The 57,671-nt window shown below is 66.4% G+C and carries 47 protein-coding genes and 1 pseudogene (2 of these 48 only partly in view); 27 read left to right on the top strand and 21 right to left on the bottom strand.

Annotated features, from left to right (window positions below):
• The 4 genes from DIE02_RS19385 to DIE02_RS19400 all read right to left on the bottom strand — a co-directional run.
• Window positions 1–554 carry the start of an MFS transporter gene (locus DIE02_RS19385; protein WP_124488137.1) on the bottom strand. It extends 874 nt beyond the left edge of the window, so only the first 554 of its 1,428 coding nucleotides appear in the window; its start codon is at window positions 552–554; the stop codon falls past the left edge of the window.
• A gap of 311 nt (window positions 555–865) precedes the next feature.
• Window positions 866–2,344, bottom strand: a complete 1,479-nt coding sequence (locus tag DIE02_RS19390; RefSeq protein WP_124488138.1) for a sensor domain-containing diguanylate cyclase — start codon at window positions 2,342–2,344, stop codon at window positions 866–868.
• 142 nt (window positions 2,345–2,486) lie between these two features.
• Entirely contained in the window at window positions 2,487–3,581 is a 1,095-nt protein-coding gene (locus tag DIE02_RS19395) for a TrkA family potassium uptake protein (protein WP_044843218.1), read from the bottom strand.
• Between the two features lie 60 nt (window positions 3,582–3,641).
• Window positions 3,642–4,976, bottom strand: coding sequence for an FAD-binding oxidoreductase (locus DIE02_RS19400; RefSeq protein WP_124488139.1), 1,335 nt, complete (start codon window positions 4,974–4,976; stop codon window positions 3,642–3,644).
• 246 nt (window positions 4,977–5,222) lie between these two features.
• Here DIE02_RS19400 and DIE02_RS19405 point away from each other — a divergent pair, with 246 nt between their 5' ends.
• Window positions 5,223–5,870, top strand: coding sequence for a hypothetical protein (locus DIE02_RS19405; protein WP_124488211.1), 648 nt, complete (start codon window positions 5,223–5,225; stop codon window positions 5,868–5,870).
• Between the two features lie 229 nt (window positions 5,871–6,099).
• Here DIE02_RS19405 and DIE02_RS19410 read toward each other — a convergent pair whose 3' ends face one another.
• Complete coding sequence (locus DIE02_RS19410) at window positions 6,100–6,384, bottom strand: hypothetical protein (protein WP_124488140.1); 285 nt, start codon at window positions 6,382–6,384, stop codon at window positions 6,100–6,102.
• 352 nt (window positions 6,385–6,736) lie between these two features.
• On the bottom strand, window positions 6,737–6,946 hold the full coding sequence (locus DIE02_RS19415; protein ID WP_124488212.1) for a hypothetical protein: 210 nt from the start codon (window positions 6,944–6,946) through the stop codon (window positions 6,737–6,739).
• 533 nt (window positions 6,947–7,479) lie between these two features.
• Between DIE02_RS19415 and DIE02_RS19420 the strand changes: the two genes are divergently transcribed.
• Both DIE02_RS19420 and DIE02_RS19425 read left to right on the top strand, forming a co-directional pair.
• Window positions 7,480–8,334 carry a helix-turn-helix domain-containing protein gene (locus DIE02_RS19420; protein WP_044843213.1) on the top strand — a complete coding sequence of 285 codons (855 nt, stop codon included), beginning with the start codon at window positions 7,480–7,482 and terminating at the stop codon, window positions 8,332–8,334.
• A gap of 120 nt (window positions 8,335–8,454) precedes the next feature.
• Window positions 8,455–10,122, top strand: a complete 1,668-nt coding sequence (locus DIE02_RS19425; protein ID WP_124488141.1) for an ATP-dependent helicase — start codon at window positions 8,455–8,457, stop codon at window positions 10,120–10,122.
• A 79-nt stretch (window positions 10,123–10,201) separates the two neighbouring features.
• Here the strand turns inward: DIE02_RS19425 and DIE02_RS19430 are convergent, their stop codons facing one another.
• Window positions 10,202–11,761, bottom strand: coding sequence for a methyl-accepting chemotaxis protein (locus DIE02_RS19430; protein ID WP_044843211.1), 1,560 nt, complete (start codon window positions 11,759–11,761; stop codon window positions 10,202–10,204).
• Between the two features lie 230 nt (window positions 11,762–11,991).
• Here DIE02_RS19430 and DIE02_RS19435 point away from each other — a divergent pair, with 230 nt between their 5' ends.
• Window positions 11,992–13,506, top strand: coding sequence for an MDR family MFS transporter (locus tag DIE02_RS19435; RefSeq protein WP_124488142.1), 1,515 nt, complete (start codon window positions 11,992–11,994; stop codon window positions 13,504–13,506).
• 91 nt (window positions 13,507–13,597) lie between these two features.
• Here DIE02_RS19435 and DIE02_RS19440 read toward each other — a convergent pair whose 3' ends face one another.
• Window positions 13,598–14,596 (bottom strand): quinone oxidoreductase, encoded by a 999-nt coding sequence (locus tag DIE02_RS19440; RefSeq protein ID WP_124488143.1) that lies wholly within the window; start codon window positions 14,594–14,596, stop codon window positions 13,598–13,600.
• Between the two features lie 125 nt (window positions 14,597–14,721).
• Between DIE02_RS19440 and DIE02_RS19445 the strand changes: the two genes are divergently transcribed.
• Entirely contained in the window at window positions 14,722–15,714 is a 993-nt protein-coding gene (locus tag DIE02_RS19445) for a LysR family transcriptional regulator (protein WP_124488144.1), read from the top strand.
• A 13-nt stretch (window positions 15,715–15,727) separates the two neighbouring features.
• Here the strand turns inward: DIE02_RS19445 and DIE02_RS19450 are convergent, their stop codons facing one another.
• Both DIE02_RS19450 and DIE02_RS19455 read right to left on the bottom strand, forming a co-directional pair.
• Window positions 15,728–16,786 carry a porin gene (locus DIE02_RS19450; protein WP_409362227.1) on the bottom strand — a complete coding sequence of 353 codons (1,059 nt, stop codon included), beginning with the start codon at window positions 16,784–16,786 and terminating at the stop codon, window positions 15,728–15,730.
• A 130-nt stretch (window positions 16,787–16,916) separates the two neighbouring features.
• Window positions 16,917–18,281 carry an MFS transporter gene (locus DIE02_RS19455; RefSeq protein ID WP_124488146.1) on the bottom strand — a complete coding sequence of 455 codons (1,365 nt, stop codon included), beginning with the start codon at window positions 18,279–18,281 and terminating at the stop codon, window positions 16,917–16,919.
• 423 nt (window positions 18,282–18,704) lie between these two features.
• On the opposite strand from DIE02_RS19455, the gene DIE02_RS19460 reads away from it, so the two are divergent.
• From DIE02_RS19460 to DIE02_RS19475, 4 genes are all read left to right on the top strand, one after another.
• Entirely contained in the window at window positions 18,705–19,700 is a 996-nt protein-coding gene (locus DIE02_RS19460) for an AraC family transcriptional regulator (RefSeq protein WP_409362228.1), read from the top strand.
• A 100-nt stretch (window positions 19,701–19,800) separates the two neighbouring features.
• Window positions 19,801–20,364 carry a GNAT family N-acetyltransferase gene (locus DIE02_RS19465; RefSeq protein ID WP_124488147.1) on the top strand — a complete coding sequence of 188 codons (564 nt, stop codon included), beginning with the start codon at window positions 19,801–19,803 and terminating at the stop codon, window positions 20,362–20,364.
• A 9-nt stretch (window positions 20,365–20,373) separates the two neighbouring features.
• The gene (locus tag DIE02_RS19470; RefSeq protein WP_124488148.1) at window positions 20,374–21,231 is read left to right on the top strand and encodes a MerR family transcriptional regulator; all 858 of its coding nucleotides are present in this window, start codon (window positions 20,374–20,376) and stop codon (window positions 21,229–21,231) included.
• 123 nt (window positions 21,232–21,354) lie between these two features.
• Window positions 21,355–22,335, top strand: a complete 981-nt coding sequence (locus DIE02_RS19475) for a sulfonate ABC transporter substrate-binding protein (protein WP_124488149.1) — start codon at window positions 21,355–21,357, stop codon at window positions 22,333–22,335.
• A 388-nt stretch (window positions 22,336–22,723) separates the two neighbouring features.
• Here DIE02_RS19475 and DIE02_RS19480 read toward each other — a convergent pair whose 3' ends face one another.
• Complete coding sequence (locus tag DIE02_RS19480) at window positions 22,724–24,067, bottom strand: PLP-dependent aminotransferase family protein (protein WP_124488150.1); 1,344 nt, start codon at window positions 24,065–24,067, stop codon at window positions 22,724–22,726.
• Window positions 24,068–24,369: 302 nt separating this feature from the next.
• On the opposite strand from DIE02_RS19480, the gene DIE02_RS19485 reads away from it, so the two are divergent.
• Together DIE02_RS19485 and DIE02_RS19490 are read left to right on the top strand one after the other, a co-directional pair.
• Entirely contained in the window at window positions 24,370–25,152 is a 783-nt protein-coding gene (locus DIE02_RS19485; protein ID WP_124488151.1) for a sulfite exporter TauE/SafE family protein, read from the top strand.
• A 126-nt stretch (window positions 25,153–25,278) separates the two neighbouring features.
• Window positions 25,279–26,604, top strand: a pseudogene (locus DIE02_RS19490) (epoxide hydrolase family protein).
• 372 nt (window positions 26,605–26,976) lie between these two features.
• Here the strand turns inward: DIE02_RS19490 and DIE02_RS19495 are convergent.
• The gene (locus DIE02_RS19495; protein ID WP_124488152.1) at window positions 26,977–27,774 is read right to left on the bottom strand and encodes a hypothetical protein; all 798 of its coding nucleotides are present in this window, start codon (window positions 27,772–27,774) and stop codon (window positions 26,977–26,979) included.
• A gap of 888 nt (window positions 27,775–28,662) precedes the next feature.
• Here DIE02_RS19495 and DIE02_RS19500 point away from each other — a divergent pair.
• Window positions 28,663–29,271 (top strand): hypothetical protein, encoded by a 609-nt coding sequence (locus tag DIE02_RS19500; protein ID WP_124488153.1) that lies wholly within the window; start codon window positions 28,663–28,665, stop codon window positions 29,269–29,271.
• 1,022 nt (window positions 29,272–30,293) lie between these two features.
• The gene (locus tag DIE02_RS19505; protein WP_124488154.1) at window positions 30,294–30,596 is read left to right on the top strand and encodes a hypothetical protein; all 303 of its coding nucleotides are present in this window, start codon (window positions 30,294–30,296) and stop codon (window positions 30,594–30,596) included.
• Between the two features lie 824 nt (window positions 30,597–31,420).
• On the opposite strand, the gene speB is transcribed toward DIE02_RS19505, so the two are convergent.
• Window positions 31,421–32,383 carry an agmatinase gene (gene speB / locus DIE02_RS19510; RefSeq protein ID WP_124488156.1) on the bottom strand — a complete coding sequence of 321 codons (963 nt, stop codon included), beginning with the start codon at window positions 32,381–32,383 and terminating at the stop codon, window positions 31,421–31,423.
• A 433-nt stretch (window positions 32,384–32,816) separates the two neighbouring features.
• On the opposite strand from speB, the gene DIE02_RS19515 reads away from it, so the two are divergent.
• The 5 genes from DIE02_RS19515 (at window position 32,817) to DIE02_RS19535 (ending at window position 38,118) form a co-directional block, all read left to right on the top strand.
• Window positions 32,817–33,488, top strand: coding sequence for a lysoplasmalogenase (locus DIE02_RS19515; protein WP_124488157.1), 672 nt, complete (start codon window positions 32,817–32,819; stop codon window positions 33,486–33,488).
• 247 nt (window positions 33,489–33,735) lie between these two features.
• On the top strand, window positions 33,736–35,328 hold the full coding sequence (locus DIE02_RS19520) for an NAD(P)/FAD-dependent oxidoreductase (RefSeq protein WP_124492229.1): 1,593 nt from the start codon (window positions 33,736–33,738) through the stop codon (window positions 35,326–35,328).
• A gap of 21 nt (window positions 35,329–35,349) precedes the next feature.
• The gene (locus tag DIE02_RS19525; protein ID WP_124488159.1) at window positions 35,350–36,288 is read left to right on the top strand and encodes an SDR family oxidoreductase; all 939 of its coding nucleotides are present in this window, start codon (window positions 35,350–35,352) and stop codon (window positions 36,286–36,288) included.
• Entirely contained in the window at window positions 36,285–37,190 is a 906-nt protein-coding gene (locus tag DIE02_RS19530) for a metal-dependent hydrolase (protein WP_124488160.1), read from the top strand. Before DIE02_RS19525 ends, DIE02_RS19530 begins: the two co-directional genes overlap by 4 nt.
• Before the next feature lie 4 nt (window positions 37,191–37,194).
• A complete protein-coding gene (locus DIE02_RS19535; protein ID WP_124488161.1) occupies window positions 37,195–38,118 on the top strand; it encodes an alpha/beta fold hydrolase in 924 nt (307 codons plus the stop codon).
• Here the strand turns inward: DIE02_RS19535 and DIE02_RS19540 are convergent.
• On the bottom strand, window positions 38,079–38,633 hold the full coding sequence (locus tag DIE02_RS19540) for a putative glycolipid-binding domain-containing protein (protein WP_124488162.1): 555 nt from the start codon (window positions 38,631–38,633) through the stop codon (window positions 38,079–38,081). The genes DIE02_RS19535 and DIE02_RS19540 overlap by 40 nt on opposite strands.
• Window positions 38,634–38,876: 243 nt before the next feature.
• Here DIE02_RS19540 and DIE02_RS19545 point away from each other — a divergent pair, with 243 nt between their 5' ends.
• From DIE02_RS19545 to DIE02_RS19565, 5 genes are all read left to right on the top strand, one after another.
• Window positions 38,877–39,770, top strand: a complete 894-nt coding sequence (locus DIE02_RS19545; RefSeq protein ID WP_124488163.1) for an urea transporter — start codon at window positions 38,877–38,879, stop codon at window positions 39,768–39,770.
• Entirely contained in the window at window positions 39,745–40,521 is a 777-nt protein-coding gene (locus tag DIE02_RS19550; RefSeq protein ID WP_124488164.1) for a class II aldolase/adducin family protein, read from the top strand. Before DIE02_RS19545 ends, DIE02_RS19550 begins: the two co-directional genes overlap by 26 nt.
• A 50-nt stretch (window positions 40,522–40,571) precedes the next feature.
• Window positions 40,572–40,760, top strand: a complete 189-nt coding sequence (locus DIE02_RS19555) for a 4-oxalocrotonate tautomerase (protein WP_044843193.1) — start codon at window positions 40,572–40,574, stop codon at window positions 40,758–40,760.
• Between the two features lie 114 nt (window positions 40,761–40,874).
• The gene (locus DIE02_RS19560) at window positions 40,875–41,096 is read left to right on the top strand and encodes a hypothetical protein (protein ID WP_124488165.1); all 222 of its coding nucleotides are present in this window, start codon (window positions 40,875–40,877) and stop codon (window positions 41,094–41,096) included.
• Between the two features lie 149 nt (window positions 41,097–41,245).
• Entirely contained in the window at window positions 41,246–46,087 is a 4,842-nt protein-coding gene (locus DIE02_RS19565; RefSeq protein WP_044843192.1) for an NAD-glutamate dehydrogenase, read from the top strand.
• A 15-nt stretch (window positions 46,088–46,102) separates the two neighbouring features.
• Here the strand turns inward: DIE02_RS19565 and DIE02_RS19570 are convergent, their stop codons facing one another.
• The 4 genes from DIE02_RS19570 to DIE02_RS19585 form a co-directional block, all read right to left on the bottom strand.
• Window positions 46,103–46,963, bottom strand: a complete 861-nt coding sequence (locus DIE02_RS19570) for a class I SAM-dependent methyltransferase (protein WP_124488166.1) — start codon at window positions 46,961–46,963, stop codon at window positions 46,103–46,105.
• A gap of 94 nt (window positions 46,964–47,057) precedes the next feature.
• Entirely contained in the window at window positions 47,058–47,891 is an 834-nt protein-coding gene (locus DIE02_RS19575; protein ID WP_124488167.1) for an arylamine N-acetyltransferase, read from the bottom strand.
• Window positions 47,892–48,008: 117 nt separating this feature from the next.
• Window positions 48,009–48,701 (bottom strand): hypothetical protein, encoded by a 693-nt coding sequence (locus DIE02_RS19580; RefSeq protein ID WP_124488168.1) that lies wholly within the window; start codon window positions 48,699–48,701, stop codon window positions 48,009–48,011.
• Window positions 48,702–49,077: 376 nt separating this feature from the next.
• Entirely contained in the window at window positions 49,078–50,562 is a 1,485-nt protein-coding gene (locus tag DIE02_RS19585; RefSeq protein WP_124488169.1) for an amidase, read from the bottom strand.
• Window positions 50,563–50,944: 382 nt separating this feature from the next.
• Between DIE02_RS19585 and DIE02_RS19590 the strand changes: the two genes are divergently transcribed.
• The 4 genes from DIE02_RS19590 (at window position 50,945) to DIE02_RS19605 (ending at window position 55,199) form a co-directional block, all read left to right on the top strand.
• Entirely contained in the window at window positions 50,945–51,379 is a 435-nt protein-coding gene (locus DIE02_RS19590; protein ID WP_044843188.1) for a universal stress protein, read from the top strand.
• Window positions 51,380–51,862: 483 nt separating this feature from the next.
• Window positions 51,863–52,111: an adhesin gene (locus DIE02_RS19595; protein ID WP_124488170.1), complete on the top strand. Its 249-nt coding sequence runs from the start codon at window positions 51,863–51,865 to the stop codon at window positions 52,109–52,111.
• A gap of 461 nt (window positions 52,112–52,572) precedes the next feature.
• Window positions 52,573–53,859: an Nramp family divalent metal transporter gene (locus DIE02_RS19600; protein ID WP_124488171.1), complete on the top strand. Its 1,287-nt coding sequence runs from the start codon at window positions 52,573–52,575 to the stop codon at window positions 53,857–53,859.
• Window positions 53,860–53,963: 104 nt separating this feature from the next.
• The gene (locus DIE02_RS19605; RefSeq protein ID WP_124488172.1) at window positions 53,964–55,199 is read left to right on the top strand and encodes a DUF2252 family protein; all 1,236 of its coding nucleotides are present in this window, start codon (window positions 53,964–53,966) and stop codon (window positions 55,197–55,199) included.
• A gap of 65 nt (window positions 55,200–55,264) precedes the next feature.
• Here DIE02_RS19605 and DIE02_RS19610 read toward each other — a convergent pair whose 3' ends face one another.
• The 3 genes from DIE02_RS19610 to DIE02_RS19620 all read right to left on the bottom strand — a co-directional run.
• On the bottom strand, window positions 55,265–55,666 hold the full coding sequence (locus DIE02_RS19610) for a PPC domain-containing DNA-binding protein (protein ID WP_124488173.1): 402 nt from the start codon (window positions 55,664–55,666) through the stop codon (window positions 55,265–55,267).
• Between the two features lie 160 nt (window positions 55,667–55,826).
• Window positions 55,827–56,378: a GNAT family N-acetyltransferase gene (locus DIE02_RS19615; protein WP_124488174.1), complete on the bottom strand. Its 552-nt coding sequence runs from the start codon at window positions 56,376–56,378 to the stop codon at window positions 55,827–55,829.
• A gap of 132 nt (window positions 56,379–56,510) precedes the next feature.
• Window positions 56,511–57,671: the 3' portion of an MFS transporter gene (locus DIE02_RS19620; RefSeq protein ID WP_044843182.1), read on the bottom strand. 240 nt of this gene lie beyond the right edge of the window; only the last 1,161 of its 1,401 coding nucleotides appear in the window; its start codon lies beyond the right edge, outside the window; the stop codon is at window positions 56,511–56,513.

A 57,671-nucleotide genomic window follows, 5' to 3' on the forward strand; every position in this document is an offset into this window, starting at 1 on the left:
ATCAGCAGGAAGCACACCGACGACGCCACGTACCACATCGGGCACCACGCAGCGAGCCGCGACGCCTTGTTGCCACGGCCGTTGAACTTCGAGAATTCCGCGAGAAACGCCATCGCGACGGGCAGGTCGATGCCGACCCCGAGCCCCATCACGAAGCGCGCGGCAATCAGCACCCAGACGTTCGGCGCGAGCCCGGCCGCGATCGCCGCGACGACGAAGAACAGCATGTCGGCCATGAACACCTGATAACGGCCGATCCTGTCGGTCAGCCATCCGCCGATCAGGCTGCCGAAGATCGTGCCGATCATGATCGCCGAGCCGACCAGCCCCGTCAGCGCGGGCGTCAGGCCGAATTCGCGCGCGACGTCGTCGATGCCGTACGACAGTGTCGTCAGGTCGTACGCGTCGAGAAACACGCCGCCGAGCGCGAGCAGCACGATCATCCGCGCGTGGCTGACGGAACTGTCCGTCGTATTGATCAGGCGCGCGACATCGCTCGCGGAGCGGATGGGCGCGGAAACCGGCGTGACTGCGTTCAGATCGATCGAACTCATCGCATTCCCTTGTTCGCCGCATGGCCGGCGATGTCCACATGGAGACAGGAACCCGACACGTGCATGCACGCTCGCCATCACATGAAAAGTGGATGCTGGAGCGTCGACACACAGGCATTCGGGTTCCGGAAGCGACGATTCTGTTCCCGCGATCCGGCATTCCCAACCGATATAAACCGATAAATTATTCGGTGTACGTCATAAAGTTTCGCGGCCGCGTACGCCTGGCAGGCACGCGCAGGTGCAATCGCGACCGCGGCGGGCTCGAGGCAATTCGAGCGCGGCCACGCGCCTGCGTGTCGCGCCACGCGTCATGCCGGCGGCTGAAACGCGACGACCTTGTTCCGGCCGGTCGCCTTCGCGTAGTACAACGCTTCGTCGGCAGCCTTGATCACGGCCTCGGCCTCGGCATCGTGCTCGGGCGTCCAGCTCGCCAGGCCGATACTGGCCGTGACGTGCCCGTGTTCGCTGCCGGCGTGTTCGAGCGGCAGCTCGTCGATCGCCGCGCGAATCCGCTCGGCAATCTGGGCGGCACCCGTCTCGGCGGTATCGGGGAGCAACACGACGAATTCCTCTCCGCCATAGCGGGCTGCGGTGTCGGCCGGCCGGCGAATGTTGTCGCCGATGCAGCGCGCAACCGCAGCCAGCGCGTCGTCTCCCGCCTGGTGGCCGTAGGTATCGTTGTAGGCCTTGAAGCGGTCGACATCGACGAACAGCAACGAGAACACCGATCGCGCGCGCCGCGCGCGGCGCCATTCGCGGTCCAGCACTTCCGCGAAGCTGCGGCGATTGTTCAGGCCGGTGAGACCGTCGGTGCGGGCGAGCAGCACGAGTTCCGACTCGGCGCGCATCCGGCGCCGGAGTTGCGTGCCGAGCATGAAGGACACCCCGATGAACGCGGCGCCGAACGTCGCCACCAGCGCGCCGATCGTCACGGCGCGGTGCCGCCAGGCCGCATAGATATCCTGCTCCGCTTCCGCGACCATGATGATCAGCGGGAGCTTGGGTAGATGTTTGAAGTAATAGAGACGGCGCACGCCGTCGATCGACGACGTTTCAGAGAACGAGCCCTCCGGCGCGGTCTGGAATCGCCGGAAGGTCGCGGCTTTGCTGATGTTGCGCCCGATGGTATGCACGTCGTACGGCTGGCGCATCACCATCACGCCGTCGTTGCCGATCAGCGAGATCGAGCCGTGCTGTCCAAGCGACAGGCCGGCGAACAGTTGGTGGAAATACTCGAGGTTGACCGCAATGAGCACGACGCCGGCAAACGAGCCGTCCGGGTTTGAGATCCGCCGCGAGAGCCCGATGCTGGGCGAGCCTCTTCGCAGGCGCGATATGAACGGATCGCTGACGTAGAGCCCTGCGTCCGGATTGTCGCGGTGGATGGTGAAATACTTGCGATCGGCGAAATTGCCGTGACGCGGCTCGTCGCCGGCGGAATCGAGGACGATGTTGCCGCTGGCGTCGAGCACCAGCATCGAGCCGAGAAACTCTGCCGTCATGGCGTGATCGAACAGCACGGCGCGCCGCAAGCTCGCGGGCGCGGTCATCACGTCGTGACGTTGAAGCCCCGCGATGACAGCCTGCAGCGACAGGTCGTAGAGTTCGAAATTGCGTTCGATGTCGCGCTCGGCGATCAGGCCGAGATTGCGGGAGGTTTCGCTCGCCCGCGCGAGCGCGTCGTTACGGCTCTGGAACAGCTGCAACACGCACAGACCCATGAGCGCGCACGCAATCACGATACCGATCACGACGATGGTATAGGGCGCCGTCGACCTGAATTGCATGTGTCTCCTCGATGATCACGCTCGTGCGCGGCGCACGACGCGATTACCTCATACTAAATAACGCGCGGGGACATATCAAGCGGGGTTGCCCCGGTCACCGCGCGGTAGGGCGCGCGATGCCGGGATGCTGCACAACCGGCCCTCACACATCCGGATCCGGAATTCGCGCCGACTGAATCACGACCAGCGTATCCCCCGCCTCGATCCGGCACGGCGGATCCTCGTAGAACGAATGGATCTTCCCGCAGCGATCGAGCCCGACGACGATCGCGCCCGGCACGACGTTCGTCATGCAGCCGATCTCGTGCGGCAATGCCTCGCGCTCCAGCAGCGTCGCGCGCCCGCGCGTCGACAGCATGTCGTTCACGAACGGCACGATGTAGCGGCTATGCACTGCATCCGCGAGCAGCAGCGCGCCGATCTTCGTCGACGACACGATCACGTCCGCGCCCGCCTGCCGCAGCTGCCGCTGATACAGGTTCTCCTGGATCCGCACGACGATCTTCGTCTCGGGCGCGATGCTGCGCACCGACAGCGTCAGCAGGATCGCGGTCGGGTCGTCGGTCACCGAGATGATCACGGCCTTCGCCGAGCGCACTTGCGCCTGCTGCAGCAGATCCTCGTGCGCGGGATCGCCGAGCAGCCCCGTCACGCCGAGCGACGTCGCTGCCTCGAGCGCCTGCTGCTGCGCGTCGATCACGATGACCGTCGACGGATCGACACCGCTTTCGAGCAGCTCGCGCACGGCGATCGACCCCGACAGGCCGTAGCCGCACACGACGATGTGATCGGACAGTTGCTTCTGCAGGCGTTTCATGCGGAATTCCTCGATGACGCGCTGGATCACGAACTGATACGCCGTGCCCAGGAAGATGAACCAGATGCCGATGCGGATCGGCACGATGAAGAACGCATCGATCAGACGCGCGCGCGCGGTGACCGGCACGATGTCGCCGTAGCCGACCGTCGCGACCGTGACCATCGTGAAGTACACGAGATCGGCGACATTCATCGGCGTGCTCTTGGTCGAATCGCGCAGGCCGTCGCGATCGAGATACAGCACGAGAAACGCGAGCATGCACAGCACCACGACCGCGCCGAGACGGAACAGCAGCGTGCGCCGCGGCGACGTCGCGGGACGCGTGAACAGCGTGCGCGCACGCGGCGCCTGCCACGGATCGCGGGCACGACGCAGGCGTGAGCGCAACGAGCGGCGCTTGTCGGAGGGCGTTGCCAACGGGGAATCTCCTGAAGATTGCGGGCTCGATTCTACGACGGGAACACGCGGGCCCGTCCGCTACAGCATGCTGCGCGGCCGCACCATCGTCCCGTCGGCGAAACGCCCGGCGCGGAACGCCGCCAGGTCGAGCGACGGCGCGCCCGTATCGACCCATTCGGCCAGCAGCCGCCCGACGATCGGCCCCATCGCGAAGCCGTGCCCGCAGAAGCCGGTCGCGATCGCGAGCCCGGACGGCGTGCCGGGAGCGTCGATCACCGGAATCCCGTCGGGCAGCACGTCGATCAGGCCGGCCCAGGCCTCGACGATCTGCGCGTCCTTCAGCGCGGGGAAGATCGCCTTCAGCTTCGCGAGCGCGCGCGGCGCATGCGCGCGATTCGGCTGCGGCTGCGGATCGCGCGGCTCGATCGGGCCGCCTCCGCCGCCGATGCGCGCGCAGGCATCGCGCCACGCGGCGCCATTCAGATGCAGCCGGAACTTCTCGCGCTGCGACCAGAATTCCGGCCAGAACAGGCTCAGGCCGCGCAGATGGCCGAGCGTCAGGTCGACGTCGACCTGCATGTCGTCGGCGAGATTGATCGCGCCGTTGCTGCGTTGCCGGATGCCGAGGCCGTGCCCCCAGATCGTCGACGCGGACACGTCGGGCAACACGTTGGTGCGCATGCAGGTGCCGCGCACGGCCTGCTGCGGCAGCCGGATGCCGACGCCGTCGAGCAGCCGGAAGCTGGTCGCGCCGGCCGCGCAGATCACGCGCCGCGTGCGGATCGTGCCGCGCTCGGTCACGACGCCGACGACCGCGCCGCCGGCCGTCTCGATCGCCGTCACGCCGAAGCCTTCGAAGAAACGCGCGCCGGCTTGCGTCGCGCGCGCCGCGAACGCGGCGGCCACGCGGCGCGGTTCGGCCTGCCCGTCGGTCGCCGTATACAGCCCGCCGAGCGTGCGCGCCTGCGTCGACAGCCCGGTCACGCGTTCGTCGATTTCCGCGCGCGTCAGCGTGCGCGTGTCGAGCCCGTGTTCGCGCGCAACGGCGAGCCACGCCTGGAACGACGCCCAGTCATCGTCGTTGTCGGCGATATAGAGGCAACCGCCCTGCCGCCATTCGAGGTCGAAGCCGAGCGCCTGCTCGAGCCCTTCCCAGATCCGCATGCCGGCCATCATCAGCGGCACTTCGGCGGACTCGCGGCCCTGCTGCCGCACGAAGCCCCATGCGCGCGTCGATTGCTGGCCGGCAATGCGCGACTTGTCGAGCACGACGGCCTTCAGGCCGCGCAGGCCGAGATAGTAGGCGGCCGCGCAGCCCATGATGCCGGCGCCGGCGATCACGATGTCGGCTTCGGCCGGAAACGCCGTGTCGGCGTGCGTCAATGCGTCGTGCAGCGGATAGGTGGTCGTCATTGTTCTCTGTTGGCGTCGATACGCCGGCACACTCATCGGCGTTCGCGATGGCATGCGCCGGACAGGCGCCCGGATTGAGGATCGGGATGGCGAACGTGGGGGAATGTCGATGAACGATCCGGTGCGCGGCCGCGGCCCCGCCATCGGTGACGGTTGCCCGTCGACCGTCCCTGTTTTTTCGCCTTGACGGCGCTATGTTACCGCGCGATAAACTGTATATCCATACAGTATTTCTTCAGCAGTAACATGATCCTTCCCCCATTCGATCCCCCGAAGCTGAACGACCTCACCGAATGGTGGACGAAGTGCACCTACGCCGACGTCCAGCGCCTGATCCTCGAGGTGCAGCACCTTCGTCTGACGCTGTGGGAACTGAAAGCGCACGTCGCGGATGCATCGCGCGGGATCCGCGTGCTCGATCCGGCCATGCTCGCGCACGGTTCCGCACTGAGACGGCTGACCTACCTGCTCGAAAAGGAAATCGAGCGCGCGAATCCGATCGGCCGCTCGCGCGACGTGTATGCACCGTTTTCCGATGAATGGCGCGCGCGTGAAGCGCTGCGATGTGCATTGCGCGCGCAGCCCGAACCCGCGGAAGCCGGCACGCTCCCCTGCACGATTCCGCAATTCCAGCGCGTCACCTGGGCCGAGCTTCGCGATCGCTGGCGTCACCTGAGCGACAGGCAATCGGGCCGGCAGAACATCGAGCAACGCATGGTGCTCGAGATCGCGCGTCAGCGATCCGTGATCCTCGCGCGCGCGCGAAAACTCGTCGATGCCGCGATCGCCGAAGCGGCCGCGGAAGGCAAGCAGTTGTTCGCGCTCGATCAACTCAAGCGGCTGCTGTCCGTCGAGCGGGAAGACGGAGAGCCGTTCACGTATATGCCGGCGTAAGGCGATTCGAATTCGGTGGTCGTTTTTCGAGGGTTCTTCGATGTCGTTCGTGTTCCTGACCATGACGACATGACGATACTTTCCCGTGCAATGCGTCGGGCAGGCCATGCTTCAGTGATCAATGCCGAGGCGCGATGACCGCGAGGTCATCGCAATACATGGACGTTATCGAAGATCGAAAGGCGCGGTTCGCGCCGGGACGATCCCGGTGCAACCGGTATCGGGGTGATCAGTGTGGATAGCTCAACCGACGCGTTTGCGCGCGCGCCGTGCGGTTGTACGGCTGAAGCCGCGCGAGCTGTTCGATCGACATCGTGACGACTTCGAGCACATGCCGTGCGATCTCGTCGTCCGTCATGCCGGCGTCGACGTACTGTTCGATGCTCATCGTTCGGGGCGGATGGCTGCCTGCGTCGTCGTCGACGATGTAAATCCTGGCGGTACGGTGCTCCGACGACAACATGAGCTGGACAGTTTTACCGAGAACGACGATCTGCATGCACAAAGTGGCCATTCGCTGCCTCCAATTGCGTTGCCTTCAATCGAGCATCGAACGATACCTCACAACCCGGGCGATGAATCTACTCGCTTCCCCGGATATTCGAAACCATCAGGAATCAATCGCGGGCCAGCTGTCCATCGCCTTCCGCGAACCTTTCTGCCGGGCGCGACGATCCGGGCGCGTCGCCATGCGGCAACGGCGCCACGCGGCAAAGGCGAGAAGGTGCGCGCGACCCCGCCGCGCCTCCGGGCGTCACTCGTGATTTTCGCTTTGAATGGGGGGCGCCCGTTCGGCGCCCCAATGGCTCACGGTGCATGCACCGGCCGGTCGAGCCGGCGCCCGTCGTGCCCGGGCAAACGACGCGCTACGCGTAGCGGCTCAACCAGGCTTCGGAGAATGCTTTCGCGTAGGCGACGGCGTCCGCTTCGGTATCGAATTCGCCCAGCTTGCGGAAAGCGGCCTCGCGGCTGAAACCCAGCTTCGTGACCTCGACTTGGGCGGCAAATTTGCCGTCCTCCGTCACGCGCGGTTCGCAGTTCATTTCGTACCCGCGCATCACAAATTTCTTCTGCATCGCTTCAACACTATTTTGAGACGGGCGAATCGTAGCATGGGGTTCCGCCGCGTTCATGCGCGTGCCCGACCAGAGCATCCCCATCGGTTTCATTAGAGTAAGCCGTCGAACCATCCGCGTGTAAGATCCGGGGCCAGCTGGCCCGACACGGACGCCATGTAAAAATTTGTCGCCGACGCAGCGGCACGATGCCGCGCTTCGGGTCGCCGACACGCCCTGCTCTGGTGCATTTCGTCGGCAGTGCGGTGCGATTACGTGCCGCTCGGCGAGGAATCGTGTCCCGGCGTCTCGCGATCCGCGTCCGAAGGTTGCGAACGGGCCAGGGGTGCCTGACGCACGCCTGCGGATCTAGCGTAACGTCGTGACACACCTTTCACAGAAAGGCACCGATTGCGACATGGAATGACACTCGTTTTGCGGTAAAGTTATCTTTTCCGCGCGTGGCCGGTCGGCTCGCCCCTGGACGTCATGAAGACTGTCCGCCGAGACTGCCGCAAGGCGTCGTTCTGAACGTCACGATCCGTTCCCGTAGCATGACCACTGAAGCAATCACCACGGATTCCCTCGCGGTTGCCGAGCGCGTGCGCGAGCTGATGACCCGCAACGGCATCGGCAAGCGCCAGCAAACCACCGAGCTGTGCCGCATCCTCGACCTGAGCTTTTCGCAGGGTCACCGCAAGCTGCGCGGCAGCAGCCCCTGGACGCTCGCGCAAATCAAGAAAGTCGCCGAAGCCTACGGCGAGCCCGCCGCTCAACTGTTCGGCGCGCAGACGCTCGACCCCGGCATGGTCGGCGCCTATTCGCAGGAGGCCGTCCTGTACGCCGGCGTCGCCGAAATTCCGTGCACCGCCTGGATCGGCGCGCCGCTCGAAGCCGGCGCGCGCCCCGAGTTCGTCGCGTACGAACAGAACGGCCGCTGGCGCGTGCTGCGCCATACGGGCGTGCTGTATCAGAACGCGTACGACGTGCACAAGATCGAGATCTATCCGCGCCGCGCGGAGAGCGACAAGCTCGTCGTCGCGGTGATCGATCCCGATCGCGTCAGCGCGACCGAGTTGTGCCGCTATCTCGAGCGGCAGGGATTCTCGACGGCCGCGTTCGACGGCCTCGCACCGTTCGTCGACGCGCTGCAGGGCCAGGCGTTCGACGCGGTCGTCACCGAATGGCTGTTCGACGACAGCACGGCCGCCACCGCGATCAAGGCGGTGCGCACGTCCGACAATCCGGGCGCGCCGATCTTCGTGCTGACGGGCGACCTGCTCACCGGCCGCGCGAGCGAAGCGGACATCAGCGAAGTGATCCGCGCATTCGACGTCGTCTGCTACGAAAAACCCGCGCGCATGGCGATCCTCAGCGCCGACCTCGCGAAGCGGCTCGCACGCGGGTAATTCCCGCACGCCGTCTACCTCTTTCGCATGGCCGGCGCCCCTGCGGCGCGGCGGTCGTGAACAGGTTCCTCAGTACAATAGCCGGACCCCGTTCACGACCGGCATCCGCCGCCCGACTTCATGGCCCGCCTCATTCCCGACGACTGGAAAAGCCTCGCCGCCACCGGCGCGGCCGAACGCGAGCGCGAGACGCTTGCCGCCCTCGAACACGCGCTGCCGGACAACTACACCGTCTATCACGGCGTGCACTGGACGCGTGCCGACCAGGGTTTCTCGGTGTTCGGCGAAGCCGCGTTCGTCGTCGTGAGCCCGGCCGGCCGCGTGCTGCTGATCGAGCAGAAGGCCGGCTTCCTGCGCGAAACGCCGAAGGGGCTCGTGAAGGTCTACCTGCAGAAGGAGCGCAACGTCCCGATCCAGCTCGCGCGCACGCAGGAGACGCTGCACCGGCGGCTGACCGCTGCGCTCGGCGCGGGCGTCTATGGCGTCGAGGCGCTGCTGTACTGCCCCGACTACGCGATCCGCGAGACGGCGATCGCCGGCGTCGCGGCCGACCGCATCGTCGATGCGTCGCGCAAGGCGCAGCTCGCGCAGGTGATCCTGCAGATCCTGCCCGAGCACGACGAGCCGCTGCCGAACGCAGCGAAGCTGCATCACTTCCTCGCGGACGAACTGGCGCTCACGCCCGACACGAGCGCGCTCGTCGGGCAAGCCGGCACGCTCGTCACGCGGCTGTCGGGCGGGCTTGCCGAGTGGGCGCGCCAGCTCGAGTTCACGCCGTTCCGCTTGCGCGTGACGGGCACCGCGGGTTCGGGCAAGACGCAGCTCGCGGTGCAGGCGATGCGCGACGCGGTCGCGGCCGGCAAGCGCGTGCTCTACGTGTGTTTCAACCGGCCGCTCGCCGACTACATCGCGCGCATCGCGCCGCCCGGCGCGAAGATCGCGAACTACCATCAGCTGTGCGACTGGGTCGCCCGCGATGGCGGCTATACGCCCGACTTCGACACGCCCGGCGCGTTCGAGCGGCTCGAGGCGCGCTTCGCGCAAGCGCCGATTCCGGAACGCTGGCGCTTCGATGTGCTGATCGTCGACGAGGGACAGGACTTCCACGCGCCGTGGGCGGCGGCACTGGAGCGCCTGCTGGCGCCGGACGCCGCGTGGTGGTGGCTGGAAGACCCGCTGCAGAACCTCTATCTGCGCGAGCCCATCGCGCTGCCCGGCTGGGTCACGCTGAAGGCGCTGACGAACTACCGCAGCCCGCGCGACCTGCTCGAATTCGTGCGCGACGTCGTCGGCCGCGTCGAGCCGCTCGCGGCCGAACTGCGCTCGGGCAGCCCGTTCGACGGTTCCGATCCGTCGGTGTCGTCATACGGGGAAGACCGCGCGTCGGGCGACGCACTCGCCGAAGCGTGCATCGACGCGACCAAGCGCGCGATCACGCACGCGCTGTCGCTCGGCTTCCGCAAGCAGGACATCGCGGTGCTGTCGTATCGCGGCCGCGAAAGCTCGGTGCTCGCGCGGCTCGACCAGCTCGGCCCGCACCGGGTCAAGCGCTTCACCGGCAAGTACGACCTGTTCGGCAACCCTGAATATCGCGAAGGCGACGTGCTGCTCGATTCGATCTACCGCTTCAAGGGGCAGTCCGCGCCGTGCGTGATCCTCACCGAGATCGACTTCGACACGCTCGACGCGCGTGCGGCCCGCAAGCTGTTCGTCGGCGCGACGCGCGCGACGATGAAGCTGCTGCTCGTCGCGTCGGCTCGCTCGGCGGCGCAGCTTGCGGGTGGATGACGCGGCGGAACGCGGGTGGCGGGCGCGCGCTGGATGACCACCCCGCCCACTGCTCCCACTGCGCGCGCCGCACCGTGCGTCACGCCACCCGAAACGCCCCCACCGCCCGCCGCAGCCCATCGGCCTGCTCCTCGAGCGACGCCGCAGCCGCCGCCGCCTGCTCGACCAGCGCCGCGTTCTGCTGCGACACCTGATCCATCTGCGACACCGCGCGGTTCACCTGCTCGATCCCGTCGCGCTGCTCGTTCGACGCGGCCGCAATCTCGGTCATGATGCCCGTCACACGGCCGATCGCCTGCTGGATGTCCTGCATCGTCGCGCCGGCCACGCCGACCAGCCGCGACCCCGTCGCGACGCGCTCGACCGACTCGCCGATCAGCGTGCGGATCTCCTTCGCGGCCGACGCCGAGCGCTGCGCGAGCGTGCGCACCTCGCCCGCGACCACCGCGAAGCCGCGGCCCTGCTCGCCCGCACGCGCGGCTTCGACCGCCGCATTCAGCGCAAGGATGTTGGTCTGGAACGCGATGCCCTCGATCGTGCCGATGATGTCGGCCACCTTCTGCGAACTCTGGTCGATCTCGTTCATCGTGCCGATCACCTCGCCGACGACCGTCGCGCCGCGCGTCGCGATCTCGCTCGCGTTGTCCGCGCACGCCTGCGCCTCGACCGCGTGATCGGCGTTCTGCTTCACGGTCGCCGTCAGCTGTTCCATGCTCGCGGCCGTCTCCTGCAGCGCGGACGCCTGCTCCTCGGTACGCTGCGACAGGTCGGTGTTGCCGGCCGCGATCTGGTGCGTCGCGGTCGAGATCGCTTCGGAACCCTGGCTGACCTGGCGCACCGTATCGGCAAGGCTGCGCTGCATGCCCGTCACGCCCTTGACCAGCTCGGCCATCTCGTCACGCGACGACCAGCGCACTTCCGACGTCAGGTCGCCGTCCGACAGGCGGCGGAAATGCGACAGCAGGCGGTTCACCGGTTGCGTGATCGCGAAATGCAGGCCGACCGCGCAGCCGAGACACGCGGCGAGACCGAACGCGATGCCGGCGATCGCGCCCGCGCGCATCCAGCCGTAATAGGTCTGCGCGGTGTCGTAGACGTCCTTGCCGCGCGCGGCCTGGTACGCGTCGAGCGCGTCGGTCGCCTGCGTGAGCGCGACCGACAGCGGCGGCGCGACCGTCATCAGCAGGCGGTCGGCGTCGTCGCGGCGTCCCGCGCGGATCGCGTCGATCATCGGCTTCAACGCCTGTCCGATCAGCGCCTGGCGCGCGGCGTCGAGCCGGGTCGCGAGCGGGCCTTCGTCGCCGTCGTGCGGCATCGTCGCGTAGGTGCGCCACGCGGCGTCGGCTTTCGCGAGATAGCCCTCGGCCTTGTTGACGAGCTCGGGCACTTCCGGCGCCTCCGGATGCAGCATCGCGCGGTCGAGCGTGGTGCGCACGATCGTCAGGTTCAGGCTCGCGGCGGACAGCGCGGTCTTCGCGGCCAGCTCGCGCGTATAGGCTTCGTCGAGCGCGCGGTTCGAGCGCTGCATGCCGGTCAGGCCGATCAGGCCCGACACGACGAGCAGCACGGCGACGAGCCCGAGCGTGGAAAAAATCCGCGTACGGATCGAGAAACGGGAAAACAGGGCGTTCAGGTTCATGACGGGACGGGAGCGATAAAGGGTGCCGCGGCAATCGGTCCGCGGCACTCTGGATTACGGTTTGCCTGCAAAAAACTTGAGCCCGACCCACCGTCGGGCTGATCGCGATCAATTTTTCCCGGCCGGCAATCTCCTGTTACCGATGCAACAAATCGAGGCCCGGCAGAAATTGACCAGGCAACAAATTATCTCTATATTTCGCTCAATTCCCTGCCACGGCAGATATCTCGATGAGAACCGATACCCTCCTTGCCCCGCCGGCCGCCGACGCGGCCCGCCGCGACGCGCCGACCGGGCTGATCGTCGCCGCGCTGCTGCTCGTCATGCTGCTGTCCGCGCTCGACCAGACGATCGTGTCGACCGCGCTGCCGACCATCGTCGGCGAGCTCGGCGGCCTCGACCAGTTGTCATGGGTCGTCACCGCGTACCTGCTGTCGTCGACGGTCGTGCTGCCGCTGTACGGCAAGCTCGGCGACCTGTACGGCCGCAAGATCGTGCTGCAGGCCGCGATCGTGCTGTTTCTCGCCGGCTCCGCGCTGTGCGGCATCGCGCAGGACATGACGCAACTGATCGTGCTGCGCGCGCTGCAGGGGCTCGGCGGCGGCGGGCTGATGGTCGTCACGATGGCCGCGATCGGCGATCTCGTGCCGCCCGACCGTCGCGCGCGCTATCAGGGGATGTTCGGCGGCGTGTACGGCCTCGCGACGATCGTCGGGCCGCTGCTCGGCGGCTTCCTGGTCGAACACCTGTCGTGGCGCTGGATCTTCACGATCAACCTGCCGCTCGGTTGCGTCGCGCTCGCGGTGATCGGCATCGCGTTCCGGCCGCACACCGCCCACGTGAAGCACCGGATCGACTACATGGGCGCCGCGTTCCTCGCGACGGCCCTCACCTGCGTGATCCTGTTCACGAGCGAAGGCGGTTCGCTGCTGCCGTGGTCGTCGCCGCAACTATGGATGACGCTGGTGCTCGGCGTGGTCGCGGTCGGCGGCTTCATCTACGAGGAGCGGCTCGCGGCCGAGCCGATCATGCCGCTCGAACTGTTCCGCCAGCGCACCTTCGTGCTGATGAGCCTGATCGGCTTCGTCGTCGGCATCGCGCTGTTCGGTTCGGTCACGTTCATTCCGCTCTATCTGCAGGTCGTGAAAGGCTCGACGCCGTCGCAGGCCGGGATGCAGCTGCTGCCGATGATGGGCGGGATGCTCGCGATGTCGGTGGTCAGCGGTCGGCTGATCTCGCGGCTCGGCACGTATCGGCCGTTTCCGATCGCGGGCACGCTGATCGGCGGTGTCGCGATGGCGCTGCTGTCGACGCTGTCGCTCGACACACCGCTGCACACGATGTACGCGTACATGGCGCTGCTCGGGATCGGGCTCGGCATGGTGATGCCGGTGCTGACGCTCGCGGTGCAGAACACGGTCGAATTCCGGCACATGGGGGTCGCGACGTCGGGCGCGACGCTGTTCCGCTCGATCGGCGGTTCGCTCGGCGTCGCCGCGTTCGGCGCACTGTTCTCGCACGGTCTGCAGTCGCGGATCGTGCAGGCGCTGCCGGCCGGCACCGAGCTGCCGCCCGCGCTCGGCCCGGCGGCCGTGCACCAGTTGCCGGATGCGGTGCGCGATGCTTACCTGCATGCGTTCGCCGGGTCGCTGCATGTGGTGTATCTCGCGGCGGCCGGCGTGATCGCGATCGCGTTCGTGCTCGCCTGGTTCGTCGAGAGCGCGCCGCTGCGCAAGCACAACTGATTCGCAGGCCGGCGGCAGCGATCGCCGGCCGATCGAAGCCACGAGGCGACCGTTCTCCCGATTTGCGATCGCCGTGCCGCCCCGCCCGCCGTCACGGCACCAGCACCACCCCGCCCGTCGTCTGCCGCGACTCCAGCAAGTGATGCGCGTCGGCCGCCTGTTCGAGCGGCAGCCGCGCGCCGATCTCCACGTGCATCCCGCCCGCGAGCCGCTCGAGCGTCGCGCGCGCCGCTTCCCGATACCCCGCCACGTCACGCGCGATGAAACCCAGCACGCTCGGCCGCGCCAGCGCGATTGAGCGGGCCGGCCCGAGTTCGTCGAGATCGATCGTCTGCCGCGCGCCGATCGCGGCGACCTGGCCGATGCTCGCGACCATCCCGAACGGCCGGACCGCGCCGAGCGTACGCGTCAGCACGTCGCCGCCGATCCCGTCGATCGCATAGTCGACACCCGCGCCGCCGCCGAACGCGCGGGCCGCCGCGACGAAATCCGCCTCGCGATAATCGACCACCGCTTCCGCCCCGTGCGCGCGCACCAGCGCCGCCTTCGCGGCCGAGCCGACCGTGCCGATCACCCGTGCGCCGAGCGCGCGCGCCCACTGCGTCGCCAGCAAGCCGACGCCGCCGGCCGCCGCATGCACGAGCACGGTCTCGCCGGCGCCGACCTGCCGCACGCGGTGCAGCAGCATGTAAACAGTAATGCCCTTCAGCAGCCCGGCCGCGGCCGCGTCGTCGCTCACGCCGTCGGGCACGGGCACCACGCGCTCGGCAGGCAGCGTGCGCAGGCTCGTATAGCTGCCGGTCGGCAGTCCCGCATAGGCAACGCGCTGGCCCGGGACGAGCGCCGTCACGCCGGGCCCGATCGCATCGACCACGCCGGCCGCCTCCACGCCGAGCGCGTCCGGCAATGCCGGCAACGGGTGCGCGCCGGTCCTGAAATAAATGTCGACGAAATTCACGCCGACGGCGGTCTGGCGAATCCGCACCTCGCCGGCGCCGGGCGGCGCGACGGGCGCATCGACGCGGCGCAGCACGCCGGCGTCGCCGTAGCGGTCGATCCCGATCCGGGTGGCGGTGGCAGTTTGGGTCATGACGTTCCTCGCAATCGAATGAAGTGACACGATCATCCCATCGTGCATAATCGAACGAAATTCCCGTTATGCGCCCATCTACTGTGCAAAATTCGACCGAACCAACGGCAGTGTCCGCGCCGCCGATGAGCTGGGACGACCTCCGCTATTTCCTCGCGGTGATGCGCGGCGGCAGCCTGTCGGCCGCGGCGCGGACGCTGCAGGTCCAGCATTCGACGGTTGCCCGGCGCATCGACGCGCTGGAGTCCGCGCTCGGCATCCGGCTGTTCGACCGGCTGCCGCGCGGCTGGCCGCCGACCGACGAAGGGCTGCATCTCGCCGAACATGCGGCGCGCGTCGAAACCGACGTACATGCGTTCGCGCGCGCCGCGCAGGGGGCGGCGGCGCTGGACGGGGTGGTGCGCGTGTCCGCGTCGCCGGTGTTCGCGAGCCACTTCCTCGCGCCGCGGCTCGCCCGCGCGCAGCGCGCGTGGCCCGCGCTGCGGATCGACCTGATGGGCGAAATGCACGCGGCCAACCTGTATGCGCGCGAAGCCGACCTCGCCGTGCGCTTGTCACGACCGAACGAGCCGGGGCTGGCCGCGCGCCGGCTCGGCACGATGCGCTTCGCGCTGTGCGCGGCGCCCGACTGGGCCGCCGCGCCGCCCGACACCTGGGCATTCCTCGGTTACGACGACGCGCTCGCGCAAATGCCGCAGCAGCAATGGCTCGAGCGCTTCGCGGCCGGGCGCCGCTTCGCGTTCGTCGCCAACGACCTGGCCGCGCTGCATCGTGCGTGCGTGGCCGGTGCGGGAATCGCGTTGCTGCCGCGCTTTCTCGTCGACGATCCAGCACTCGACGCCCTGCCGGCAGCGTCCCGGTCGCCCGGCGAATCCGAAACCGGCGGTCCCCGCGACGCGGCCGGTGCCCGCGCCAACGCCCACCAACCCGCCCGTGCCGCCGCGGCAACCGACGCAGCCGCCCCCGCGGCGCTCGTCGAACTCACTGCCGCACCACGCTGCGACATCGAGCGCGAAATCTGGCTCGTCGTTCATCCTGACGTGCGCCGGTCGCCGCGCGTGCAACGCGTCGCGGATGCAATCGCCGACGCGGTGCATGCGGCCGACGGGCGGCTCTGACGCCCCGGCCCCGTCAGAACTTCTGCTGCAACCCGGCCATGATTCCCAACTGGTCACGCCCCGCGTCGACCGTCCCGCCGGCGGCGACGGCCTTGGCCGCCGTCGGGCCGTTCAGCATGTAGCCGACCGACGTATAGACGCGCGTGCGCTTCGACAGCAGGTAACTGGCACGCCCGACCAGCAGGGTCGCGCTCGCGCCGGTATTGCGCGCCGACCCGCGTTGCAGGTAGCGCGTGCCTTGCGCGTCGAACGATACCGCCGGCGTCCGCGCGTAGGTCACGCCGGCGAACAGGATATCGGTCTGCACATGGGCCGAGGCCGCGACGTTGTTTCGTATCCACCCCGCGCCGAGCTTCGCTCGCCCCACCACCGCGTAGCCGTCGACGACGGTGTGCGTGCTCGTATGGGCGCTGCTGCCTAGCGGCGCCGCCGTGCCCGGTCCGCCGCGCTTGACATCGCCGGACGCGGCGAAACCGAAACGCGGCGTGTCGTATGCGACCAGCGCCGTATATTGCCGGCACGCGAGCGGATTGCCGGGCACCTGCCCCGCGCAGCCGGTGGCGGAGGGGCCGGCCGGCCCGGCGGCGTCGCGCCCGAAGCTGTAGGTGCCGCCGATCGTGAATCGGCCGAACTTGCCCAGGTAGCCGATCGCATTGTCGCTTCGAGCATTCGGCAGATACGCGTCGAAGTTGCTCGGGGAATGGATCGACGGCCCGATCACGTCGGCGTTGGCGAGCGCATGGGCCGTCATGTTCATCTGCCTGCCGAGCGTGAGCGTTCCATAGGCGCCGCCCAGCCCGACGTTCGCCTGCCGGCCGAACAATCGCCCGCCGCCACCGAGCCGGCCCGTGCCGGGCTGGAAGCCGCTTTCCAGCACGAAGAACACCCGGTATCCGCCGCCGAACTCCTCGACACCCTTCACGCCCCACCGCGACGGCATTGCGCCCGTCAGGTGCGGCATGTCCACCGTCGATCCGCCCTTCGCCGCGCGGTTGTAATAGGAAACGCCAGTATCGACAATGCCGTACAACGTCGTGCCGCCTTGCGCATGCGCGATGCCGGATGCCGCCATCAGCGCCCATGCAAGCGCTCGCCGCTTCGCAACCGTCCGCCTCTCAGCGGAACCGGTCCGCATGACCGGGGCTTTCCATGCGCCACACGACGCAGCGCCCCGTCGTGCCGCATTTGCGCCGGCGCACTGCTCAGGATTGCTTGACATATGCCTGCTGCCGTTCGCCGGGGCTGCCCGCCTGATCTCGATGCGAAGCCGAGCGTCGATGATCGATCAGGCCGACCGCGAGCGCCGCCGCCAGCGCGGGCAGCCCGATCGCCATGAAGTTGCGCTCCAGCGGCAGATCGATGCCGACCAGCACGCCGATGACGATCGGCGCCAGGATCGCCCCGCCGCGGCCGATGCCCAGCGTCCAGCCGATGCCGGTCGAGCGGATCGCGACCGGGTAGAACTGCCCCGCATACGCGCAGTTGACGATCTGCGTGCCGATGGTCGACGCGCCGGCCAGCCCGACCAGCACGAACAGCAGCGCAGTCGGCATCCTGTAGCCGAGCAGCGTGATCGAGATCGCCGCGAGCAGATACATCGAAACGAGCACCGTCTTGATCGGAAAGCGATCGGCCAGCCAGCCGCCGCCGATCGCGCCGACCATCGCGCCAGCGTTCAGCACCAGCACGAACGTCAACGCGGAACCGAGGCTGTAGCCCGCCCCGGCCATCAGCCGGGTCAGCCACGAACTGAGCGCGTACACCATGAACAGGCACATGAAGCAGGCAATCCAGAACATGACCGTGCTGAACCCGCGACCGTCGTCGAACAGCCGGCGCACCGGCGCGTTGCCCGCCTGTTCCTCCCGCGGCAAGACATGGCAGTCGTCCGGTCGGGGCCGGTAAGCGGGATCGAGCCGGCACGCGATGCGCGCGAGCTCGTCCGTCCTGCCGCGCCTGATCAGGAACGACATCGATTCCGGCATCCATTTCATGAGCAGCGGGACAAGCAGCACCGGCGCGCCCGCGGCGACGAACACCGACCGCCATCCGTACGCCTCGATCATCCCCTTGCCCATCACGGCCGCCAGCATGCCGCCCACCGAATAGCCACTGAACATCAGCGTCACCAGCGTGCTGCGCATGCGGCGCGGCGCGTACTCGGTCATGTGGGCGATCACGTTCGGCATCACGCCGCCGATGCCGATCCCCGCCAGAAAGCGGGCGGCGCCGAACAACGCGGGCGTCGGCGCCAGCCCGGCCGCCGCGGTAAAGACGCTGAACAGCGTCAGGCAGGCCGCGATGGCCCGCCGGCGCCCGATCCGCTCGGCGACGGTCCCGAACACGATGTTGCCGAACATCATGCCGAACAGCGCCGAACTCACCATGAAGCCGGCATGCGCGGGGCTGACGCCCATGTTCTTCATGATCGCCGGCAGCGCGATGCCGGCCACCGCGAGATCGTAGCCGTCGAACACGATGATCAGCGCGCACCAGAACAGCACGACACCGTGCAGCGGGCCCAGCCGCGCATCGTCCGAGAGCGCCTGCAGATTGATTTGACGCATGGAGTTCCTTCCTTTTCCAGTGGGGAGGCTTCGAATCAGTACGATCGGCCGGCCCGCATATTTAGTAGTTATCCGAATTTATTTACGAGATGCACCGGCTTCCGGTCGAACGTCGACGCAGTGTAGGAAGCCACAATGATTCCCACTATCCGGAATTTGCAGGCCGCGCACGAATTCAATCCGTTTTTTTCTCACGCCGGGCGCTATCCGGATTTTTCCTGAGCGGGGACAGGACTGTCCGATTCTTGCAACCCCGTGCGATACCTTAGACAAGCCTGACGAAGATCAATATCATCCATTCAGGAGATTTCGCGCACGCAAGAAAAACCGATGCGGCACGACGCGCATCCGCGGCCCAGCCGGATGCACTGCACGGAAATGCCGCACAGGAGACGCCCCATGCCCCTCACGCCGAATGCGGACGTGCTGTCCGCGCTGTACCGGAATTGCCTGTTCCGATCCGGATCGCGCACGGATGCGCACGAGCAGGTTTCGGCGGAACTGGCCGAGCATGTGCTGCGCTGGAAGCACGGCGTGCCCGACGCTGCGCTTTTCAAGGGGCGACTGAATCGTCTGAGCGTCTACGCGCTGCAGTACGGCGCCGAAGTCGAGGTCGTGCCGCGCCCGTTCGACGGCTTTTCGCTCGTCCACACGTCGCTCGCCGGCGGCGCCGAAATCGACTGCGACGGACATGTGATGGACGTGCTCGAAGGACGGACCGCCGTGCTCGCGCCCAGGACGCGCGTGCGCCTGCGCTGGCGGCCCGGCACCCGGCAACTGATCGTCAAGGTCCCCGATGCGCTGCTGCGGCCGGTTTCCGGCCACCCGCCCGACGACGGACCGCCCGCCCTCGCGCCGGGATTTCTGTTGCCGCCTGCACTGGCCTCGCAATGGGACCTGATCGCACAGTCGCTGCTCAACGTCCTCGCGCTGGCCGGCGACGGCGGCATTCGGGCCGAGTGGCGCGACCACTTCGAACGCAGCCTCGCGTTATTCCTGCTCGTACATTGCCCGCCGCCGTCGGCAACCGGGAATGCCCTCGCGTCACCGGAAGCGTGCAACCCACCGGTGACATCCGGATCCCCGGGCGGCATCCGGCAAATGGACGCGCTCCTCGAATTCATCCATGCGCGACTCTGCGCGCCCATTTCGCTCGAGGATCTCGCCAGGGCAGCCGGCGTCAGCTTCCGGACGCTGAACGTGCTGTGCCGCCGCTACCACGGCGCAACCCCGATGGAACTGCTGCGCAACATCCGGCTCGACGCCGCCCGCGTGCAACTGCTGACCGACCCGATGGCCAGCATTACCGATACGGCGCTGACGTTCGGTTTCGGCCACCTCGGCCGCTTTTCGGGCTATTACTTCGCCCGCTTCAACGAGTTGCCGCGCGATACGCAGAGGAAGCGGCTGCCGAACTGAATGCGACGACGCGCGACGTCCGGCCGTCGCCCGGCCGTCGCTTTACGCGCCGGGCAATCGCCCGCATAGTAAGGGTTTGCCCATGCCTCCGCCCGTTGCCATGTCCGCCACCCCCGCCGCCTGCGTCGTCCGCAACGCGACCGATGCCGATCTCGACGCCATTCACGCGATCTACGCGCACCACGTGCGCCACAGCGTCGCGTCGTTCGAGGAGGCGCCGCCCGACGTCGACGAACTGCGCGCGCGCCGCGACGCAGTGCTGCGTCACGGGCTGCCCTATCTCGTCGCGGAATGCGACGGCCGCATCGCCGGCTACGCGTACGCAACGCCGTATCGCACGCGCAGCGCGTACCGCCACACGATCGAGGATTCGATCTACATCGACGACGCGCAGCGCGGCCGCGGCATCGGCCGCGCGCTGCTCGCGGCACTGATCGCGCGCTGCGAAACCGGCCCGTGGCGGCAGATGATCGCGGTGATCGCCGACGGCGGCACCGGCGGGTCGACGTCGCTGCACCGCGCGTTCGGTTTCGAGCCGGCCGGCGTGCTGAAGGCGGTCGGTTTCAAGCACGGCCGCTGGATCGACACCGCGCTGATGCAGCGCGCGCTCGGCGACGGCGCACGCACGCTCCCCGCCGCGCCCGAGCCTGTCGCGTCGCGCTAGAATGGCCGCATGTCAAAACAGACTCCAACCATGCCAGACGAGGCCGCGCCGGATTCCCGCAACGAGTACACGGTCGATGAACTCGCTCGCGTGTCCGACACGACCGTGCGCAACGTCCGCGCGTACCAGGATCGCGGGCTGCTCGCGCCGCCCGAGAAGCGCGGGCGCGTCGGCATCTACGACGACACGCACGTCGCGCGCCTGAAGCTGATCAACCACCTGCTCGCGCGCGGCTACACGCTGTCGAACATCCAGGACCTGATCATGGCGATCGACGAGGGTCACGACCTGCGCTCGATCCTCGGCCTGGAAAACGCGATCGGCGGCCGCTGGTCGCACGAACTGCCGAAAACCTATTCGCTCGCGCAACTCGCGCAGATGTTCGGCCCGCAGACGGCGTCGCAACTGTCGCGCGTGACCGAACTCGGCCTGCTCGAACGGCGCGGCCTGTCGTTCGTCGCGAAAAGCCCCGCGCTGCTCGAGGCGGCAGCCGCGATGACGAAGGAAGGCATCCCGCCGCGCGAGCTGCTCGACGTGATCAGCCTCGCGCGGCCGCACTTCGACGCGATCGCGCGGCTGCTCGTCGATCTCGTCGTGAAGCGGCTCGACCGCTATGACGAAGGCACGCTGCCGCCCGTCACCGACGTGCCCGCGCTCGTCGATGCGATCTGGCGCCTGCGCCCGCTCGCAGCCGTGTTCGTCGAGGGCGAGACGAACCGCGCGCTCGAGAACGCCGCCAGTGCGTATCTGGGCGGTCGCGTCGCGACGATCCTCGACAGGAAACTCAGTGACGAAGCGGCACGCCAGGCCGGCACGTCGGATAGGTCCGATAGGTCCGGCCCGCAAGACGACGGCGACAAAGCATAGGACCGCCGCCGTCATATTCATATCGGCATTGCTTGGTTTGCGGGCCCGACCGCCCATGCGACGATTCTTCCAACCGAGCGGCACACGCCGCTCCCCGAAGACGTTTCGCATGGAGTCCGTTCGATGATTCGTTTCACCCGCTGGATCACCCGCACCGCCGCGACGGCGCTCGTCGCCGTCGCCGCCACATCGGCCTTCGCGCAAGGCAGCGCCGACAAGGTCGTGCGCATCGGCTACCAGAAGGCCGGCCTGCTGTCGGTCGTCAAGACGCAGGGCTCGCTCGAGACGCGGCTCAAGCCGCTCGGCTACACCGTCCAGTGGTTCGAATTCCCGGCCGGCCCGCAACTGCTCGAGGCACTGAACGCGAACAGCATCGACTTCGGCTATACGGGCGCGCCGCCGCCGGTGTTCGCGCAGGCGGCCGGCGTGCGCTTCGTGTACGTCGCCGCGGAACCGCCGTCGCCGCACAACGAGGCCGTGTTCGTGAAGGCCGATTCGCCGGTCCGCTCGCTCGCCGACCTGCGCGGCAAGAAGGTCGCGCTGCAGAAGGGTTCGAGCGCGAACTACCTGTTGCTCGAAGCGCTGAAAAAGGCCGGCGTACGCTACGACGAAATTCACCCGGTGTACCTGCCGCCCGCCGACGCGCGCGCCGCGTTCGAGAGCGGCAACGTCGACGCGTGGGCCGTGTGGGATCCGTACTACGCGGCCGCGCAGAATTCGCTGAAGATCCGCACGCTGTCCGACTACACGGGCCTCACGCCCGCGAACAACTTCTACGAGGCAACGCGTGGCTTCGCGGAGCAACATGCCGACGTGGTCGGCACGATCCTGAAGCAATTGCGCGAGACGGGCCTGTGGGTCAACGGGCACCCGGCCGAGACGGCCGCACTGATCGCGCCGAAGGTCGGCCTGCCGCAGCCGCTCGTGGAAACGTGGATCAAGCGTGTGCCGTTCGGCGCGGTGCCGGTCGATGAGAAGATCGTCGCGGTTCAGCAGGGGGTGGCCGATGCGTTCTATGCGGCGAAGCTGATTCCGCAGAAGCTGAACGTGGCCGATAACGCGTGGACCGACAAGGGCGTGGCGAGCGCGCTCGCGGCGAAGTAACGCACGGTTCGCACTCGTTTCGAACAGGCTGACGGGTACCCTGCCCGTCGGCCTTTTTTGGTTCCGTTCGAATTTTCGGGGAACGTCGGGCGCGCTGGCGGCGTTCGGCCATCTGCCCGCACTTCGAACCGCCATTCACACATCGCTTCCATGCGGTCAATTGACCTTCGCGTGCGGACCGTCGAACGACGGCACTCTGTCAACGACGTATTTGGGTCGACCGTAGCTGCACATCCCTGCCGAAATCTTCTTCTGCGCGTAGCCCGGCGGGGCAATTGCAGAAGTTCGGTCATCGTGACAATACCTCGCTGACGGGCCGGACTCGTACTTCCGGGTTCGGCCAACAAGCGTCATTCGCACATGCCAATTCGAAGTCTGGTCGCAGACTTTATTCGGTCGACGCGAAATCCTCTTCTCTTGAATTCAGGATTCCGCTCAGTGTGAGCAGACCCGCATCGAGCTGCCCCATGGTTGGCGCAGCAAGCGCAAGCCTGACGGCGTTCGGCGCGTGGCCTGGCGAGGCCGCGAAGGTGGTCGACGGCGTCAACGCGATGCCTCGTCGGGCTGCGGCTGCGACTAACGCCTGCGAGCGCCAATGGGCTGGAAGCTTCAACCACAGATGAAAGCACTTTCCGTTCGTCTGAATGTCGAAATCCGACAGACGGTCGGCGGCCAGCTTCTGACGGGCCACGGCGTCGAGGCGTTTCAGTCGTGCGAGTTCGGCAACCGTACCGTCGCTCATCAAGCGCTGCGTGGCCGCAAAGGCAAATCCCGATGCCGTCCATCCGCCCGAGCGCACCGACGCCATCACGGTTTCACGTAACCTACGCGGCGCCACGACGAATCCCAGCGTCAATCCCGGCGCTACCTTCTTCGACAGGCTGTCGATCACAACGCAATTCTCGGGTGAAAGCGCCGCAAGCGGCGGCTCGTCGTCGAGGAAACCGTACACATTGTCCTCGATGATCGGAATGCCGAGCTTTTCTGCGACACGCAAAAGATCTTCTCGTCGCGCAGCATTCATCGTCATGCCCAACGGATTCTGGATTGCGGGCTGAATATAGATCGCCGAAAGATTTGCCTCCCGGTGCGCTTTGAGTATGGCGTCGGGGCGCACGCCGCCTTCGTCCATCGCGAGTGGAACCAATGTGATACCGAGCCGAACCGCGATACCTTTGATAAACGGGTAGGTCAGGGATTCGACGCCGCAGCGCCCGCCCGTCGGAACAATGGCGCCGACCGCGGCGGCAATGCTTTGTCGTCCATTCCCCGTGAAGACCAATTGCTCAGGAGAAGGCGCCCAACCGTCGCGTGTCAGGCATGCGGCCGCGACGTTCCTCAGAGCGGGCGTTCCACTGCTTGTTGCCTGACTCAGGGCGCTCGCGAGTTCGGTAGCCCTTTCAAGCCCGCTCAGGCTTCTCGCGATGAGTGTCGCTTGGTCGGGAAGTATCGGGTAATTGAACTCCAGATCGATCCGGACGTCCCGCGGTTCGCTTGGCGCCGCCGCTCCGCGCCTTGCGTCGCCCGAAACGAACGTTCCTCTCCCTACCTCACCGACGGCGAGCCCTCGTCGCAACAACTCTGCATAGACCCTGCTGGCCGTCGACACGGCGATCTTGCGCTGGTCCGCGAAATTCCGCTGCGGAGGAAGCCGGTCGCCCGGCCTGAGCGTTCCGTCAGCAATGTCCGCGGCGATCGCGTCGGCCAACTTCAGGTATTCCGACTTTGACATTCAATGCACCGAGTTCAATGAATATTGCACCGAGATCAATGTATTTATTGCACCGATATATCATCCGGTGCATTCTGTCTTCACCCCAGATTGTACCGGGATTGCAACGCTTCCACGGCCTATCTGCACGCGCCTTGTTTCGACGAAATCCGCGCAGGCGTCGCATTGACCTCGGAGCATTCATGGAGATGCAATATGCCTTTCACCGCTTCGTTTGCCGCCCGCCCCGCGCATGCGGGAAGGACGACGGGACCTTCACACCTGTTGGGCGGGTGTGACGTCGATCGCGCGAGGTCATCGGGATGATCTCGTCGACCGGCATGGATCTGCAACTGACATTCATGACGATACTGATCGCCTTTGCGGGTGTGTTCGTGATCTCGTTCATGAAAGGGGCGTTCGGCGGCGGCTTTTCGATCGTCGGTATTCCACTGCTGTCGTTGGTGATGGATCCGGTTACCGCGGGCGGAATGCTCGCTCCGTTGTTCATCGCAATGGACCTGTTCGCATTGCGCTACTGGAAGCCTTCGACATGGTCGAAGCCGGACCTGTTGCTGCTTTTGCCGGGACTGGTGACCGGGATCGGCGCCGGCTATCTGACCTTCCGACTGCTCGACCACCGCGCGATTGCAATTGTGATGGCGGCGATTACGCTGATCTTCGTCGGACTATGGTTGGTCGGAGGCGCAGCGTTGACGGTCCGTCCGCGTTCCAGGCCAAAGGCGATCACAGCGGGTCTCGCCTCGGGCGTGACCACGATGGTCGCGCATTCGGGCGGCCCGCCGCTCGCAATGTATCTGCTGCCTCTTGGCCTCAGCAAGGAAGTGTACGCGGGGACGACGAGCATGTTCTTTACCGTGGGGAACGCGACCAAGGCAGTGCCATGGCTGCTGCTGGCCAGGCCGACCGGCAATGTCTGGATCGTGATGGCGGTCTGCCTCTGCGCAATTCCTGCTGGTATCGTGACCGGTTGGCGACTTCACGCGAAACTGGATCAACGTCAGGTTTATCGAGCCTGCTACGGACTGCTGGTGGTGGCCGCGGTGAAACTGCTTTGGGATGGCGTAACAGGGTATCTCGCATAAACGTGGCAGACGAGTCTGTATCTTTGGTTCATATCAATAAGCAGTACTGATGTATAGGGCGATCGATAAAAGCACTCGTCGTGTTGGTTGATTCACCGACTTTCTGTACTGAACACTGGAGTTTGTATGTCAATTGATGGTTCTCCGACGACCGCATCGCGCCGTCATTTCATGGGCGTCGCAGTGGCAGCCGCCGTGGCAGGCTCGTTCAATGCGGCCGCTTTCGCCGGGGCGGATCGACCCGTCGGCGACATCGCCACGTCGGCCGGCGGCGACGAAACCGCGATCCGGCCGTTGCACGTGCATGCGCCGGAGTCTCGGCTCGTCGAATTGCGGCGACGCATCAAGGCAACTCGGTGGCCCGAGCGCGAGACCGTGCACGATGCTTCGCAGGGTGTGCAGCTTGCAACGATGCAAAAGCTCGCCGACTACTGGGCGACGAGATACGACTGGCGCAAGATCGAGGCAAGGCTCAACGCGTTGCCACAATTCGTTACCGAGATCGACGGGCTCGACATTCACTTCATTCATGTGCGGTCGAAACATCAAAACGCGCTACCGATCATTGTCACGCACGGCTGACCGGGTTCGATCGTCGAACAGTTGAAAATTATCGATCCACTCACTAATCCGACAGCGCATGGCGGGTCGCTGTCGGATGCTTTCAACGTCGTGATTCCCTCGTTGCCCGGGTATGGTTTCTCGGGCAAACCAACGACGACTGGCTGGGATCCGCAGCGCATCGCTCGCGCGTGGGTCGCTCTGATGCAACGTCTCGGGTACGAGCGATACGTCGCGCAAGGCGGTGACTGGGGAAACGCGGTCACGGAGCAAATGGCCCTGCTGAAGCCACCGGGGCTGCTCGGCATCCACACCAACATGCCGGCAACCGTGCCGGACAACATCGCGACGGCACTGAAATTCGGCGATCCGGCACCGTCCGGACTCTCATCCGATGAAAAACACGCGTTCGACCAGCTCGATTTCTTCTACAAGCACGGGCTCGGTTATGCGCAGGAAATGGCAAACCGACCGCAGACGTTGTATGCGATCGAAGATTCGCCCGTCGGGCTCGCAGCGTGGATGCTGGACCACGACGCCTCGGGCCTCGCACTCATTACACGCGTATTCAATGGCGAGTCTGAAGGGCTGACACGGGACGACGTTCTCGACAACGTCACGTTGTACTGGCTGACGAACACGGCCGTCTCATCGGCGCGATTGTACTGGGAGAGCAAGCTGAGCTTCTTTGCCCCGAAACATGTTGCGATTCCGGTGGCCGTCAGCGTTTTTCCCGACGAGATCTACGCTGCGCCGCAGAGTTGGGCGGAAGCCGCCTATCCCAGGCTGGTTCACTTCAATCGTTTGTCGAAAGGTGGGCACTTTGCAGCGTGGGAGCAGCCTCAGGCACTATCGGAAGAGCTTCGTGTGAGTTTCCGAGCGCTGCGCTAACCGCAGTGAATGACGCAGCACGGCGCGCTGACGCCCATGCATTGACGCATGCAGCTCGCCGTGTTGGTGGCGACATGACAGGCCGGCCGCGTGCCCGGTCGACGACGTGCACGCCGGTCGCGGTAAGGGATTGCCGACCTGGGGGCATCTGTGACCGTCGGCCGGTGCTCTCCTGAGAGCGGCCGTTGAGGTGGCGACTGATCGATGGTCGGTAATGGGTCGATCTGCGTCGGTCGCGGGCGCCGGGTGGCGGCCGGCCGAGTTCGGCCAAAAAGAGACGCTCAGTCGCGCATGGGTGAGCGGCCGCTGTTGCAGGTAAAGTCGTCGCTTGTCCAAGCCAATACGTTCAACCAGCTATGTTTTAACAGAGCTTTAAACGTTTGGTTCAGCATGTGCCGTCGCCAACTTTAGAACCTTTAGAAAGCGCCGGGCACCAGCTTTCGAATACGGAAGGTCTTCGAGCAAGGACCTCAGTAAAAGCCCTTGGAGTTCGACATAGCTTGCGTCGCTCGGCCACATATGCACATTGGCGATCTCAACATTGTCGTGGATAAGAGCAAGTTCAATCGATTTGGCTCCAGTTTCGGAAACGACAAATATTCCCCGTGCATACGTAAAGCGAGGTTCGTTCGCATGACTCCATGTCGTGTGTGTGCGGGTCCGTATTATCTGACCGCGAGGATTAACAGAAGCCTCGTCTGCTAGCCACGCGTTCTCCATGTATGAGCCGCCGGCGAAGTATGGGCGCAACGTTCCAAGGAATAGCGCTGCGATGTCTAGCGCGTCTTCAGCTTCTTCTAATGTCGGCTTGTAGTATTGATGTTCTAGGACATTCCGCAATTGCGCAATCTTTTTTACCACTCGGGGGGCCAACAGGCCCAATGCTTTGAGCTTCTCAAGCCTGTCCGGAAAGTTACGGGGCTCCGGAAGTCCCAGTGCACACAGCAGGCCAAAAATCTGGCAATCGATCGCTCGCTTGGAATTTGCCAGACTGTTCACAAGACCACGCGGGCCGCCGAGACGCAGATCCTTCTCTGCGAACGCCAGATAGTGGTCAGGACGCAAGGGTGTTGAATACTTGAGCATGCCAAACGACTTGGGATCCAGTGTTGGGCTCTGCCACGATGCCGCAAATTGGGTAAGGTATTCTTGTAAGGCTGTCGTGATCAAAGAAGATCCCCTCATGCATTACTAGATCGTTGGAAGTCAATCGCAATTTGACATCTCATGCCCATTGCTCACCCATCTTATATCAATAGGCGTCCAACCAATGGCGTGACGGACTGACAGAAGTGGGTCGCTAACGGCCCGTCTCTGAAAGGGCAGGCGTAGATCTTGGCGTAAATTTGCGTGCCGGGTCTTGTCAAATAATGCGCAGGTACTGCTGCATCATTGGGGTGACGGTTGCAGGTGCTGCTGCAGATTGCGTGCTCATGTGACCGGGAAAAGTTGCTTTGGCTGCCCGAGTTTACCAGTGGGCTGGACGAGATCGATCGAAGTTCGCCGTCCGGCCAGGTGCTGGGGAGGGCAAGCGGCTGCTGCCGGCCAGGAGGCGACATTCGTCTATGCTGTCACCTGGGCAGTCGGACATCGGTTCGGTCCAGTAAAACCGCCAGTCGGTTGGCGAAGATGCCGCTACCGTAGGCCAGCCATCAAAACTCCATTGGGGACTCGTTTTGGAACGCTCTCCGGGTAATGTCCGAGCAGGATGTTACAGAAATGCAACCTCGTCGAACGGCATTGTCTTGGGTTGAGCAAGGCTTCATAGATCACAAGAAATAAATAAAATCAATCACTTGCTCTGCAATGCGCCCGGAACTTTCCGGGCGGTAATGTTGCGTGCCTGAAACAATTTGTACGGAAAAAAACGCAAACCACAAGAATCACCATGGATGCGTTGCGCCGTTCCCCAGATCTTCAGGGTTGGCACAATCTGTGCTGCCTGTCCCTAAGCCGAATTATTCGGTGTGTGTTCGAAGTAAACGATCCCGCCCTCCGGCGAGGTTTCCGCCACGCACAGGAGCGGGAAATCAATATATGACGCAATCGGGGTGAACTATGAATACCAAGACCGCGCTGGCAGCGCTTGCTCTCGTCGGGTTATGTGGTTGTGTCACACAGGGCGGGGCTCCCACTGCTATGCGTGTGGAAAAGAGTCGAACATTCGACGCCCCTTTCGACGTGGTATGGCCAGCAATAATCGATAGCATCGCAGAACAAAATTTACCGATCACCACACTCGAAAAGGTAAGCGGTCTAATAGCCATAAGCGGCGTTTCTTATTCCCCAAATGACGCAAACGAGGGGTATCGCGGTGCGGTAATGGGGGTTCCCGATCTAGTAACTGCCCGCGCCGCAAGGTTTAATATTTTCGCAACGTCGCAGGAAGGTGGAAAGACGACCGTCAAAGTAAACACAAGCTTCACAATGCAGGTGCGCACGGGAAATGGATCCAATCTTTTCCCATACCGATACCAAACAGAAGAAGCATTTTCGAATGGCAATTTCGAGAAGCGAGTATTTAGCGAAATTTCTTATCGCGTTAACCACGGTCCCGAACTGAAGAGGGCAGTTAAAACAGGTTCGGTAACGGGTGATTCAAACGACGGTGGAATGCATTGCGTGCAAGGCATCGGTGGAACAATATGCACGCACATCAATCAATGATGCATTTAATTAAAATGCGAGGCGCCCTTCTTCGCTGTGATGGCGTACGGCGAGCTTGCAGTAATCAGATGCATTCAGGAAGGACGTCAGCAATGTGCTGCCGACGTTCGCGCGGAATTATGCGTCGGCGCGCCGCTCTGCATTTGAGTGAAAAAACAGGCGATGGTCGATGAAAATTGTTGCGGCAACGCGGATTTCGCTGATTTCGGCCGTCGATGGGTGCGTAGTTAATCGGGCCATCGCAATGGCGGCTCAAAAATGCTAAGAACTACGGAGACCACCAATGAAGTCGATCGGAGTTGTGGTGGCGCTTGCATTCGTTGCAAGCCTGGCATACGCGCAGCAGTACGCAATCGACCCCCAGACGGGTCAGGCATACCCAGTCGTCCAAACCAAGCGTGGTGCGATGGCACAGAACCCGGAGACCGGACAGACATACCAGATAGTTCAGCCGTCGCAGACGTGTGACGATGAGAAATGGCGCCTGCAAGAGAATACTCGCATGGCAGCCGCACAGGGTCGCCCATTACCGGCAACTTCATTGCCGCATTCCGGCGCCGGATTGCCCGCTTGTGCGAGCAGTAACGTCTCCCCACCCGGCATGGAGTTGTAATTGATGTTCGCTGTGATGCGGTAGCGGCCGATCCTCGAAGGGCGAACGTAGAACTTGGCGTAGCTTTGGGCGTCAGGCCTTGTCAGATAAAGCGCAGGTACTGCTGCATCATTGGGGTGACGGTTGCAGGTGCTGCGGTGGGTTGCGTGCTCATGTGACCGGGGAAAAGTTGCTTTGGCCGCCCGAGTTTACCAGTGGGCCGGACACGGCTGGCGAAGTTGGCCGTTTGGTCAGTTGCTCGGGATCCGCGCGACGAATGTTTCCGCCCCAGCTTCTGGGCTTCGAGTGGCGGGAATGACCCACCACGTAGTGCAAACCCCGACACGCCGTTTGCAGTCGACAGGTCTAGATTATGACTATACGGGCGCTGCCTCGGGCGCCGGTCCAGTGCGTGGTCGTGAGGCTCGTCATGACTGTAAAGATCAAAGAAATGTCGACGCGTGCCAAACGGATACTACATGTCACTGGCATGCTCGCCGTTATCAACTTCTTCGCTTTCTGGTTCGCCGCTGTCTACTTGGGCGGTGACGCCCTGAACGGTTATGTGCGCGATCTGCATTACTTTGTTTGCGCACATGGCTCATGCCATGAGGTCACCCACTCGATCTGGAAGTACAGCTATTGGCATGCGACATCTGCTTTAGCAGGTATCGCACTGATATTCATCGAGAGTGCGATTATTATAAATTCCGGAGACATCGTCGTTGATTGATGCGTCGCGGTCTAATGGCCGAACCCCAAAAGAGTTGGCGTGGGTCATAGCATAGCTTTGTGCGTAGCGCCTTGTCATATAAGGCGCAGGTATGATCACGGTGGACTCGGATATGAAGATGTATTCGCAACTATTAACGCCCCCCTGTTTACGACGCCGCCACAATGAATATTCGAATTATTGCTACCGTGCCGATGATGATTGTAATCATTGTCAATAATGGAATGAATATTGTTTTTCTTCTCTCTCTTTTTGCATTAAATGTAGCGAAGTTATATATACTCGGATATGATTTTTTTATTCGAAATGGAATGACAAACATCGCGATAAGTGTCAAGGCGAAGCATGCGTCTCGCCAATGAGCCATTTGGGTGGATATTGGTGCTCGACCGTGACCGTAAAATGCGCGAACGTAGTAGAAAAACAAAACCGCCGAGACCAATGCGGCGTCCATCAAATGCAAGGCAATTTTCTTCATGATGCTAACCCGCCAAGCTTTGATTGTTGCGTTTGGTAGCAATTAGATGCAATGGCAGCGGAGTTTTCAAGGAATCGTTAACCCCATTGCATTTCACACACGTCAATTCGAAAGAGTTGTAAACTTTCGCGCGGCGTTTGGCCCATCTGAAGCGAATGGCTGCTTTGTAGAAAGGCGGCTGTCCGCTTCGGGTCGGGAAGCGCCATCCACGTGAAACGCGCGGCGAGCAATCCCCCCACCGCCATCGATCGTCGACGCTGCGTGCAGCGCATGAAAAAAGGCCGGCGGCCACCCGGCCCGCCAGCCTTTTGCATTGCATGTCCGCGCCCGCCGGCCTACCCCCACCTCAACGCCCCGCCACCTTCTTCTGCCGCCACAGACACAGCAAATCGCACGCAACATGCGCAGCGACGATCGCGGTAATGTCCGCGTGATCGTAAGCAGGCGCAACCTCGACGACATCCGCGCCGACCAGATTCACCGCCCCGAGCGCACGCACGATCGCGAGCGCCTGCGCGGACGACAACCCGCCCGCGACCGGCGTCCCCGTGCCGGGCGCGAACGCCGGATCGAGACAGTCGATATCGAACGTCAGGTACGCGGGCCGCGCGCCGACGATGTCGACAATCCGCTCCACCGCCGCGCGCGGACCATGCTCATGCACCCACGCGGCATCGAGCCGCTCGATCCCGAGGAAATCGTCGTTCCACGTACGGATGCCGACCTGCACCGACGTCGCCGGATCGATCAGCCCTTCCTTCACCGCCTTGTAGAACATCGTGCCGTGATTGAGGCTGTCCGGCTCGTCGTCGGCCCACGTATCGCAGTGCGCATCGAAGTGGATCAGCGACAACGGCTTGCCATGGCGCTCCGCGTGCGCGACCAGCAGCGGATACGTGATGTAGTGATCGCCGCCGAGCGTCAGCATCTTCGCGCCCGAGCGCAGGATCGTGCGCGCATGCTCGACGATCGCCGGCTTGATCGACAACGGGTTGTGCGCATCGAACCAGCAATCGCCGTAATCGACGGCCGCGAGATCCTCGAACGGATCGAAGCCCCACGGATACGGCTTGAGCTCCGCGAGCTGCACGCTCGCCGCGCGGATCGCGGCCGGCCCGAGCCGCGCGCCCGAGCGATAGGTCGTCGCGAGGTCGAGCGGCACGCCGGAAATCGCGACGTCGACGCCGTCGAGCGCGCGCGAATAGTTGCGACGCATGAACGACAGCACGCCCGCATAGGTGTTTTCGATCGAGGAGCCGTATGGCGTCCTGCGACGGATCGCGCCGTCGCCGTGGAGCAGTTCGGTCATGTCGAACCTGTTGGTCAGGAGGACCGGCCCCTGCCACTGCATCGGGTGCGCTGGCGGGACTCGGCACGGATTCAATGAAAACGCGGCGGCATGCCCTCGCCGGGCGCGGCCGTCGCGCCGGCCTGCGAACCCTGTAGCGCGGCCGGGCGGGACAACGTCGATACGCGGCGATGATAGCAAGCCGAAACCGCCGTGTTGCCCCGGTTCGACCGGGGCAAACGCATCGAAACGATCAGCGCGGCGGCAGGCGCACCGGCGCCGCATCGCCCGATCCCATGCCGCCGCACCGCCGCCCCCGTCGCCCCCGTCGCCATGCCGCGCCTAGAAGGATTCGCCGGTTTTCGCCCGCCCTTTCTTCCGGATAATGGCCGCAGCCGCGCCCCCGACGGCGCGCCGTCCACCGCAGACGACGACAACCCCGGAGACACCCGCCTTGATCGCCACGCTTCCCGCCCCCTATCGCCGGCTCTGGCCGCTCGCCATCGCCGCCGCGCTGCTGTACGGGCTGTCGCTCGCCGCCGCGCCCTATCCCGGCCAGGCCGCCGCGAAAGCCGCGATGGGCATCCTGCTGCTCGCGGCCGGCAGCGCCTGCGCGGCACCGCGCGAACGCGCGTGGCTGTGCGCGGCGCTCGTCACGGCCGTGCTCGGCGACGTGCTGCTCGCGCTGCCCGAGTGGCCGCTGTCGTTCGTCCTCGGCCTCGGTGCGTTCCTGCTCACGCACCTGTGCTACTGCGCGATCTTCGTGCGCTGGCGCGCGCGGCCGCACGACTGGCGCTTCCTCGCACTGATCGGGCTGTGGATCGCCGCGCCGGCGTTCTATGCAGCGTTCCTTCCGCATCTGGGCGAACTACTCGTACCCGTCGCCGTCTACATGCTCGTGCTGTGCGCGATGGCGAGCTTCGCGCTCGCGGCCCGCACGCGCGGCCCGCTGGTCGCCGTCGGCAGCCTGATCTTCGTCGGCTCCGACACGCTGATCGGCGTCGGACGCTTCCTCGGCGGCTTTCCCGGCATCGACTACCTGATCTGGGGCCTCTACGCGCTCGCGCAGATCACGATCGTCGCCGGGGTTTTCCATGAGACGGCCGCCCGCCCGATCCGTCCCTGATAGCGTTTCAAACAGGTCGCCGCGTGTCGGCGGCCTTCGTCTCCCGCCTCTCCAGCCCTGCCGACGGCCGTTTCCGCACATTCCGCAATGCGGAAAGCAGACCGTTCCAAACCCCGCTCAGCCTTTTCCCGCGCGGCTTCCGGCCCTTAGAGCGCCGCTTCTAGCCTCTTGCGGTTTCCGGGTTCACCCACTATCGTTACATCAACCAATGTAACATTAAAAAATGAGCCAAATCGGAGACACCCGGATGAATGCTCGCACGTTGCCTTTCGGCCCGCCCGGCCACGACGGCCCGGACGAAACCACCGACATCGCCATCATCGGCACCGGCTTCGCCGGTCTCGGGATGGCCATTCGCCTGCGGCAGACCGGCGTGACCGACTTCGTCGTGCTCGAGAAGGCCGCATCGGTCGGCGGCACGTGGCGCGACAATCATTACCCCGGGTGTGCCTGCGACGTGCAATCGCACGTCTATTCGTTCTCGTTCGCGCCGAACCCGCGCTGGACGCGCATGTTCGCGCCCCAGCCGGAGATCCGCGCGTACCTGGAAGACTGCGTGCAGCGCTTCGGCGTCGGCCCGCACCTGCGCCTGAACCATGAGCTGCAGCGCGCCGAATACGACGAGGCCGCACGACGCTGGCGCCTCACGTTCGCGAACGGCAAGCGGCTGTCGGCGCGCGTGCTGGTGTCGGGGATGGGCGGGCTGTCGCGCGCCGCGCTGCCGGCGATTCCCGGCGTCGAGACCTTCAAGGGCCGCGCGTTCCATTCGCAGCAGTGGGATCACGACTACCCACTCGAAGGCAAGCGCGTCGCGGTGATCGGCACCGGCGCGAGCGCGATCCAGTTCGTGCCGCAGATCGCGCCGCGCGTGAAGGCACTCGCGCTGTTCCAGCGCACGCCGCCGTGGATCATGCCGAAGCCCGACCGCAACCTGAACGGCTTCGAGAAGTGGCTGTTCCGCACGCTGCCGTTCACGCAGAAGGCGGTGCGCAGCGGCATCTACTGGATGCTCGAATCGCGCGTGCTCGGCTTCGCGATCCATCCGTCGCTGATGAAGAACGTGCAGAAGCTCGCGCTGCGCCATATCCGCAAGCAGGTTCCCGATCCGGAGCTGCGCCGTGCGGTCACGCCCGACTACACGCTCGGCTGCAAGCGCGTGCTGATCTCGAACGACTACTACCCGGCGCTGTCGCGCAAGAACGTCGACGTGATCACGACCGGCATCGAGCGCATCGAAGCCGACGCGGTCGTGACGACCGACGGCAAGCGTCATGAAGTCGACTGCCTGATCTACGGCACGGGCTTCCAGGTCGCCGATCCGTATCCGCGCGGCGCGATCATCGGCCGCGGCGGCCTCGACATCGTCGATGCGTGGCGCGACGGCGCGCACGCGTATCTCGGCACGACGCTGCCGGGCTACCCGAACTTCTTCATGATCGTCGGCCCGAACACCGGCCTCGGCCACAACTCGATGGTGTTCATGATCGAGTCGCAGATCGAATACATCCTCGGTGCGCTGAACGCGATGCAGCGCGAACGCGCGGATGCGATCGAGGTGCGCCCGCTCGTCGAGGCGCAGTTCAACACCGACCTGCAGGGCCGGCTCCAAAAGGCGATCTGGTCGACGGGCGGCTGCAAGAGCTGGTACCTCGACCCGCGCACCGGCAAGAACACGACGCTGTGGCCAGGCTTCACCTGGCGCTTCCGCCAGGCGACCGCGCACTTCTCGATCGCCGATTACCACGCGTATCGCGCGCCGCACCACGACACGAGCGGGCGGCCCGTCGCCGCGCCCGCCGCGTCCGCCGCTTCCGCTTCCACGTCCGCCGAAGCGGCCTGAGCCAGACAAGGAGCCAACGACATGAGAGATTTCGCCAACAAGGTCGCCGCGATCACGGGCGCCGGCTCGGGCATGGGCCGCTCGCTCGCGGTCCAGCTCGCACAGGCCGGCTGCCACGTGTCGCTCGCCGACAAGAACGGCGTCGGCCTCGCCGAAACCGAGCGGATCGTCCGCGCGATCGCGCCGAACGTGCGCGTGTCGACGCGCGTGCTCGACGTCGGCGACCGCGACGCGATGTTCGCGTGGGCGGACGATACCGCGCAGGAACACGGCAAGGTCAACCTGATCTTCAACAACGCGGGCGTCGCGCTGTCGAGCACGATCGAAGGGATGGAATACGGCGATCTCGAGTGGATCGTGAACATCAACTTCTGGGGCGTCGTGCATGGCACGAAGGCGTTCCTGCCGCACCTGAAGGCGAGCGCCGACGGTCACGTGATCAACACGTCCAGCATCTTCGGGATCTTCGCGCAGCCGGGCATGAGCGGCTACAACGCGACCAAGTTCGCGGTGCGCGGCTTCACCGAATCGCTGCGCCAGGAACTGGACATGATGAAGTGCGGCGTGTCGGCCACCTGCGTGCACCCGGGCGGCATCCGCACCAACATCGCGCAGTCGAGCCGCGTCGCGAAGAACATGGTCGGCTTCATCGTCGAGAGCGAGCAGCAAGGCAAGGACAGCTTCGAGAAGTTCTTCATCACGACCGCCGACGACGCCGCGCGCACGATCCTCGCCGGCGTGCGCCGCAACAAGCGGCGTGTGCTGATCGGCCGCGACGCGAAGGCCGCGGACTGGATGGCGCGCATCCTGCCGGCCGCGTACCAGGCGCTCGTCGTGCTCACGACGCGCCGCGAGGCCGCGAAGGCCCGCCGCGCGGCCGCCCGCTACGGCACGCCGGCCGCCGCGCCGCTTCACGCCACCTACAACAACGCAGGCAATCAGGGAGGAGAACAATCATGATGACCCCGAACATGATGCCGGTGCGGCGCGACATCCGTTTCGCGCTGCCGCCCGAACGCGCGAAGGACTGGCACGTCCAGGGCGTGCCGGTCACGCACTTCATGAACGCGCTGTCGCTGCTGTTCCCGGCCGGCGAGCGCTTTTTCATGGATTCGGTGCGCCACTACCGCGACCGCATCGAGGATCCGGAGCTGAAGAAGCAGGTGCTCGGCTTCATCGGCCAGGAAGCGATGCACACGCGCGAGCACATCGAGTACAACGACCTGCTGCAGTCGTCCGGCCTGCCCGCGCACAAGCTCGACAAGCGGCTCTGGACGATCCTCGGCTTCTTCAAGAAGACGCTGCCGCACTCGATGCAGCTCGCGATCACGATCGCGCTCGAGCACTACACGGCGATCCTCGCGAACCAGCTGCTGTCGGGCCACGAGCACCGGATCGACGGGTCGGTCGAAGGCTATCAGCAGATGTGGATGTGGCACGCGATGGAGGAAACCGAGCACAAGGCGGTGTCGTACGACGTTTGGAACGCGGTGATGAAGCCCGGCCTCGGCAGCTACCTGCTGCGCACCAGCACGATGCTGCTCACGACCCTGATGTTCTGGACGATCGTGTTCGACTTCCACGTGCGGCTGATGCTGTCGCATCGTCGCCGGCACGGCGGGTTCGGCGGCATGTGGCGGCTCGTGAAGTATCTGTACAGCCCGCGGACCGGCGTGTTCCCGAGCATCGCGCGCGAATGGCTCGACTACTTCCGTCCGGGCTTCCATCCGTGGGACCACGACAACCATCAGTACCTGCAAGGGCTCGACACGCTGCTCGCGAACATCGACGCGACCAACGCGCGCCATGCGGCCCAGGCCGCCCCGCGCCGCGTGCCGCTGCATCCGGTTCCGCAGGCATGACGTCATGGCGCGCACGCACGAGATGCTGACCGTCCGCTCCGGCGACGTGAAACTCGCCGTCCATGTCAGCGGCCCGCGCCGCGCGCCGCCGCTGATCCTCGTGCACGGCTATCCCGATTCGTCGGCCGTGTGGGCGCCGGTCCGCGCGCGGCTCGCGAAGCGCTACCGCGTGATCGCGTACGACGTGCGCGGCGCCGGCGCATCCGATGCGCCGCGCCGCCGCGCGGACTACACGCTGGCGCGGCTCGCCGACGATCTGAAGGCCGTCGCCGACGCGACCTGCGGCGCGCGGCCGTTCCATCTGGTCGGTCACGACTGGGGGTCGATCCAGTGCTGGGAGGCCGTGACCGACCCTGCGTTGCGCGGCCGGATCGCGTCGTACACGTCGATCTCCGGCCCGTGCCTCGACCACGTGTTCCACGCGAAGATGCGGCTCAGGCAGAGCCTGAAATCGTGGTACATCGCGTTCTTCCACCTGCCGGTCGTGCCGTCGCTGGTGTGGCGCCTCGGCGGCGCCGCACTGTGGCCGCGCTGGCTGCAGTTGACCGAACGCGTGCGGCCCGAGCGCGATCCCGCGCAATTGAAGAACGCGCTGAACGGGTTGCAGCTCTACCGCGCGAATTTCCTCGCGCGGGCGAGAAAGCCGCGCGAGCGGTATGCGCAGGCGCCGGTGCAGATCCTCGTGCCGGTGCACGACCGCTACGTGACGCCCGAAATGTCGGTCGATCTCGAGCGCTGGCTCGGCGAGCACGTGCGCGAGAAAATCGACGGCGGGCACTGGGTCGTGCTGCGCAATCCCGACCTGATCGCGGCGCGGATCGACCGGTTTGCCTCGACGCATGAACGACCGGCGGTCGCGGCAGCACCCGCGGCACCGCGAGCGGCGGTTCAGCGCAACGGCGGCAGGCGCTTGAACAGCGTTTCGTAGTCGATCACGAGCCCGTCGGCGTCGACGTCCATCTCGGCCGTGAAATTCCGGAAGATGCCTTCGTAGCGGTAGCGCCGGCCCGGCTCGATGCACGCGTATGCCTGCTTGACCGGCGTCACCTTCAGGTCCGGCGTCGAGATGTATGCGACGTCGATCGGTCGCCGCTCGCCGCGAGCGAGGCCGAGGCGGCCGATCGGCAGCGCGTTCGTGAACGGCGTCGCCGCGATGTCGATGTCGACGCAGCCATCCAGCTCCGGCAGCGCGCTGCCTGAACCGTCGCGCCAGTGCCCGGCCCCGTCGCCGTGCAATTCCAGCGTGCCGCCGCCCATCACCTTGAGCACCGCATACCTGACCCGCCATTGCGGATCGCACTCGACCCGGTACGCAAGCCCGTACGCGCGGCCGTACCGCTGGCCGACCACGGCACTTTCGACGACGATGCCGGCGTCCCCCCGGTCGAACGTCAGGTGTTCGATTCCGTCGCCCTCGAGCGACGCCCAGCGCAGTTCACGCATTCGTTCCTTCCCGAAAACGCCGACGCGTCAGCATACGCACGAAAAATCCGGCTGCGGCCAAAATTTCGCTTCCGGGCCCGGCAATCCCGCGAAAGCGCCATTGCCCCGGGCAGACAAGACGCCGAAACTCGCGCCCCGCCCCAACTCAGGGCATGCGCCACAAATCCTGACTATCCAGAATTCCCTATTCCGGTGCACGGCATTGTGTCCTATGCTCGCGGCTCGTCCTGTTCCACCGCCGCCATGCCCACCGCCCGCCCCGCCTCGCCGTCGATCGACCTGCGCATCCTGCTGCGCGGCATCGGGCAGATCGTCCTGCAGGCGCATGCCGTCACCGGCGCGCTGCTGCTCGCCGCGCTGGCGCTGACCGACCTGCGGCTCGCGTCCGCGGCGCTGGTCGGCTCGGCCGCCGCCAGCATGACGGCGGTGCTGACGGGTGCCGAGCGCCGCGACGTCGAACAGGGGCTGCACGGCTTCAACGGCGCGCTCGCCGCGCTGATCGCCGTGCTGTTCGCGCCAGCTTCGCGCGCCGCCATCGCGCTGGTACCGCTGGCCGCGATCGGCGCGGCGCTCGTGCAACGCGCGATGCGTGTGCCGCTCGCCCGCTGGCGCCAGTGCCCGTATTCGAGCCCGTGCCTCGCCGTCACCGCGCTGTGGCTGCCGTTTGTCGCGCCGCAGCATGCGGGCGACGCGACAGCCGGTGCGCCGCTGACACTTCCTTCCATCGCCGACGCGCTGCTGTCGGGCGTCGCGCAAACCACCTTTGCGCAAGGCCCGTGGGCCGGCGCGCTGATCGTCGCCGGCCTCGCCGTCGCGTCGCGCCGCGCGGCTGCGTTCGCGCTCGGCGGCACGATCGTGTCGACCGTGCTGCTGATCGCGGCCGGCGCGAACGGCGCGTCGTGCGCCGACGGCCTGCTCGGCTTCAACGGCGCGCTCGCCGCACTCGCGCTGATGCCGCGCGGGCCGCGCGCGGCGTTCACGGCCGCCGCGCTCGCCGCGCTGATCCAGTGGCTCGCGACGCGCGCGGGCCTCCCCGCGTTCACGGCCCCGTTCGCGATCGCTGCGTGGATCACGGTGATCGTCGCGCGCCGCTTCACCCTCGGAGAACCCGATGTCGTCATTCGCACACCGTCCTGACACCGTGAAGCCCGGCGGCCCGATCTCGGACGCCGAGCGCCGGTTGCGCGTCGATCTCGCCGCCGCCTATCGCCTCGTCGCGCTGAACGGCTGGGACGACCTGATCTACACGCATCTTTCCGCGACCGTGCCCAGCGAACCCGGGCATTTCCTGATCAACCCGTTCGGCCTCGCGTTCGACGAGGTTCGCGCATCGAATCTCGTGAAGATCGACCTGGCCGGCAACCGGATCGGCGAGAGCGAATACGCAGTCAACGTGACCGGTTTTGCACTGCACGCGGCCGTGCACGCCGCGCGGCCGGACGCCGTCTGCGTGATGCACCTGCACAATACGGCCGGCATCGCCGTGTCGATCCAGCGCGACGGCCTGCTGCCCGCGTCGCAGCACGCGCTGCGGTTTCACGGCGACCTCGCGTACCACGACTACGAGGCGCTCGCGTTCTCGCCGGCCGAAGGCACACGGCTGACCGCCAGCCTCGGCGCGAAATCCGCGATGCTGCTGCGCAACCATGGCACGCTGACGGTCGGCCGGACCGTCGCCGAGGCATATGTGCTGATGGATACGCTGATCAAGGCCTGCGACATCCAGGTGCGCGCGCAGGCAGGCGGCGGGCCGCTCGTGCTGCCCGAGCCGGCCGTCGCCGAGCGCACCGCCGCGCAGTTGCGCGACGGCGGCGCGATCGAGGGCGAACTGGAATGGCCGGCGCTGCTGCGCCGCCTCGACCGGATCGATCCGTCGTATCGCGACTGACGCCGCTCGCGTCCCGACTTCCCTACCCCCAACCATCGGAGCATCCAGTCATGCCGACTTTCAATATCCAGTTGTTCGAAGGCCGCACGGTCGAGCAGAAGCGCGCATTCGTCGAAGCGATCACGCGCGTCACGTGCGAGACGCTCGGCTGCGACCCGGGCTCGGTCGACATCATCCTCGCCGACGTGAAGAAAGAGAACTGGGCGACGGGCGGCAAGCTGTGGAGCGACGAACGCTGACGCGCCCCGGGATTGGTGTGCGTCCGGCCCTTGGACGCATGCCACTTGGCGCCAGTTTGTCATCTCTGCGTCAACAGTTGTAACGCGTTGGCGGGATGCTAAAAAGGCAAAAAAGTGATCTCTGACAACCAAATCGCAAGTGCCCTTAACGACATGATCTTGCAAATGGGAGCCGATCTGGATCGCTCCCTGCTGACCGTCAAGGCGTCGTGTCCGGATTCGGAATTCGTCGCCTACCGCGAATTCGTGTCGCAACTGCTGACCACGATGCTGCTCGATTTCATGAATCCGCTCTACGCGCGGCACCCCGACCTGAAGCCGCCGGACCTCGCCTGACCCGCCACTGCGACGCCGGCGACCGGCGTCGCACGCGGCCTTCATTCCCTGCGCCGCGTTGTGCGCCCGCACATCGCGTTGTCACGCAATCGGCGCATATAATGCGGCACAGACGCAGCAGCCAATGGCCACCCGACCAGGAGACCGCCATGGAAGCGAAGAACGAAGAAGTCGTCGCACACCTGCTCTCCGATGTCGTCGAATTCGCGCGCGGGCGCCTGCCCGAAGCCACGTTCCGGATCGTCGAACCGTTCCTGCGTCATTACTACGATTTCGTCGACGCCGATGATCTGCAGAATCGCGGCATCGCCGACCTCTACGGCGCCGCGATGGCGCACTGGCAGACCGCCCAGAAATTCGTGCCCGGCAGCGAGCGGCTGCGCGTGTACAACCCGATCCTCGAACAGCACGGCTGGCACTCCGACCACACGGTGATCGAGATCGTCAACGACGACATGCCGTTCCTCGTCGACTCGGTGACGATGGCCGTCAACCGCCTCGGGCTCGCGCTGCACTCGGCGCTGCACCCGGTGTTCCGCATCTGGCGCGGCGGCGACGGCGCGATCGAGCGCGTCGACGCCGGCGGCGCGACGGCCGGCGACGGCCAGTCGCAGCTCGCGTCGTTCATCCACTTCGAAGTCGACCGCTGCGGCGACGCCGCGCTGCTCAACACGCTGCGCAACGACATCGCGCGCGTGCTCGGCGACGTGCGCGCATCGGTGGAGGACTGGCCGAAGATCGTCGACATCGCGCGCGCGACGATCAAGGACATGAAGGCCCGCGAATCCACCGCGGAAGACATCGAGGCGCGCGCGTTCCTCGAATGGATGGTCGCCGACCACTTCACCTTCCTCGGCCAGCGCGACTACGCGCTCGTGTCGGACGGCACGGGTTTCGGCCTGCGCGGCGTCGAAGGCTCCGGCTGCGGCCTGCTGCGCGAATCGCTGCGCGCGCCCGGTGCGCCGGACGTGACGCCGCTGCCGCCGGCCGCCGCCGAGATCATCACCGGCCCCTGGCCGATCTTCCTGACGAAAGCGAACTCGCGCGCGACCGTGCACCGGCCCGGCTATCTCGACTACGTCGGCGTGAAACTCGTCGGCGCCGACGGCAAGGTGACCGGCGAACGGCGCTTCATCGGACTCTACACGTCGACGTCCTATTTCGGTTCGTACACCGAGATACCGATCGTGCGCCGCAAATGCGCGAACATCGTGCGGCGCGCGGGCTTCCTGCCGAAGGGGCATCTCGGCAAGTCGCTGGTGACGGTGCTCGAAACCTATCCGCGCGACGAACTGTTCCAGGCCGACGAAGACCAGCTCTACGACATCGCGTTGGGCATCCTGCGCCTGCAGGAACACCAGCGCACGCGCCTGTTCGTACGGCGCGACCGCTTCGACCGCTTCGTGTCGTGCCTCGCGTTCGTGCCGCGCGACAAGTACAACACCGACCTGCGCCGCCGCATCGCGAAGCTGCTCGTCGATGCGTACAACGGCGTGAACGTCGAGTTCACGCCGCTGCTGTCGGAATCGGCGATCGCGCGGATTCATTTCGTCGTCCATGCGGAACCGGGCACGATGCCCGACGTCGACACGCGCGAACTCGAAACGCGGCTCGTGCAGGTGGCACGCCGCTGGCAGGACGATCTCGCCGACGCGCTGCTCGACGCGTTCGGCGAAGAACAAGGCAACCGCCTGCTGCAACACTATGCGGACTCGTTCCCGGCCGGCTATCGCGACGACTATCCGGCGCGCACGGCCGTGCGCGACATCGAGCTGATCGAGCGCGTGAAGGCGTCGGGCCAGCTGGCGATGAACCTGTACCGACCGATCGAGGCCGACGCGCGCGCGTTCCGCTTCAAGGTGTATCGCGCGGGCGACCCGATCGCGCTGTCGCGCAGCCTGCCGATGCTCGAGCATCTCGGCGTGCGCGTCGACGAGGAGCGGCCGTACCGGATCCAGACGCAGGATGCCGCGCCCGCCTGGGTGCACGACTTCGGCCTCGAACTCGCCGACGATACCGAGTTCGACATCGAGCGTGTGAAAGGCCTGTTCGAGGATGCGTTCGACCGGATCTGGAGCGGCCGGATCGAGAACGACGACTTCAACCGCCTCGTGCTGCGCGCGCACCTGAGCGCGCGCGAAGTCACGATCCTGCGCGCGTATGCGAAATACCTGCGACAGGTCGGCTCGACGTTCAGCGACGCCTATATCGAGCGCGCGCTGACCGGCAACCCGGCGATCGCAAGGCAGCTCGTCGAGCTGTTCCTGGTGCGCTTCGACCCGGCCACGGGCGGCACGCGCGACGTGCAGGCCGAACGCCTGCTGAAGGCGATCGAGACGGCGCTCGACCAGGTGCCGAACCTCGACGAGGACCGGATCCTGCGCCAGTTTCTCGGCGTGATCAACGCGACCGAGCGCACCAACTATTTCCTGCACGACGCGAACGGCGAATCGAAGCCGTACCTGTCGTTCAAGTTCAATCCGGCGAAGGTGCCCGGCCTGCCCGAGCCGAAGCCGATGTTCGAGATCTGGGTGTACTCGCCGCGCGTCGAGGGCGTGCACCTGCGCGGCGGGCGCGTCGCGCGCGGCGGGCTGCGCTGGTCCGACCGTCGCGAGGATTTCCGCACCGAGGTGCTCGGGCTGATGAAGGCGCAGATGGTGAAGAACGTCGTGATCGTGCCGGTCGGCTCGAAAGGCGGCTTCGTCGTGAAGAACCCGCCGCCGCCGAGCGATCGCGAAGCGTGGATGCGCGAAGGCATCGCGTGCTACCAGACCTTCCTGCGCGGCCTGCTCGACCTGACCGACAATCTCGCCGGCAACGCGATCGTGCCGCCGCCCGACGTGGTGCGCCACGACCCCGACGATCCGTATCTCGTCGTCGCGGCCGACAAGGGCACGGCCACCTTCTCCGACTACGCGAACGCGATCTCGCACGAATACGGTTTCTGGCTCGACGACGCGTTCGCGTCCGGCGGCTCGGTCGGCTACGACCACAAGAAGATGGCGATCACCGCGCGCGGCGCGTGGGAATCGGTGAAGCGGCACTTCCGCGAGATGGGCATCGATACGCAGACGACCGACTTCACGGTGGTCGGCGTCGGCGACATGTCGGGCGACGTGTTCGGCAACGGGATGCTGCTGTCGCCGCATATCCGGCTCGTCGCGGCGTTCGATCATCGCCACGTGTTCCTCGACCCGAACCCCGACCCGGCGACGAGCTTCGCGGAGCGCCAGCGGATGTTCGCGCTCGAACGCTCGAGCTGGGCCGACTACGACACGTCGGTGATCTCGGCGGGCGGCGGCGTCTACCCGCGCACCGCGAAGACGATCCCGCTGTCGCCGGCCGTGCAGGCCGCGCTCGGCATCGACGCGCAGGCGCTGCCGCCGACCGAGCTGATCCGCGCGATCCTGCAGGCGCCGGTCGACCTGCTGTACAACGGCGGCATCGGCACCTACGTGAAGGCCGCGCGCGAAACCCACCAGCAGGTCGGCGATCGCGCGAACGACGCGGTACGCGTGAACGGCGCGGACCTGCGCTGCAAGGTCGTCGGCGAAGGCGGCAACCTCGGCTGCACGCAGTTCGGCCGCATCGAGTTCGCGCAGCGCGGCGGGCGCATCAACACCGACGCGATCGACAACTCGGCCGGCGTCGATTGTTCGGATCACGAAGTCAACATCAAGATCCTGCTCGGGCTCGTCGTCGGCGACGGCGAGATGACCGAGAAGCAGCGCAATGCCCTGCTCGCGGAAATGACCGACGAAGTCGGGCTGCTCGTGCTGCGCGACAACTACTACCAGACGCAGGCGCTGTCGATCGCGGGCCGCTACGGCGTCGAGCTGCTCGACGCCGAGGCGCGCCTGATGCGCTGGCTCGAACGCGCGGGCCGCCTGAACCGCGTGATCGAGTTCCTGCCGACCGACGACGAGATCGCCGAACGGCAGGCCGCGAAACAGGGCCTCACGTCGCCTGAGCGCGCGGTGCTGCTCGCGTACAGCAAGATGTGGCTGTACGACGCGCTGCTCGAATCCGACGTGCCCGAGGATCCGCTCGTCGCCGCGATGCTCGTCGACTATTTCCCGAAGCCGCTGCAACAGCGCTTCAGCGAACCGATGCAGCGCCACCCGCTGCGCCGCGAGATTCTCGCGACGCACCTGACCAACGCGCTCGTCAACCGGGTCGGCTGCGCGTTCGTGCACCGGCTGATGGAGGAAACCGACGCGAAGCCGGGCGACATCGTGCGCGCCTGCATCATGGCGCGCGACGTGTTCGATCTCGACGCGGTGTGGCGCGACATCGACGCGCTCGACAACCGCGTCGCCGACGACGTGCAGGCGCGCATGTTCGTCGACGTCGCGCGGCTGCTGGAGCGCGCGGCGCTGTGGTTCCTGCGGCAGTTGCAGTCGGGCACGGTGGCCGACGGCGGCGTCGCCGGCCTGATCGCGCGGTGCCGCGACGCGGTGCAGCGCATCGCGCCGCAATTGCCGTCGTTGCTGCCAACCGCCGATCTGGAGGCGCTGTCCGAGCGGCAGCGCGCGCTGGTCGAAGCCGGCGTCGAGAGCGCGCTCGCGGTACGCGTCGCGAGCGGCGACATCTCGGCCGCGCTGCTCGACATCGCCGAAGTGGCCGCGACCTGCGATCGCAGCCTCGAGCTGGTCGCGGGCGTCTACTTCTCGCTCGGCACGCTGTTGAACTACGGGTGGATCGGCGAACGCGCGGCCTCGCTGCCGACCCCGACGCACTGGGACATGCTGGCGCGCGCGGCCGCGCTCGCGGAAGTCGCGCGGCTCAAGCGCACGCTCGCCACCAGCGCGCTCGCGGAATCGGCCGACTCGACGGCGCCCGAGACGATCGTCCACGCGTGGCGCGAACGCCGCGAAGCCGCGCTGCAACGCTACGAGCACCTGCTCGCCGACCTGCGCGCCTCGGGCGGCGCGAGCCTCGCGGTGCTGCTCGTGATCGTGCGCGAGATGGCCGTGCTCGAACGCGCGTGATGGAAGGTCGCGACGTCACACCGTCGCGACCAGCAGCTCTTCCGCGTTGTCCGGCGGGCGCAGGCCGTCGGTCCGATCGGCGAAGTAGCGGCGCGTGAGTTCCGCGGCCGACACATGCTCGGCCCGCGCGAAGCCGGCCCCGGTCGCGAGCGCGCGGATCTCCGCCGGCATGAAGAAGCTGATGAACGGCGTGCCGCTCGCGCGCGCGCCCTTCGCGGCCATTTCGAGCCCCGGGCGCACGTCCGGATCGGCATGCTCGAGCGGCAGCAGGAACGTCATCGCGAACGTCGAGCCCGGCGCGAGCGACGCGACTTCGCGCAGCGCCGCCGCGTTCGCGTCGCGCGTCAGGTACATGCTGACGCCGGTGGACACGACGACCGCCGGCTTGCCTGCATCGAAGCCCGCGCGCACGAGCGCGTCGCGCCACGACTGCTTCGCTTCGAAATCGACCGGCACGAACCGCAGCCAGTCCGGCACGCCGAAGCCGAGCTCGGTCAGCCGGCGGCGCTTCCACGCCTGCGGCACGGGCGGATCGACCTCGAAGACGGTCAGGCGCGACGCCATCTCGGGCCGGCGCTGCGCGAAGCTGTCGAGGCCCGCGCCGAGGATCACGTACTGGCTCACGCCCCGCGCGGCCTGCTCGACGACGAGATCCTCGATGAAGCGCGCCCGCGCGACGATCGACGCGCGAAACGGCCGCGTGAACTGCGGATCCATGTCGCCGCGCTGCTGCCAGCCGGGCGCCGGCGCGAGCAGGCGCAGTCCGATTTCGTCCACGAGCACGTGCGGCGGCGCATCGAGCTCGACGTGCAGCGCGCGCCACAGCGCGACGCGCGCGGCGGTGCTGTCAGGGGCGTCCGGATGAAGGTCGGTCATCGTCTCGTCCTCATGCGCGCGGCTGGTGCGGCGCCCGCAGGCGCCACGCACGGCCGTCGGGATTGCGTACGCTCATGTCGCGGCCCGCGACGCATTACATCGTGTTCGCCCGCGCCGCCACCCGCGCGAACAACGCGTCGAGGTCGAAGCCGGTCGTATCGATGCCGATCGTGTCGCGCAGGCACGCGCCCCACGCGGCCGCGTCGTCGAACGTGACGGTGCGCCCCGCGCCCGCCGCGTCGCGCAGCGTCAGCACGGTGTTGAACAGCGCCGCCCGGCCGTCCGGCAGCACGCGGCAGGCGATCAGGTCGTTGACGAAGATCGACTCGGGATAGGTCGACGTGAACCAGTTCGCGGCGTCGTAATCGATCCACTCGGCCGGCTTCAGCGAAAAGCGGTAGGTCGTCTGCCAGCCGTCGGGGATCTGGAACTGCATGTCGAATTCGCCGTCGACCGGCGCGTCGACGACGCGAAACGCCCCATGCGGCGTCAGCTGCCGCTCGCCCGGCACGAAGCGCAGCGGCGCGGTGAGCGTCGCGCTGCCGAAGCCGATGTCGGCGAGCCACGCCGCGCCGTCGAGATCGATGCGCAGCAGCATGTGGGTCTGCGCGGTGACGAGCTCGGGCGGCCGCATCCAGCGCACGCGCGCGATCAGCGGCGTCACGCGAAAGCCGATCGTCGTGAGCGCGGTGTAGAAGAGCTTGTTGAGTTCGAAGCAGTAGCCGCCACGGCGGCGCCCGACCACCTTGTCGACGATCGCGGGCAGGTCGAGCGCGACGCGCGCGCCGGTCAGCGGATTGAGGTTTTCGAACGGAATGGCCTGCGGCTGCAGCAGGTGCAGCCGTCGCAGCACGTCGAGCGTCGGCTCGGCCGGGCCGTCGTAGCCGATGCGGGCGAAGTAGCGCGAGAGGTCGAACGAGTCAGTCATGAACCGGCACCGGAAACGGGGAACACGCCACGATAGCATCGAGCGATATCCCCATGTTGCGCGGGGCCATCCCGGATCGCCGCGCGCGCGGCCGGCGCCGCAGCGGGTGCGGCCGCGTTACGGCAGCAGCTTCAGCGCGGACGACGCGACCGACGGCACCGCAATGCCCTGGCTCGTCGCGAACTGCACGGCCTGGCTGAGCGTCGACGCGAGCGACTGCAACTGGCCCGGCGCGCTTTGCGCGATATACGACGCGGCCTGCATGTTCTGCGGATTCAGGCCCGACTGCAGCAGCGATGCCGCGCTGGTCGAACCGAGATTACCGAGCCCCGACTGCAGCTGCGAGTACTGCGTCAGACCCTGGCCGAGCGATGCCAGACCGTTGCTGAACGCCTGCTTGTCGATCGGGCCGTGCGACGCCCCGCCGCTCGCGAACGCCTGGCCGAGCGCCTGCGACACCGACTGCTGCGCGCCGCCCATCTGCGACAGCGCGGCCGGCGTCAGCGCATTGCCGCCGCCGAGCAGGCCGGCGGCCTGCTGCGCCTGACCGGCCGCGCCGGTGAGCCCCATCGCCGACGCGAGCGACGACTGCCCGACCAGCACCTGCTGGTTCGCGCCGACGTACGCCTGCATCAACTGCGCGACGCCGCCCTGCGCGGGTGCGGCCTGCTGTTGCCCGCCGCCGAGCAGCGCCGTGCCGATCGACTGGAGGTCGAGTTGTGCATGGGCGGTGCCGTTCACGCCGAGCATGATGCCGAAGGCGATGCCCGCCGATGCCAGGTGCTTGCCCGTCGCGCGAATGTGCTTCATGTGTTTCCCTCGTGCCCGAATATGTTTGAGGCCGATATTGTCGAAGCGCGCCGCGCGCCGCCGCAACGACTGAAACACATCGATACGAAATCGCCCGGCACGACCGTCGCCCGGCGCGCGGATTCATCCGGATTTGCCGCGCGATATAGGGCTGGCGCCGCGATTCGTTCCTGCATCGCGGCAATCCCGGCGACGCCCGGTATGCGCCGGCGCTGCGCCGGTGTCGGCCGGCGCTGTTGTGCACAGCGTGATGCCCGGCGCACGAATGGCAGGATTAGCCAGCGCGTTTCGAGGTGTGGAAACGAACCGGGCGGCACGCGGCCGCCCGGTTCGTCACTTGCGTTCGGCGTGTGTCACCGGCCCGCCGGCCGTCGCATTACGCAGCCATCCAGCCCGGCAGCCGCCGGTCGACCCAGTCGGCCGCCTGCTCGTAGCCGCGCGCGAGCTGCAGCACGGCGAGATCCGCGCGCGGTCGGCCGATCAGCTGCATCCCCATCGGCAACCCCGCATCGTTGAAGCCCACCGGCACGCTGATCACCGGGCAGCCGGCCAGCGTCCACGGCACGACCGTTTCCATCCAGCGGTGGTAGGTATCCATCGCGCGGCCCGCGATTTCCTTCGGCCAGCGCTGCTCGACGTCGAACGGGAACACCTGCGCGGTCGGCGCGGCGATGAAGTCGTAGCGATCGAAGAAGCCCAGCACGGCCTGGTGCCACGCGGTGCGCTCGACGCTCGCGTCGAACACCTCGGCCCCCTGCATCGCGAGCAGCCCTTCGACCTCGTAGATCGCCTCGGGCTTCAGCAGCGCACGCCGTGCCGGGTCGCGATAGTGCGCGAGCAGCCCGCCGCCGGACAGCAGGTGCCGATGCGCGAGCCACAGCCGCCAGATGCGCTCCGGTGCGAACGCCGGCAGCGCGGCATCGACGTCGCAGCCGATCTCGCGCAGCGTCGCGAGGCCCTGTTCGCACTGCGCGAGCACGCCCGGCTCGGTCGCGAGATAGCCGTTCCAGTCGCCGACCCACGCGATGCGCTTGCCGCGCAGGTCCGTGTCGAGCGGCTTCGCGAACACGGCCGGATCTTCCGCGAGCGACAGCGGATCGTTCGGGTCGTAGCCGGCCTGGATCGCGAGCAGCTGCGCGACGTCGCCGACCGTGCGGCCCATCGGCCCTTCGATGCCGAGCTGCTGCATGAACACGTCGACGCCTGGCCAGCGCGGCACGCGGCCCTGCGACGGACGCAAGCCGTAGATGTTGCAGAACGCGGCCGGATTGCGCAGCGAGCCACCGAAGTCGCTGCCGTCCGCGACCGGCAGCATGCGCGCGGCCAGCGCCGCCGCCGTGCCGCCGCTGCTGCCGCCCGCGCTCTTCGTCAGGTCGTACGGATTGCGCGTCGCGCCGTGGATTTCGTTGAACGTATGCGAGCCGAGGCCGAACTCCGGCGTGTTGGTCTTGCCGATGAAGATCGCGCCCGCCGCGCGCATCCGGCCGACGCCGACCGAATCGGCCTGCGGCACGTGATCGCGGAAGATCGGCGAGCCGTAGGTCGTGCGCAGCCCTTTCGTCATCGCGAGATCCTTCGGCGCCTGCGGCATTCCGTGCAGCCAGCCGTGGTACTCGCCGCGGGCGAGTGCCGCGTCCTTCTGCGCCGCTTCGGCGAGCAGCGTGGCGCGATCGCGCAGCGAAATCAACGCGTTCACCGCGCCGTTCACGCGCTCGATGTGATCGAGATACGCACGCATCGTCTCGACGCACGAGACCGCCTTGCCGCGGATCGCCGACGCGAGTTCGCCGGCCGACAGGCGCACGATCGGGTCGACGGTGATGGAAGCGGGTGCGAGAAGCTGCGGGGCGCCATGCGGCATGCGAGGTCTCCTGGAATCGGAATGGAATGGCGGGCCGCAGCGTGGCGGCGGTCCGTCCCGAACGGCCTGGACAGCCCGGGAGAAGGCCGCGCCGCGGCCGATGCACTACTCTACGCGACGCCGGATCGCTGACCTCCGATATTTTCCGCCGCGATTCATTGAGGATCCGACTAAATCGGCGTGGTGCGCCACTCGACGGCCCGCCCCGGGCCACCGCCCGGCCGGTCAGTGAAAACGTTTATGCGCATAAACTTAAATTTCTTATATTTCTAATAGGCGCGGCGGACGTTGACGACATTTTTACGCGGCCGCCCGATCTCTTTAGGTCGGGCGATCCGGCGCCGCGCTACGCTGCAAACATCTCGATTCCGGAGCATCTCCCATGCTCAAACTGCTGGTTCCGGTCGGTCATTCGCCGCGTTCGCTGCAGGCGGTCCGCCATGCGACCTTCCTGTATCGCGAACGCTGCGCGTCGGAAATCGTGCTGATCAACGTCCAGCCGCCGCTCGAAGCGACGCGGCTCGAGGCATTTCACTCGCTGTCGCGACTGCGCTCGATCGAGGACCAGTTCGCGTGCGACGATCTGGCGACGGCCGAGCGGGTGCTGCGGGAAGCCGGCGTCCGATACAGCGTCGTGAAGAAGGTCGGGCCGGTGGCCGACACGATCGCGGCCGTTGCGGCCGAGACGGGCTGCGACGAAATCGTCGTCGTCGCGCCGCGGCACGATCCGTTTCATCAGATGCTGTCGATGTTCGGTCGCAGCATGATGGGCCGCCTCGTGCGGATTTCGAACGTGCCGGTGACGGCGGTCAGATGAGCGGCACGCGGTGCGGCGGTCGCCGCTTACTTGATGACCTTGCGCCAGAACACGAGATAGGTCGCGGCTGACGATGCAACCAGCAGAATCGCCCACATCGGCGCGAGACTGATCAGGACGGACGATACGTTAAGCATTTGGATTCCTCACTAATTCGATAGCGATGTTCAATACGTACCCGCTGCATTCGGAGCCGCGGCGCCCATCGCCTGCCGCGCATCGCGTTCCGTTGAAACATGCATTCATGCTATCGCTCTGACCGCCGGCACGACCGTCTCGCCCTGCCCGCCGTCTGACATTCGTCAAGCTCGCGTCAATCGCGCGGCGGTGCGGGCGGCCAACGTGCCTTTTCGTCGTCCGCACGGTAAAAACGGGACGCGATCAGCCGGGCTTATCGTCATTTCTGCAGACGTTTACCGGGGGAAGCCCCAAGTGCTTCGAGAAACGTCTCCGCGTTACGCTTGAGCGACGAGGAGACGAACCATGAGACGAGTCGTACACATCGCTTTTTTCGCGCTGCTGGTCTATCTGATCGGCGATCGCGCACTGCTGCACGCGCAAGGCCGCGATGCCAGCCCGACCGCCTGCTCGCAGGGCGCCGAGCAGGTGAAATACGCCGCGCTCGGCAAGGGCTTCGGCAGCGCGGCGGCCGACAGCCAGAGCGAAGCGTTCATGTCGAGCTGCCTCGTGTCCGGGCGCGGTAATCAGGACGCCGCGGTGGCGGCCCGTTGAGGCCGACCGGGCGCCGCGCCGGTCGCATGCGTGTCGCGGCGCCTGGGCGCCAACTGTGATCCGTGGCGCCTTCCGAGGTTCTTTCGCTTGCCACCGGCGGCATTGGCTCGCCGGTAGCGGCAGTACGAATACGCCAACCATCCGACGATCGCGGCGACCGATGAGCGTTCGCCGCGACACGTCACGCACGTCGCAGCGATAGCGACTTGCGCGAATCGCTCGGCACCGTCCATCGCTTCTCCTACCGGGTTCCCCCCGTCACGAGCACGCGAGCACGTCGTGCGCTCCCTTTCGTACCGCCGCTTCCCGCCCGTTAGCCGAGCCGGTTTTCCATCGCGTCAAGTTGCGTTCGGTTGCACCGCGTCTGGCGGCCGCATCCCGTAACCCGCCCGCCCCAGCCGCCCCTTCCTCCTGGGCATGCCAATTGCGACTCGATTGCCCCCTCCCCACGAGTCGCGATCATGAACGACAACGAGCCCCTCGATTCCGCGGAGCAGCGTCCGCGTGCCGCAACGTGGCTCCGCCGCCTCGGGCCGGGCCTCGTCACCGGTGCAGCAGACGACGATCCGTCCGGCATCGGCACGTACTCGCAGGCGGGCGCGCAGTTCGGCTTCGAATTGCTGTGGGCGCTCCTGCTGACGTATCCGCTCATGACGGCGATTCAGCTGATCAGCGCGCGCATCGGCCGCGTGACGGGCAAGGGCCTCGCGTCGAACATGCGCACGCACTATCCGCCGTGGCTGCTCTACGTCACCGTCGTGCTGCTGATCGTCGCGAACGTGATCAACATCGCGGCCGACCTGTCGGCGATGGGCGCAGCGGTCAAGCTCCTGCTGCGCGGCCCGCAAGAACTCTACGTCGTGTGCCTCGGCGGCGCATCGGCCCTGCTGCAGATCCTCGTGCCGTACGACCGCTACGCGCGCCTGCTCAAATGGACCGCGCTGGTCCTGCTCGCCTACGTCGCCGTGGCGCTCATCGTGCCCGTCCCGTGGGGCGAGGTCGGCCGTGCGCTCGTGTTGCCGCGCGTCCAGTACTCCGCCGCCTACCTGACCACGGTCATCGCCGTGCTCGGCACCACGATCAGCCCGTACCTGTTCTTCTGGCAGGCATCGCAGGAAGTCGAGGAACTGCGCGCGGTGCCGAACCAGCAGTCGTTGCGGCACGCGCCTCACCAGGCCCCCGCGCAGCTGCGCCGGATCAACTTCGATACGTGGGTCGGGATGGGCGTGTCGAACGTCATCGCGTTCTTCATCACGCTGACGGCCGCGGCCACGCTGAACCTGCACCACATCGACGTGAAGACGTCGGCGGATGCCGCGCGGGCGCTCGAGCCGATCGGCGGCCACTTCGCGTACGTGCTGTTCGCGCTCGGAATCATCGGCACCGGCCTGCTGGCGCTGCCTGTCCTCGCGGGATCAGCCGCCTATGCGGCCGCGGGCACTTTCCGCTGGCGCAGCAGCCTCGCGCTGCAATTCGGCGTCGCGCGCGAGTTCTATGCGGTCATCGCACTGGCGATCATCGGCGGCGTCGCGATCACGTTCATGCATTTCGACCCGATCCGCGCGCTCTACTGGAGTGCGGTCATCAACGGCGTGACCGCCGTGCCGATCATGGTCGTGATGATGCTGATGGCCCACAGCACGCGCATCATGGGCAAGTTCGCGATCACCGGCCTGCTGGCCTGGGGCGGCTGGCTCGCGACGTTCGCGATGGCGGTCGCGGCGTTGGGCGTGTTCGTGCCGGGTTGAGCAGGTGAAGCCGCGCCGGCCGGCGCGGCGCCGGATACACCGGCGTCACGCGAGCCGGCACACGCACCGGCGACGCATGCCGCGGAACAGAAGGAGAACGCATCGTGGCGAAGAAAGCATCGGGATCGGCACGGCTGCCGTCCAGCGACCAGCGCGCGCAGATTCTCGCGCGCCTGCGCAGCCTCAAGATGGCGCGCTCGATACACACGTATACGCGCGGCAGCGCCGAGCGCTTCTACGCATGGCTCGCGGACCATCGCTCCGGCACCCTGCCCGACGGCCCCGCGGTGTGGATCGGCGGCGACTGCCATCTCGGCAATCTGGGGCCCGTCGCGGCGAAGACGGGCGAGGTTGCCGTGCAGATCCGCGATCTCGACCAGAGCGTGATCGGCAATCCCGTACACGACCTGCTGCGTCTCGGCTTCTCGCTCGCGACCGCGGCGCGCAGCTCCGATCTGCCCGGGATCATCACGTGGCGGATGGTCGAAGCGCTCATCGCCGGATACGAGCAGGCGTTCGACAGCCGGCACCGCGCCGAGACCAGTCACCTGCAACGCCCAGCCGCGATCAAGATCGCGATGAAGGCGGCGCTGCACCGATCGTGGCGCAAGCTCGACCGGCAGACGATCCAGAACGTCACGCCGCGCATTCCGCTCGGCAAACGCTTCTGGCCGTTGTCCGAGCGCGAGCGGAGCGCCATCCACGCGCTGTTCGAATCCACCCCGGATTCGTCGATCGGCGCGGCGCTCAGCCGCGCGCCACACCGCGACGCGAGGATGAAGGTGCTCGACGCCGCCTTCTGGGTAAAGGGATGCAGCTCGCTCGGACGGCGCCGCTTCGCGGTCATGCTCGATATCGACGACGCGTGTTCCGACGGCCATCCGCCGTATCTGATCGACATCAAGGAGGCCGCGGCGGCGAAGGCCCCGAAGGATCCCGGCGTGCGCATGCCGCGCGATCCCGCGCAACGGGTGCTCGAAGGCGCGCGGCACGTATCGCCGATGCTGGGCAGCCGGATGTGCGCGGCACGCCTCGACGGATGCCCCGTCGTCATACGCGAATTGATGCCGCAGGATCTGAAACTGGACGCGGAACGGATGTCGGAGGCCGATGCGGTCAAAGTCGCGCGCTATCTGGCGCTGGTGATCGGCAACGCGCATGCCGCGCAGATGGACCACGCGACGCAACGCGCGTGGTGCGGCGAGTTGCGGCGCCAGCACCCGAAGACGGCCGACGCGCCGTCATGGCTGTGGCGAAGCATCATCGAACTGATGGCCGCGCACGAAGAGGCGTATCTCGAACATTGCCGGCGCCATGTGGTCGGCAAGACGGTCCGTTGACGTCGCCGCCGGTCGTGCGTCGTTGCGATGGACGCACGATCGTGGACGGCCCGGCCCGCGCGATCTCAGTCTTTCGCCGGACGGACCACCAGCTCGTTGAACCCGGTGAGCGCATCGTGCTCGCGGGAAAAACGATGCGCGGGCAACGATACGAGCAGGATCTCGGCGGTCGTGCGCACCACGCAGCCACTCGCGACGTGGCCGCCCGAGACGCGGCCGTGCGCGTCGGACACCGCGATGTGCAGGTGCGCGCCGTCCGGCGAGACCGAGCCGGCCAGCGTCAGGATCTCGAGATCGCCGCGCAACTCGGTCGGCGCAGCGACGCCGGCATAACGCAGCTGCGCGACGTTCAGGCTGCCGATGCCCTGGATCACGAATGCTGCATGCGCGTCGAGTCGACGCAACGCCTGCTCGATCGACGCGCGCAGATCGTCGCCGGGGGAAAGACGCAGAGGATGGGCTTGCATGGGCGGTAACCTGCTGATGGAGTCGGGGGTAGGCAAAGCGTACGTTCGACACGGCAATCCGGCAAGCCGCCAGCCGGATCGGCCACCGCGCCTGCGTCGCGACCCCGGAAACGATGCCGATGCGTCATTCGTTCGCACCGGACACGCCGCGTCACCCGCATCACCCGCGACGATCGCGCGCGAGCAACCCGTACAGCGCGCTGTCCGACACCTCGTCGCCGACGATCCAGCGTTCGCGCAGCACGCCTTCCCTGACGAACCCGAGCCGTTCGAGCAGCGCGGCGGATGCGACGTTGCGCGGATCGATGTCGGCCTCGATGCGGTTCAGGCGCAGCGTGCCGAACGCGTGGTCGATGACCGCCGACGCGGCCTCGAGCATATAGCCGCCGCGCCAGTAGCGGCGCCGCAGGCTGAAGCCGATTTCCGCACGCCGGCATTGCTCGTGCGCATGAAACAGCACGCATTCGCCGAGCACGTCGCCGGTGTCCCGGGCTTCGAGCACGCAGACGAGATCCTGGCCGCTGGCGGTCGTCGCGAGGTTGCGCGCGACGCGCTCGGCGGCCTGCCGCCAATCCGTGAGCGGCGCGAACGACGAATAGCGCATCGCTTGCGCATCGGACCAGAGGTCGAAGAACGCGTGAGCGTCCGTGTCGCGAAGCGGACGCAGGACGAGTCGGGACGTATGCAGCGTGACGGGTTCGAACAAGGGCATCGCAGCGGCCGGGGAAAAAACGCAAGCATGAATTAGAACACGCTGTCCGGCACGCACGATCCGCTGCCCGAAACGAAAAAAGCCCGGACACATCGTCCGGGCCTTCCACATCGCCTTTGCCACGCGCCGCGCTTATGCCTCGAGCGCTTCGAGCACCTTCCCCTTCGTCTCGATCCCGACGAAATGAACGGTCACGGCGGCGATCAGCGGCACGATGCCGATCAGGTAGAACGCCGGCGCGAGATTGCCGCCGATGATCGCGTGCGGCACGATCATCGGCGCCGCGAACGACGCGATCTTCAGCCACGCGCTGCCGAGCCCGCAGCCCGACGCGCGGATGCTCGTCGGATACTGTTCCGGCGTATAGACGTACGCGGTGATGAAGCCCGATGCCATCAGCCCCAGCGACAGCGAGCAAAAGGTCGCGACGACGTACACCGACGACGCGTGGTAGATGCCCGCGAACGCCAGCGACAGCGCGCACAGCACGAACGACCACACGATCACCGGCTTGCGGCCGAGCTTGTCGACCAGCAGCGCGGACGCGAGTGAACCGAGCACGCCCATCACCGAGCCGATCACCGCGAGATTCAGCGCGAGCTGCAGCGGCGCGTGATAGAAGTTCTTGTAGATCGTCGGCAGCCACGTGGACAGCCCGTACTGGATGAACCCGCAGGTCGCCCACAGCGTCGCCACCGCGAGCGTGCGCTTGCGATACGCGGCGCTGAACAGGTCGCTCATCCGGCGCTTCGGGTGCTGGCGCACCATCTCGTCGTACGCGGCCACCTGCGTGACCGGCGGCAGTTCGCCGCGCACCGACGCTTCGAACACGCCGACCGCACGCCCGGCTTCCGGGAGCCGCCCGCGCGACGCGAGCCAGCGCGGCGATTCCGGCACCAGACGCGTGAGCACCAGCGCGAGAATCAGCGGCAGCCCGCCGACGAAATACATGATCTCCCAGCCGAACCGCGGCACGAGCCACGCGCCGAGCGCCATCGATACCAGCAGGCCGATCGGGAACACGATTTCGTACAGCAGCACGAAGCGGCCGCGGCCGTGCGCGCGGGTGATTTCGTTGATGTACGTTGCCGCGACCGGCAGCTCGCCGCCGAGGCCGAGCCCCTGCAGGATCCGCAGCAGCACGAACACCTCGAACGTCGGCGCGAAGCCGCACGCGATGCTGGTGATGCCGATCACGGCGGAACTCCACGCGATCGCCTTCACGCGGCCATGCTTCTCCGCGAGCGCGGGAAACAGGAATGCGCCGATCAGCTGGCCGATCGCGCCGGACGC

Origin of the sequence: Burkholderia sp. Bp8991, from assembly GCF_003853795.1 — a bacterium.
Classification (GTDB): domain Bacteria; phylum Pseudomonadota; class Gammaproteobacteria; order Burkholderiales; family Burkholderiaceae; genus Burkholderia.

Coding starts and splice junctions, on each gene's coding strand:
- DIE02_RS19610 (WP_124488173.1), bottom strand. CDS start 55,666: ATGCAAGCCCATCCTCTGCGTCTTTCCCCCGGCGACGATCTGCGCGCG.
- DIE02_RS19445 (WP_124488144.1), top strand. CDS start 14,722: ATGAGCTGGGACGACCTCCGCTATTTCCTCGCGGTGATGCGCGGCGGC.
- DIE02_RS19425 (WP_124488141.1), top strand. CDS start 8,455: ATGGCCCGCCTCATTCCCGACGACTGGAAAAGCCTCGCCGCCACCGGC.
- DIE02_RS19435 (WP_124488142.1), top strand. CDS start 11,992: ATGAGAACCGATACCCTCCTTGCCCCGCCGGCCGCCGACGCGGCCCGC.
- DIE02_RS19480 (WP_124488150.1), bottom strand. CDS start 24,067: ATGTCAAAGTCGGAATACCTGAAGTTGGCCGACGCGATCGCCGCGGAC.
- DIE02_RS19390 (WP_124488138.1), bottom strand. CDS start 2,344: ATGCAATTCAGGTCGACGGCGCCCTATACCATCGTCGTGATCGGTATC.
- DIE02_RS19415 (WP_124488212.1), bottom strand. CDS start 6,946: ATGCAGAAGAAATTTGTGATGCGCGGGTACGAAATGAACTGCGAACCG.
- DIE02_RS19565 (WP_044843192.1), top strand. CDS start 41,246: ATGGAAGCGAAGAACGAAGAAGTCGTCGCACACCTGCTCTCCGATGTC.
- DIE02_RS19420 (WP_044843213.1), top strand. CDS start 7,480: ATGACCACTGAAGCAATCACCACGGATTCCCTCGCGGTTGCCGAGCGC.
- DIE02_RS19410 (WP_124488140.1), bottom strand. CDS start 6,384: ATGGCCACTTTGTGCATGCAGATCGTCGTTCTCGGTAAAACTGTCCAG.
- DIE02_RS19450 (WP_409362227.1), bottom strand. CDS start 16,786: ATGGCGGCATCCGGCATCGCGCATGCGCAAGGCGGCACGACGTTGTAC.
- DIE02_RS19555 (WP_044843193.1), top strand. CDS start 40,572: ATGCCGACTTTCAATATCCAGTTGTTCGAAGGCCGCACGGTCGAGCAG.
- DIE02_RS19535 (WP_124488161.1), top strand. CDS start 37,195: ATGGCGCGCACGCACGAGATGCTGACCGTCCGCTCCGGCGACGTGAAA.
- DIE02_RS19580 (WP_124488168.1), bottom strand. CDS start 48,701: ATGAAGCACATTCGCGCGACGGGCAAGCACCTGGCATCGGCGGGCATC.
- DIE02_RS19455 (WP_124488146.1), bottom strand. CDS start 18,281: ATGCGTCAAATCAATCTGCAGGCGCTCTCGGACGATGCGCGGCTGGGC.
- DIE02_RS19550 (WP_124488164.1), top strand. CDS start 39,745: ATGTCGTCATTCGCACACCGTCCTGACACCGTGAAGCCCGGCGGCCCG.
- DIE02_RS19525 (WP_124488159.1), top strand. CDS start 35,350: ATGAGAGATTTCGCCAACAAGGTCGCCGCGATCACGGGCGCCGGCTCG.
- DIE02_RS19595 (WP_124488170.1), top strand. CDS start 51,863: ATGAGACGAGTCGTACACATCGCTTTTTTCGCGCTGCTGGTCTATCTG.
- DIE02_RS19465 (WP_124488147.1), top strand. CDS start 19,801: ATGTCCGCCACCCCCGCCGCCTGCGTCGTCCGCAACGCGACCGATGCC.
- DIE02_RS19520 (WP_124492229.1), top strand. CDS start 33,736: ATGAATGCTCGCACGTTGCCTTTCGGCCCGCCCGGCCACGACGGCCCG.
- DIE02_RS19505 (WP_124488154.1), top strand. CDS start 30,294: ATGACTGTAAAGATCAAAGAAATGTCGACGCGTGCCAAACGGATACTA.
- DIE02_RS19540 (WP_124488162.1), bottom strand. CDS start 38,633: ATGCGTGAACTGCGCTGGGCGTCGCTCGAGGGCGACGGAATCGAACAC.
- DIE02_RS19440 (WP_124488143.1), bottom strand. CDS start 14,596: ATGACCCAAACTGCCACCGCCACCCGGATCGGGATCGACCGCTACGGC.
- DIE02_RS19405 (WP_124488211.1), top strand. CDS start 5,223: ATGATCCTTCCCCCATTCGATCCCCCGAAGCTGAACGACCTCACCGAA.
- DIE02_RS19570 (WP_124488166.1), bottom strand. CDS start 46,963: ATGACCGACCTTCATCCGGACGCCCCTGACAGCACCGCCGCGCGCGTC.
- speB (WP_124488156.1), bottom strand. CDS start 32,383: ATGACCGAACTGCTCCACGGCGACGGCGCGATCCGTCGCAGGACGCCA.
- DIE02_RS19585 (WP_124488169.1), bottom strand. CDS start 50,562: ATGCCGCATGGCGCCCCGCAGCTTCTCGCACCCGCTTCCATCACCGTC.
- DIE02_RS19400 (WP_124488139.1), bottom strand. CDS start 4,976: ATGACGACCACCTATCCGCTGCACGACGCATTGACGCACGCCGACACG.
- DIE02_RS19545 (WP_124488163.1), top strand. CDS start 38,877: ATGCCCACCGCCCGCCCCGCCTCGCCGTCGATCGACCTGCGCATCCTG.
- DIE02_RS19430 (WP_044843211.1), bottom strand. CDS start 11,761: ATGAACCTGAACGCCCTGTTTTCCCGTTTCTCGATCCGTACGCGGATT.
- DIE02_RS19530 (WP_124488160.1), top strand. CDS start 36,285: ATGATGACCCCGAACATGATGCCGGTGCGGCGCGACATCCGTTTCGCG.
- DIE02_RS19590 (WP_044843188.1), top strand. CDS start 50,945: ATGCTCAAACTGCTGGTTCCGGTCGGTCATTCGCCGCGTTCGCTGCAG.
- DIE02_RS19470 (WP_124488148.1), top strand. CDS start 20,374: ATGTCAAAACAGACTCCAACCATGCCAGACGAGGCCGCGCCGGATTCC.
- DIE02_RS19575 (WP_124488167.1), bottom strand. CDS start 47,891: ATGACTGACTCGTTCGACCTCTCGCGCTACTTCGCCCGCATCGGCTAC.
- DIE02_RS19600 (WP_124488171.1), top strand. CDS start 52,573: ATGAACGACAACGAGCCCCTCGATTCCGCGGAGCAGCGTCCGCGTGCC.
- DIE02_RS19500 (WP_124488153.1), top strand. CDS start 28,663: ATGAATACCAAGACCGCGCTGGCAGCGCTTGCTCTCGTCGGGTTATGT.
- DIE02_RS19475 (WP_124488149.1), top strand. CDS start 21,355: ATGATTCGTTTCACCCGCTGGATCACCCGCACCGCCGCGACGGCGCTC.
- DIE02_RS19615 (WP_124488174.1), bottom strand. CDS start 56,378: ATGCCCTTGTTCGAACCCGTCACGCTGCATACGTCCCGACTCGTCCTG.
- DIE02_RS19485 (WP_124488151.1), top strand. CDS start 24,370: ATGATCTCGTCGACCGGCATGGATCTGCAACTGACATTCATGACGATA.